The 47,137-nt window shown below is 46.2% G+C and carries 45 protein-coding genes (1 of these 45 running past the window's edge); 24 read left to right on the top strand and 21 right to left on the bottom strand.

Annotated elements, in window-relative coordinates; translation table 11 throughout:
* Both BCU12_RS12855 and phnW read right to left on the bottom strand, forming a co-directional pair.
* Positions 1 to 530 (bottom strand): aminotransferase class III-fold pyridoxal phosphate-dependent enzyme (locus BCU12_RS12855; protein WP_133153882.1); only part of this gene is annotated, 530 nt, incomplete at its 3' end.
* A complete protein-coding gene (phnW, locus tag BCU12_RS12850; RefSeq protein WP_102404641.1) occupies positions 527 to 1,648 on the bottom strand; it encodes a 2-aminoethylphosphonate--pyruvate transaminase in 1,122 nt (373 codons plus the stop codon). The genes phnW and BCU12_RS12855, both read right to left, overlap by 4 nt.
* A gap of 276 nt (positions 1,649 to 1,924) precedes the next feature.
* Between phnW and BCU12_RS12845 the strand changes: the two genes are divergently transcribed.
* From BCU12_RS12845 to BCU12_RS12830, 4 genes are all read left to right on the top strand, one after another.
* Positions 1,925 to 2,935: a putative 2-aminoethylphosphonate ABC transporter substrate-binding protein gene (locus BCU12_RS12845; RefSeq protein ID WP_102404640.1), complete on the top strand. Its 1,011-nt coding sequence runs from the start codon at positions 1,925 to 1,927 to the stop codon at positions 2,933 to 2,935.
* A 93-nt stretch (positions 2,936 to 3,028) separates the two neighbouring features.
* On the top strand, positions 3,029 to 4,411 hold the full coding sequence (locus BCU12_RS12840) for an aspartate aminotransferase family protein (protein ID WP_102404639.1): 1,383 nt from the start codon (positions 3,029 to 3,031) through the stop codon (positions 4,409 to 4,411).
* Between the two features lie 73 nt (positions 4,412 to 4,484).
* Positions 4,485 to 5,888: an FAD-dependent oxidoreductase gene (locus tag BCU12_RS12835; RefSeq protein ID WP_102404638.1), complete on the top strand. Its 1,404-nt coding sequence runs from the start codon at positions 4,485 to 4,487 to the stop codon at positions 5,886 to 5,888.
* Between the two features lie 117 nt (positions 5,889 to 6,005).
* Positions 6,006 to 6,920 (top strand): helix-turn-helix transcriptional regulator, encoded by a 915-nt coding sequence (locus BCU12_RS12830; protein ID WP_133153881.1) that lies wholly within the window; start codon positions 6,006 to 6,008, stop codon positions 6,918 to 6,920.
* Positions 6,921 to 7,048: 128 nt separating this feature from the next.
* Here the strand turns inward: BCU12_RS12830 and BCU12_RS12825 are convergent, their stop codons facing one another.
* Positions 7,049 to 7,408, bottom strand: a complete 360-nt coding sequence (locus tag BCU12_RS12825; RefSeq protein ID WP_102404636.1) for a glutaredoxin — start codon at positions 7,406 to 7,408, stop codon at positions 7,049 to 7,051.
* Positions 7,409 to 7,668: 260 nt separating this feature from the next.
* Positions 7,669 to 10,941, bottom strand: a complete 3,273-nt coding sequence (locus BCU12_RS12820; protein ID WP_102404635.1) for an EAL domain-containing protein — start codon at positions 10,939 to 10,941, stop codon at positions 7,669 to 7,671.
* Between the two features lie 481 nt (positions 10,942 to 11,422).
* Here BCU12_RS12820 and BCU12_RS12815 point away from each other — a divergent pair, with 481 nt between their 5' ends.
* From BCU12_RS12815 to BCU12_RS12730, 18 genes are all read left to right on the top strand, one after another.
* Positions 11,423 to 12,529, top strand: a complete 1,107-nt coding sequence (locus tag BCU12_RS12815; protein WP_102404649.1) for a putative 2-aminoethylphosphonate ABC transporter ATP-binding protein — start codon at positions 11,423 to 11,425, stop codon at positions 12,527 to 12,529.
* 14 nt (positions 12,530 to 12,543) lie between these two features.
* Positions 12,544 to 14,265: a putative 2-aminoethylphosphonate ABC transporter permease subunit gene (locus tag BCU12_RS12810; protein WP_102404634.1), complete on the top strand. Its 1,722-nt coding sequence runs from the start codon at positions 12,544 to 12,546 to the stop codon at positions 14,263 to 14,265.
* A gap of 93 nt (positions 14,266 to 14,358) precedes the next feature.
* Positions 14,359 to 15,069: a phosphonate utilization transcriptional regulator PhnR gene (gene phnR / locus BCU12_RS12805; protein WP_102404633.1), complete on the top strand. Its 711-nt coding sequence runs from the start codon at positions 14,359 to 14,361 to the stop codon at positions 15,067 to 15,069.
* Between the two features lie 372 nt (positions 15,070 to 15,441).
* Entirely contained in the window at positions 15,442 to 16,728 is a 1,287-nt protein-coding gene (urtA, locus tag BCU12_RS12800) for an urea ABC transporter substrate-binding protein (RefSeq protein ID WP_102404632.1), read from the top strand.
* A gap of 102 nt (positions 16,729 to 16,830) precedes the next feature.
* Positions 16,831 to 18,456, top strand: coding sequence for an urea ABC transporter permease subunit UrtB (gene urtB / locus BCU12_RS12795; RefSeq protein ID WP_102404631.1), 1,626 nt, complete (start codon positions 16,831 to 16,833; stop codon positions 18,454 to 18,456).
* 11 nt (positions 18,457 to 18,467) lie between these two features.
* Complete coding sequence (urtC, locus tag BCU12_RS12790) at positions 18,468 to 19,616, top strand: urea ABC transporter permease subunit UrtC (RefSeq protein WP_102404630.1); 1,149 nt, start codon at positions 18,468 to 18,470, stop codon at positions 19,614 to 19,616.
* On the top strand, positions 19,613 to 20,464 hold the full coding sequence (gene urtD / locus BCU12_RS12785; protein ID WP_102404629.1) for an urea ABC transporter ATP-binding protein UrtD: 852 nt from the start codon (positions 19,613 to 19,615) through the stop codon (positions 20,462 to 20,464). Before urtC ends, urtD begins: the two co-directional genes overlap by 4 nt.
* 1 nt (position 20,465) lies before the next feature.
* Positions 20,466 to 21,161 carry an urea ABC transporter ATP-binding subunit UrtE gene (gene urtE / locus BCU12_RS12780; RefSeq protein WP_102404628.1) on the top strand — a complete coding sequence of 232 codons (696 nt, stop codon included), beginning with the start codon at positions 20,466 to 20,468 and terminating at the stop codon, positions 21,159 to 21,161.
* A 29-nt stretch (positions 21,162 to 21,190) separates the two neighbouring features.
* Positions 21,191 to 22,066 (top strand): urease accessory protein UreD, encoded by an 876-nt coding sequence (locus tag BCU12_RS12775; RefSeq protein ID WP_241909826.1) that lies wholly within the window; start codon positions 21,191 to 21,193, stop codon positions 22,064 to 22,066.
* Between the two features lie 35 nt (positions 22,067 to 22,101).
* Entirely contained in the window at positions 22,102 to 22,404 is a 303-nt protein-coding gene (gene ureA / locus BCU12_RS12770) for an urease subunit gamma (RefSeq protein ID WP_102404626.1), read from the top strand.
* An 8-nt stretch (positions 22,405 to 22,412) separates the two neighbouring features.
* Positions 22,413 to 22,748 (top strand): urease subunit beta, encoded by a 336-nt coding sequence (locus BCU12_RS12765; protein WP_102404625.1) that lies wholly within the window; start codon positions 22,413 to 22,415, stop codon positions 22,746 to 22,748.
* 39 nt (positions 22,749 to 22,787) lie between these two features.
* Complete coding sequence (ureC, locus tag BCU12_RS12760) at positions 22,788 to 24,491, top strand: urease subunit alpha (protein WP_102404624.1); 1,704 nt, start codon at positions 22,788 to 22,790, stop codon at positions 24,489 to 24,491.
* A gap of 51 nt (positions 24,492 to 24,542) precedes the next feature.
* Positions 24,543 to 24,995: an urease accessory protein UreE gene (ureE, locus tag BCU12_RS12755; RefSeq protein ID WP_102404648.1), complete on the top strand. Its 453-nt coding sequence runs from the start codon at positions 24,543 to 24,545 to the stop codon at positions 24,993 to 24,995.
* Positions 24,996 to 25,035: 40 nt separating this feature from the next.
* Positions 25,036 to 25,626: a HupE/UreJ family protein gene (locus BCU12_RS12750; protein ID WP_102404623.1), complete on the top strand. Its 591-nt coding sequence runs from the start codon at positions 25,036 to 25,038 to the stop codon at positions 25,624 to 25,626.
* 3 nt (positions 25,627 to 25,629) lie between these two features.
* A complete protein-coding gene (locus BCU12_RS12745; RefSeq protein WP_102404647.1) occupies positions 25,630 to 26,352 on the top strand; it encodes an urease accessory UreF family protein in 723 nt (240 codons plus the stop codon).
* Positions 26,353 to 26,421: 69 nt separating this feature from the next.
* A complete protein-coding gene (ureG, locus tag BCU12_RS12740) occupies positions 26,422 to 27,045 on the top strand; it encodes an urease accessory protein UreG (protein WP_102404622.1) in 624 nt (207 codons plus the stop codon).
* A 193-nt stretch (positions 27,046 to 27,238) separates the two neighbouring features.
* The gene (locus tag BCU12_RS12735; RefSeq protein ID WP_102404621.1) at positions 27,239 to 27,625 is read left to right on the top strand and encodes an MAPEG family protein; all 387 of its coding nucleotides are present in this window, start codon (positions 27,239 to 27,241) and stop codon (positions 27,623 to 27,625) included.
* A gap of 4 nt (positions 27,626 to 27,629) precedes the next feature.
* A complete protein-coding gene (locus tag BCU12_RS12730) occupies positions 27,630 to 28,172 on the top strand; it encodes a DNA mismatch repair protein (protein ID WP_102404620.1) in 543 nt (180 codons plus the stop codon).
* Between the two features lie 141 nt (positions 28,173 to 28,313).
* On the opposite strand, the gene BCU12_RS12725 is transcribed toward BCU12_RS12730, so the two are convergent.
* Positions 28,314 to 29,216, bottom strand: a complete 903-nt coding sequence (locus tag BCU12_RS12725) for an NmrA family NAD(P)-binding protein (protein ID WP_102404619.1) — start codon at positions 29,214 to 29,216, stop codon at positions 28,314 to 28,316.
* Positions 29,217 to 29,309: 93 nt separating this feature from the next.
* Here BCU12_RS12725 and BCU12_RS12720 point away from each other — a divergent pair, with 93 nt between their 5' ends.
* On the top strand, positions 29,310 to 30,218 hold the full coding sequence (locus BCU12_RS12720) for a LysR family transcriptional regulator (protein ID WP_102404646.1): 909 nt from the start codon (positions 29,310 to 29,312) through the stop codon (positions 30,216 to 30,218).
* 425 nt (positions 30,219 to 30,643) lie between these two features.
* Positions 30,644 to 31,996, top strand: a complete 1,353-nt coding sequence (locus BCU12_RS12715; RefSeq protein WP_102404618.1) for a Fic family protein — start codon at positions 30,644 to 30,646, stop codon at positions 31,994 to 31,996.
* A gap of 251 nt (positions 31,997 to 32,247) precedes the next feature.
* Here BCU12_RS12715 and BCU12_RS12710 read toward each other — a convergent pair whose 3' ends face one another.
* The 16 genes in view from BCU12_RS12710 to BCU12_RS12635 are tightly spaced (at most 44 nt apart) and all read right to left on the bottom strand, a layout consistent with a single transcriptional unit that may run on beyond the window.
* Complete coding sequence (locus BCU12_RS12710; RefSeq protein WP_102404617.1) at positions 32,248 to 33,474, bottom strand: beta-ketoacyl-ACP synthase; 1,227 nt, start codon at positions 33,472 to 33,474, stop codon at positions 32,248 to 32,250.
* Complete coding sequence (locus tag BCU12_RS12705) at positions 33,471 to 34,196, bottom strand: 3-ketoacyl-ACP reductase FabG2 (RefSeq protein ID WP_102404616.1); 726 nt, start codon at positions 34,194 to 34,196, stop codon at positions 33,471 to 33,473. The genes BCU12_RS12710 and BCU12_RS12705 overlap by 4 nt, the downstream gene beginning before the upstream one ends.
* Positions 34,193 to 34,657, bottom strand: coding sequence for a hotdog family protein (locus BCU12_RS12700; protein ID WP_102404615.1), 465 nt, complete (start codon positions 34,655 to 34,657; stop codon positions 34,193 to 34,195). Before BCU12_RS12700 ends, BCU12_RS12705 begins: the two co-directional genes overlap by 4 nt.
* Positions 34,650 to 35,906 (bottom strand): beta-ketoacyl-[acyl-carrier-protein] synthase family protein, encoded by a 1,257-nt coding sequence (locus tag BCU12_RS12695; RefSeq protein ID WP_198599325.1) that lies wholly within the window; start codon positions 35,904 to 35,906, stop codon positions 34,650 to 34,652. The genes BCU12_RS12700 and BCU12_RS12695 overlap by 8 nt, the downstream gene beginning before the upstream one ends.
* Before the next feature lie 44 nt (positions 35,907 to 35,950).
* Complete coding sequence (locus BCU12_RS12690; RefSeq protein WP_241909823.1) at positions 35,951 to 36,682, bottom strand: DUF3261 domain-containing protein; 732 nt, start codon at positions 36,680 to 36,682, stop codon at positions 35,951 to 35,953.
* On the bottom strand, positions 36,679 to 39,102 hold the full coding sequence (locus tag BCU12_RS12685) for an MMPL family transporter (protein ID WP_241909822.1): 2,424 nt from the start codon (positions 39,100 to 39,102) through the stop codon (positions 36,679 to 36,681). The genes BCU12_RS12690 and BCU12_RS12685 overlap by 4 nt, the downstream gene beginning before the upstream one ends.
* A gap of 10 nt (positions 39,103 to 39,112) precedes the next feature.
* Entirely contained in the window at positions 39,113 to 39,745 is a 633-nt protein-coding gene (locus BCU12_RS12680) for an outer membrane lipoprotein carrier protein LolA (protein WP_102404612.1), read from the bottom strand.
* Positions 39,746 to 40,186: an acyl-CoA thioesterase gene (locus tag BCU12_RS12675; protein WP_102404611.1), complete on the bottom strand. Its 441-nt coding sequence runs from the start codon at positions 40,184 to 40,186 to the stop codon at positions 39,746 to 39,748.
* Positions 40,187 to 40,194: 8 nt separating this feature from the next.
* Positions 40,195 to 41,727 carry an aromatic amino acid ammonia-lyase gene (locus tag BCU12_RS12670; protein WP_102404610.1) on the bottom strand — a complete coding sequence of 511 codons (1,533 nt, stop codon included), beginning with the start codon at positions 41,725 to 41,727 and terminating at the stop codon, positions 40,195 to 40,197.
* Positions 41,717 to 43,465: a glycosyltransferase family 2 protein gene (locus tag BCU12_RS12665; RefSeq protein ID WP_102404609.1), complete on the bottom strand. Its 1,749-nt coding sequence runs from the start codon at positions 43,463 to 43,465 to the stop codon at positions 41,717 to 41,719. Before BCU12_RS12665 ends, BCU12_RS12670 begins: the two co-directional genes overlap by 11 nt.
* Positions 43,458 to 43,826 carry a 3-hydroxyacyl-ACP dehydratase gene (locus tag BCU12_RS12660; protein ID WP_102404608.1) on the bottom strand — a complete coding sequence of 123 codons (369 nt, stop codon included), beginning with the start codon at positions 43,824 to 43,826 and terminating at the stop codon, positions 43,458 to 43,460. The genes BCU12_RS12665 and BCU12_RS12660 overlap by 8 nt, the downstream gene beginning before the upstream one ends.
* Before the next feature lie 39 nt (positions 43,827 to 43,865).
* Positions 43,866 to 45,332, bottom strand: a complete 1,467-nt coding sequence (locus BCU12_RS12655) for an AMP-binding protein (protein ID WP_102404607.1) — start codon at positions 45,330 to 45,332, stop codon at positions 43,866 to 43,868.
* Positions 45,333 to 45,371: 39 nt separating this feature from the next.
* Entirely contained in the window at positions 45,372 to 45,962 is a 591-nt protein-coding gene (locus BCU12_RS12650) for a hypothetical protein (protein WP_102404606.1), read from the bottom strand.
* Positions 45,962 to 46,219 carry an acyl carrier protein gene (locus BCU12_RS12645; RefSeq protein ID WP_102404605.1) on the bottom strand — a complete coding sequence of 86 codons (258 nt, stop codon included), beginning with the start codon at positions 46,217 to 46,219 and terminating at the stop codon, positions 45,962 to 45,964. The genes BCU12_RS12650 and BCU12_RS12645 overlap by 1 nt, the downstream gene beginning before the upstream one ends.
* 7 nt (positions 46,220 to 46,226) lie before the next feature.
* A complete protein-coding gene (locus tag BCU12_RS12640) occupies positions 46,227 to 46,490 on the bottom strand; it encodes a phosphopantetheine-binding protein (RefSeq protein ID WP_102404604.1) in 264 nt (87 codons plus the stop codon).
* Positions 46,491 to 46,500: 10 nt separating this feature from the next.
* Positions 46,501 to 47,137, bottom strand: partial view of a lysophospholipid acyltransferase family protein gene (locus tag BCU12_RS12635; RefSeq protein ID WP_102404603.1) — the 3' portion only. It continues 146 nt past the right edge of the window; 637 of the gene's 783 nt are visible here — the last part of the coding sequence; its start codon lies beyond the right edge, outside the window; its stop codon occupies positions 46,501 to 46,503.

Raw genomic sequence — 47,137 nt, 5'->3', positions numbered from 1 at the left:
AATGAAGCGCCGTGGAACGAATCCCAAAGCGACACGACCTTGAAGTTGCCAGTTACGTGACGCGCAAGCTTTAGCGCCATGCCAACCGCAGATGTGCCCCCCGGAGCGAACAACACACGATTGAGGTCGCCACCACAGATCTGAGTTAACTTCTCAGCACATTCGACGGCAATATCGTTGGTGAATCGACGTGGTGAGAAGGGCAGTTTCGCCATTTGCTCACTAACACGGTTTAAGACATGAGGGTGGCCATAGCCAAGCTGGTGGACATTGTTGCCGTGGAAATCCATGTATTTTTTGCCGGTGTGATCTTGTATGTAGATCCCTTCCGCGTGTTCGAGGCTATCCAGGCAAGGCGTTGACATGGCTTGATGCAAAAACACATTGGCGTCTCTTTCTAGCAAAGACTGTGTACGTTCGTCTTCAATCGACTGGTTCCACTGAATGCGAGCGTCTGTTGTGTTCACATCCCCCTCGCTTCGAAGGTGAGCAGCGCTGTTTTTCTGCGATTGCTGGTTAATAAAACTCATGCGATGGCTTCCTGTTTTTGAGTGGTCCAGTACATGGCTTTCTCAATGGCCACGATCAGTCGTTGAATGTCATGCGGGTACACCTCGCCAATGTTGCCAATGCGAAAGCAGTCTGCATCTGAAACCTTTCCAGGGTAGATAACAAAACCTTGCGCTTTCAATTCTTGATAAAAGCGGTGGAAATCATAGTCAGCGTGGTTTGGTGAATAGAAAGCGGTGATGATTGGCGAATGGAGACTTTCATCTAACAGTGGTTTAAACCCCAACGAAGACATCCCTTCTACTAGCGTATGCTGATTGGTTTGATAGCGTTGGAATCGAGCGTCGACGCCACCTTCTTCTTCTAGTTCGAGTAGAGCCTGATAGAAGGCTCGCACTGTGTGTGTGGGCGAGGTAAAGCGCCACTTGCCATGGTTCTTCTCCATGCATTGCCATTGATCATAGAGATCAAGGCTTAGCGACCGGGCATTGCCTTTGCATTTTTCTAGTCGTTCTTTCTTCGCGATGACGAACCCGAAGCCCGGTACGCCTTGGATGCATTTGTTTGCCGAGCTGATCATGAAATCGACGCCCAATTCGGCCATGTCGATTGGGATTCCACCAAAGCTCGACATGGCATCAAGGATCATGATTTTGTTGTGTTGTTTGCCTAACCGAGCAATTTCTTCGATTGGGTTAAGCATTCCCGTTGTCGTTTCACAGTGCACAATGGCGATGTGTGTAATGGCATCGTCATTAATCAGGCATTGTTCAACATTATTGAGTGTCGGCTGGTTCACCTCACCTGGGCTTATCACATGGCAATCAATATCGAGATAGTCGGCGATTTGTGCAATTCGAGCGCCATACGCACCGTTATCAACCACGAGTAACTTATCGTTTTTTCCCATCGTACTGCCGATGGTGGCTTCGACTGATGCGGTGCCGCTGCCCTGCATCAATACACTTGTGTAGCCAGTCTGACAGGTTGCGAGCTGAGTGAGCTTTGAGCGAATCACTTGGACAATCTCTTTGTTGTAATCGTCATCCCACGTACACCAATCCTTGAGCATGGCTTCTCTCACAGATTTAGAGGTGGACAATGGGCCAGGGGTTAGCAATAGATATTCGTTATTCATGACGCTTCTCTTTGTTCATGGGAATGAGTGTTCCATGGAGAGTTTATTGGACTACTCCAGATTGTGTATCACTCTATCAGGGACGAAAATGGTAGGTAAATAGCCAAACAGTGAATTTCATCAAAACTTCATATAGGGCCTAATTAGGAGAGCATTCTCGATTTTTCACTGGAAACGTCGTCAAACTGCCATTTTATGTTCACATTTTCGTCATGTTATTCCTCTAGGGTAGTCAATATAAATTGGTCAATACCAAATAATGAAAAATTGGAGAGAATGATGAATAACCGTTTGATTAAAGGATCATTAACGATGGCACTTTCTGCGCTAGCCGCGAATGCTTTCGCTGCGCAAGAAGTGACGGTCTACACTGCGTTTGAGACGGATCTACTGGCAAAATACAAGACGGCTTTTGAAAGTGAAAACCCTGATATCAGCATTAAATGGATTCGTGATTCAACGGGAATCATGACGGCGAAATTACTTGCTGAAAAAAACAACCCACGTGCTGAAGTGGTGTGGGGATTAGCGGGCTCTTCAATGGCATTGCTTAAAGAGGAAGGTGTGCTTCAGCCGTACCAACCTAAAGGGGTTGAAGACCTGCGCGCAAACCTAAATGATCCTCAAGACAATCAGGCTTGGTACGGCAATGACGCTTTCTTTAATGCGGTTTGCTTTAACGAGATCGTCGCAAAGCAGCTCAACCTGCCTAAACCAACTTCGTGGGAAGACCTTGCGGATCCCGTTTACAAAGGCCACATCGCGATGCCAAACCCTGCTTCGTCAGGAACGGGCTACATGCAGGTGTCGGCGTGGATAAATAACATGGGTGAAGATCAAGCCTGGGACTACATGAAAAAGCTCGATAACAACATTGCACACTACACGCATTCAGGTTCAAAACCGTGCGTTCAAGCGGGAATGGGCGAAGTGGCGATTGGTATTTCTATGGCCGTTCGTGGCGCCAAACTGAAAGAGCAGGGTGCACCACTGGCGGTGATTACGCCTAACGGTATTGGTTGGGAATCAGAAGCGGTTGGCCTAGTGGCTGACAATGCAGCGGCGAAGCGAGTTGTTGACTGGTCTGTATCAAAATCAGCCAATGAGCTCTATGTCGAATCTTACCCAGTTGTGGCTCATAAAGAGGTGTCGGCTGAAGTCTCTCATTATCCAAATGTAGAAAAAGTTATGGCAGACATGGATTTTGCCAAAATGGGCAGTGAGCGCTCAAAAATCTTAGCGAAGTGGTCTCTAAAATTCGATTCGAAATCAGAGCCAAAATCGTAATAGAACCCCAAAAAGTGTTTGAATCCGCTCTTTCAAAGGAGTGGATTTTTGCGCTTTTGAATACCTCTCACTAATCGAAGAATAAGCACTATTATGCCTCAACAAATTGCAAACAATGAAGAAATTAGCCGCGAACAAGGCGATGTAAACCTCTCTCAACAACGCCTTGACTACCAAGAGACGCATCTGGATGACAAGTCTCGAGAGTTGGTTGCGCAAGACAAGCAGTTGTTCCTACATCAAAGCTTAAGTACCCCAGTATTGCACGCGCTTTCGCACTCAGAAGGGGCGTACATTTACGACTTTTCTGGTAAGCGTTACTTGGATTGTCACGGTAATGGCGTGCATGCCGCAGGGTTCAACAATGACCATGTTATCGAAAGCATGATAAAAGCACTGAAAGACAAAAATACCTTTACGTCACGCCGCTACACCAACACCAATATTGTTGCTCTAGCCCAGAAGCTTATTGATATTACGCCTGATGGATTGGATCGCGTCTCCTTTTGTCCAGGAGGCTCTGAAGCGATCGAGCTGGCCGTGTCGATTGCTAAATCCTACACCAATAAATGGAAGACCATTTCGTTTTGGGATTCGTACCACGGCAATGGTTTTCAATCGGCGAGTCTCGGTGGTGAGCGCCTGTTCAAAAAACGCTTGGGCCCAATGGTACCGGGTGCTCTTCATGTGGATTTTCCTAATTATCAAAACAATCCTTGGGGGTTTGATACTCAGCATCAGGTCGACGACGAGATCATTCGCCAGATGCGAACGCTGTTTGAGAAGGAAGGGGATATAGCCTGCGTGGTGGGTGAACCAATCAGTGCAACACCAGTGATGCCAAGTCAGGACTTTTGGCACAGAGTGAAGGCGTTGTGTGAGGAGTTTGGGGCGTTATTGATCTTTGATGAAATCATCGAAGGCTTTGGCCGAACGGGCAAGATGTTTGCCTGCGAACATTATGTCACGCCAGATGTTCTGGTACTGGGTAAGTCCTTAGGTGGTGGTTTAGTACCATTCGCAGGCGTTGTGGTGTCGGAAAAATACAATGTACTGGAAACGCAATCGGTCGGTCACTACACCCACGAGAAAAATGGTCTTTGCGGCGCAGCGGGGCTAGCGATGATTGAGTCGTTGCAAGAACAGAATCTGGTTGAAAACTCGATGCGTCTTGGGGAGTACCTGAAAGGCCGTTTCCTTGAAATGCAGGATCAGTACGCCATTGTGGGGGCGGTGGATGGTATCGGTCTTCATATTGGTATCGAGATCCTCGATAAAGCTAACCAGGAAAAGGACAGTCGTGGTCTGAAAGAAGCGGAAACGATCATGTATCACTGCTTTGAGAATGGGCTGGCTTTTAAGCTAATAGAAAGCAGCATCATTACGCTTCGCCCTTCATTAGTGATCACCGAGCAAGACGCCAAGTTCATTGCCGACACCATCGAAAAAGCAATTCAGTCGGTACTTTCAAAATAACGCAATCCACGTTGAGTACACTCGCAAACGCCCCGTACGGTTGACGTGCTGGGCTTCATTTAAGGAGATATTGATGTCAAATCATCAGTCGTATTGGCTTAAACAAGCCCTAGAGCGCGAGCCGTCACAGCCAATGAAAACACTAGAGCAAACAATATCGGCTGACGTCGCTATTGTCGGTGGTGGTTATACGGGCTTGTGGACAGCCATCATGCTCAAAGAGCAGCAGCCTGAAATGGATGTCGTTATTTTGGAAAAGGACATGTGTGGTTCGGGTGCGTCGGGTGCCAATGGTGGTTGCATGCTGACGTGGGCCACGAAGTACCCAACGATGAAGCGATTGTTTGGTGAAAGCCAAGCGAAGTGGCTGGTCAAAGAGTCTGAGAATGTCATTTTTGAAATAGACGACTACTGCAAAAAACACAATATAGACGCAGAGATATATCGGAACGGTACCTACTACACGGCGACTAACAGTGCACAAAAGGGCAGTATGGATCCCGTCATCAATGAGTTAGACAAGCTGGGGGTGAACAGCTGGTCTAAGTGCAAAGATGATGACATTAGTGGGCTTGCTGGATCTCATCGACATGTTGAAGGCTACTATTCTCCCGCTGCCGCGAGTGTTCAGCCTGCGTTATTGGTGCGTGGTTTGAGAAAAAGGGCCATTGAGTTAGGCGTGACAATTTATGAGCGCTCTGCGATGACAAAGTTGGACTATGGTGATATTCCTGTTGTCCATACTGAAAATGGGAAAGTCAAAGCGGGCAAAGTGGTACTGGCCTTAAACGCGTGGATGGCGTCTCATTTCAAGCATCTAAAAAACAGCATTGTTGTGGTTTCTTCCGATATGGTGATAACGGAACCTTTGGGTGAAAAGCTAAAAGAAACAGGCCCAAAGAAAGGAGCCACCGTCGTCGATTCTCGAATCTTTGTTCATTACTATCGTGATACCAAAGATGGCCGACTCATGCTTGGCAAAGGAGGGAACCAATTCTCGTTTGGCAATGACGTGGATTCCATGTTCAATAAGCCAAGCCGATATTTCGCTTTGCTGACGGACTCTTTCTCTCGCCTATTTCCTAAGTTAGAGAACCCAAAGATTGTCGATAACTGGACAGGTGGTTCAGATCGCTCAGTGACAGGGCTGCCTTTTTTTCACTATTTGGGCGATCAAAACAATATTGTGTACGGATTTGGATACTCGGGCAATGGCGTGGCACAAACGCGCATTGGCGGGAAAATACTCTCTTCCATGGTTCTAGAGCTTGATAATCGATGGACTAACTGTGGTTTAACGCGAGGCCCGCTTGGTTATTTTCCTCCTGAGCCATTTCGTTGGCTAGGTGCCATGGTGGTTCGCAATGCCGTTAGGCGCAAAGAAGAGGCAGAAGACAACGAATCTCAACCTAATGTTTGGGACAGGTGGCTCTCAAAACTCGCTGGCCCTGCCGGCAAGGCCGATAAGATTTCATAAAGCGATGGCACTATAGATATCGCCAAAGCTGACGAGAATTACGCGATCATTACTAGGGTAAACGCTGGAACTTCTGCGGATAGCGGCCGTATTGGCTACGTTCGTAGTAGTTATGAAATGATGGCGACGGCAGATTCAAACGTTGTGACACCTTTTACGACAATGGCTAAGGCTAGAGGCATTACGACAGCAGAACTAGCAGCAGAGTTGAATATTTCTGTTGATGTTGTTTCAAGTGACTATGTATCAGCAAAAGATACACCTAGTAGTGCACGTGATGCAAAAGTTGCCCACGCGCTAGCGCGAAGCTTAGTTAACGAACTTCCAACAAATTTTGTAGACCTTGATGGGGAATCTCTGAGGACATCAAGCAATTCGATTAAAACTGCTATTGATAGCTATGAAAATAGTAATGGCGCAGACAGTTTGAATACCGTTGACTTTGTCTTAAATGGCGCTACGGTAACAAATGAAACAGTGATCAGCGACCTTAAATCATACCTAGTTGGTGATAGCCCAACAAGATGGCACTTCGTTAGTATGAATACGTCCTATGCAACCGGGGAAGGCGTATTTATGATCGAGTTTGGAGAAGATACCTATGACATAGCTCAAGGTGACGCATGGGAATACGGTAATTCATATAGCATAGATGGAAATGACTTGATTGTTGATGGTGCCGATTTTACTAGAGAAAAGTTTGAAGGTAAGACTTGGCATTTCATTATTGACGATTCGCAGACTCAAACACCAGATCCTATGCTGCTTGAGATTACATTCAATGCTAATGGCAGTACGTCGACTATCTATGGTAACTCTGAAGAAACGGGGACTTGGGATTTATCAGACGGAAATCTAACGATTGATGACGGTGCTGGTGATGTTGCTGAGTTCTCTTATGTTTTGAACAGCAGCCATTTAATGGTGATGATTGAGTTGGATAGAGATTTTAATGGTTCGGTCGATGCATACTCTCTTGCAACACAAGATAAAAACTTAGCACAGAGCATTGTGGATAAATGGGTAAAATAGGAACTACTCTGAAGGTGTACGGTTTTAGGTAGATTTGGCTAAAAAAGCCGCCGTACATAACATGTGCAGCGGCTTTATTGTCTCCATTGGATGCAGTGATCTGAATGACAGCATCACCAGAGCTTTGGTTAAGCGAACTCTTTTTCCAAATAGTTGACGATATCAGAAGATTCGTACATCCAAGTCGTCTCACCCTCTTTCTCGATACGCAGGCAAGGCACTTTGATTGCACCGCCTTGTGCTCGTAGTTCTTCTCTATGCGCGGCATCGTTTTTCGCATCACGCAAATCAAACTTCACCGATTGGCGCTTCATTGAACGACGAACTTTGACGCAAAATGGGCAAGCTTCGAATTGGTACAACGCAAGTGAGCTGGCTTTTTCGTCGACAGCTTGTTGCTCAGCTGGGTCGCGTTTGATGCCTTTAGGAGTAAAAATAAAGTTCAGAGTTAAGATAACCTTCCCTAAAAACCAACGAATAAACTTCATAACTTCTCTTCTAGATAGGGTGAAAATTTGCAGTAGTGTAACAGTGTTGTTGAGAGAGGAATAGAAATACGTGAACGCCTCTTTGTCAAAATGTGTGAATTAAGTCGGTGTACTTTATGTTTCAATAACTTGTTCTTATCGCTGTGTGGCGCTGATGTTTTCGCAGCGCTAGCCTAGTATTCATGTATTGGTGCACTAGAGTTATTCGCCTTCAGCAACGTTAAACAGTGCTACGCTCATTGTTTGCACACCCCATCAAGCTATGAGCTGATGGTGCTTTTCTTGGCATTGCTCCAGGCACTATCGGGTTTCCAGTTAATGAGCCAAGGTTTGATGAGATCGGCGGGTAAGGGGGGAGAAATACCGTGTCCTTGAGCCAGCACACAGCCCATTTTTAATAGCTGAGTACCGTGCTCGACACTTTCTACACCCTCTGCGGTTACCTGTCGGTTAAACGCGGATGCCAGGCTAATGACCCCCATGACAATGGCTCGGTCATCGGCATCGTGGAGCATGTCTCGCACAAAGGTTTGGTCTATCTTCAACACCTCGGCAGGAAGACGCTTGAGGTAGGTGAGCGATGAAAAGCCTGTGCCAAAATCATCGAGAGCGAATGAAATGCCCATCGCTTTACAGTCTTTCATGATGGATAACACTTCAGTGATGTCACTCAAAGCACTGGTTTCTAGGATTTCGAGCTGCAGAGAGCTCGGCCTGACGTTCGGGTGTCTATCTAACGCAGTAGAGAGCTTTTGTACAAAGTCTTTTTGTTGAAGCTGGAAAGCATCGACATTCACACTAATAGGCAGGTTAACTCCCTCGTAGAGCCAGACTTCCATTTGATGAAGCGCCATTTCAATGATCCAATCTGCCATGACAAGACTCACTGCATGACTGTCTATGATGGGTAAGAAGGTATCGGGGTACATCAGGCCAAAGTCAGGGTGCTGCCAACGAATCAATGCTTCAACACCAACCACATCACCCGTCTCCATGTTAACTTTAGGCTGGTAGTGGAGCAGAAACTCCTGCCTTTTGAGACCGAGCGTGATGCGTTCAATGGTTTGATGCTGACTCTTAATCGATTGATTCTCATGAATATCAAAGACATGGTAACGATTTTTACCAGACTGCTTGGCAATGTACATGGCTTGATCGGCGTGACGCATAAGCTGGTCAGCGTTTGATTCATCTTGTGGGTAAAAAGTGACCCCAATACTCGCGGAAACCTGCATGGTTTTCTGTCCAATCGCAATTGGGCTTTTCGCTGCTGTGAGTAGCCTTTCAACGACCAGTTCAAACTCACGTATTCGTTCAATACCGACAAGAACGACGACGAATTCATCACCGCCAATTCTCGCTAACGTATCGCCAGTGCGTAGCGTTTCATTCATTCTCTTTGAAACAATGACCAGTAGCTCATCACCAATATCGTGACCATAGGTGTCATTAACAGCCTTAAAGCCATCAAGATCCAAGTAAACAATGGCGACAGAGGTATGGTTGATTTCAGACTCTACCATGGCTTTTTTTAATCGTTGTGCCAATAGCATGCGATTGGGCAGATCGGTGAGTACGTCATAGTGAGCAATATGTTCGAGTTGCTGTTGCTGCTTCTTGATGGAAGTAATGTCTGAAAATAGGGCGACGTAACTCTGGATGTTTCCGCTGTCGTCGGTCACGGAACTGATGGTCATGAGCTGAGCAAAGATAGAGCCGTCTTTATGTCGATTCCATATCTCGCCTGACCAATGCTTACGTTCAAATAAGGATTGCCAGATAGACTGGTAGAAAGCTTCGTCGTGGTAGTTAGATTTTAGAATGCGCGGGTTTTCGCCGAGCACTTCATCGCGAGTGTAACCGGTAATGTCAGAGAAGGTTTCGTTGACATCAATAATTAACCCCGCGGTATCTGTAATGATGATGCCTTCACGAGCATGAGTAAATACGCTGGCCGCGAGCTTTAGTTTGTCTTCGGTTTTCTTTCGCTCCGTGATGTCGATGAGTTCCACCACGCGTGCTTCGAGACCTTTATAGGCAACGGTCTTTGCGGTAATCGAAACTGGGTAGGTGGTGCCATCCTTTCTAAGGCCAGTGACCTCGTAGGTTTCACTATGATCAGTATTAATCATCGCAATCACGGTTTCAGTATCGTTGGGCGCGATTAACGCCCATTTCTTCATTTGCAGCAGCTCTGCGTAGCTGTATCCAGTGATTTCAGACAGCGCGGTATTGCATTCCAATATTTGACCTTTATGGTGAATCACAATGCCGCCATACGTTGCGCCACATAACGCCTTAAATCGTTCTTCACTCTGTAATATGGTGTTTTTGGCTTCAGCCAGTCGCAGATTAAATCGGTGTAGATAGAAAATAATGGAGGTACTGATCAGCACCAGAAAAAGCGCAGCAGTGAGTACGAGAAACAACCATTTTGGAATGTGGTAGGGTTCTGGGTCGTAGATGAACCCTTCCATATTGTCATCATTAGACACAAGCCCAGAGCGAATAAAGGTGTCTACCATGTGCTGCCATCGTTCGGGGTTCATGTTTCCCATTTGGATGAGTTCGGGAAAAATGAGTTTGCGCATTGCCTCGGCTTCGAAACGAAGGTGATCTTTTGATTTACTCACCTGATACTTGCTGTGCAGCAGGTCAATGATTTCGTCTGTGTTGTCTAAAGCGTAACGCCAGCCCTTTAAGCTTGCTCGTAGCATGGCTTCGACTCTTTTTGGGTGATGATCTCGCTCTTTCTCAGTGGTAAAAAGTATGTCGCTATAGAAATCGACGCGATAGTTAATCGGGTGAATGATATTAAACGGTATGCCAAGTTGTTTGAGCAAAAATGGCTCATTCGTGGAGTAGGAATTGAAAGCGTCAGTTTTTCCGGTAATTAAATCATCTAAACGATAGCTACTTGGTGTGATATTCAGCTGAGAGAGGGCAATCCCCTCATTAAGGAACATGGTTAAAAAGTCGGCATCTTCATTTTGATTGGCGAGCATGACGTTTTTACCAATCAGATCGTGCACGGTGTTGATGTTAGAGCTCTTAAGTGCGATTAATACTGATGGGGAGTGCTGGAAGATAGCCGCAAGAGCAACAAGAGGTTGACCTTTTAGGCGCTCGAAGAGAACCTCACTATTCCCTACCGCGTATTGAGCTTGCTCTGAAAGGACTTCAGAGATGGGTTGATGATCAGGATCGCCTGCATGTAGGATGACGTCTAACCCTTCTTCGGCGTAAAACCCTTTCTCTACGGCCGCATAGTAGCCTGCAAATTGATATTGATGGTGCCAGCGGAGCTGCAGATGAACCGGTTCAAGTTCCTTCTCTGCGTACGCGCTAGGGACATTCACCAAAAGCGCTGCGATTAAGCTAAAGAGAGCTAAGCATAAAGAATGAATTTTAGATTTCTTTGCTGTGAACGTAGAGTAAGAGAAGCGCCCCTGCGAACTGGGTGACAATCTTAGCTTTTCAACGCAAACACGAGTGTGCTGAGCATCTACAGCAAAGCTGGGTGTCGTATCCAATGAATTAGATTCCTAGCATTAGCGGTATACTTACTCCTTGCACGCTTATGAGGCGAATGGGTGAAGAAGGGAGTGACTACCATCGTTCGATCAGTTGTTGGAGCAACCTACTATTTGATTGCCCGAGCATGCTGTTTAGAGCAGTGCTATTAGGGCAATGGCCTATGTTAAATCCACTATACTTTCAATCTGATGCATAAACAAATTCAATAAGTCCTTAGTAATCAATATCTTTTGCTAATTAATAAGTTTATTTAAAGATAATTCTAACAATTGAGATGTTTGCTTTCATGCACTTGGAGAGTGAGAGTTTCGATCCAGTTTTATAGCGTGTTAGAGGGGCAATAACAGAGAAGGGAATATTAGGTTGTCATACCAAGCGTATAAAATCTGTCATCTTGTTACTACATAAGTGTCATGGAAGTGACATATGGCAGAACTAGAATTGGTATATACCTTTTATTAAGTGATGACCAGAACAATGAACCAGTCTTACCTTAACATTGAGAATTTAGTCAAAAAGTTCGGCGCCTTTGCCGCGTTGAAACAGATTTCCTTGTCCATTCAACAAGGAGAATTTGTCTGTTTTTTAGGGCCTTCGGGCTGCGGTAAGACAACGTTATTGCGTGCCATTGCGGGTCTTGACCTGCCGACCTCTGGGCAGATTCATCAAGATGGAAAAGAGACGACTTTCTTACCACCAGAAAAGCGCGATTTTGGCATCGTCTTTCAGTCCTATGCGCTGTTTCCCAACCTGACGGTGCAAGAGAACATCGCGATAGGCCTAAAAAACAAAGGTCTTTCCAATTCTCAAGCGCTCAAAGAGGTGGAGTATTGGCTCGATATGATTGGTTTGCCGACTTCTGGCGAGAAATATCCTAATCAACTCTCCGGTGGGCAGCAGCAGCGTGTCGCATTGGCCAGAGCGCTCGCCTTGTCTCCAGGTATGTTACTTCTTGACGAACCACTCTCGGCATTAGATGCCAAGGTGAGAATACACTTACGTGAAGAGATTTGTAAGTTACAGCGTAAGCTTGGGATCACGACTGTAATGGTGACGCATGACCAAGATGAAGCCTTATCCATGGCTGATCGAATAGTCGTAATGAATCATGGCGTGATTGAACAAGTGGGTACACCGAAAGAGATTTATCAACGACCGAATTCCCGATTTGTTGCTGAGTTTGTTGGCAGCATGAACTTCATTGAAATGTCTGTGGCCACCCAGTCTCAGGCTCGTATTTCAGAGTCACTGTTACCGCTTCCTGAGGTGACGAATCGGCAGATGCAGGTGGGGGATCGGCTCGATCTCGCGGTGAGGCCAGAGGCTATTCGGTTTGTAGAGGACTCATTGAAAGGTTTACCTGTACGAATTTTGTCGCAAGAGTTTCTCGGTGCATTTAGTCGTATTGAATGTCATCTACTCGGTGATGTCTCTGAGCGCACCATCCTTGTTGATATCAGTGCTAAACAAGCGCACTCCCATGAACTTGTCGTTGGCGAGATTAAGCACATTCAGCTCCCAGGTGAGGGATTGCTTGTCTACCCAGCAGCCAACACTTCTAATGACGCTGACATTGCGGCATAAACGGGGCTGCTAACATGGAAACCAAAACAATGACGCCAATTTTTTCCCCTTCTCAGTCGGTCTCGCAACTACTGAATAGAGTGAGTAGAGACAACCTTATCTTGTTCATTTTGCTGTCGGTTTTATCTATCTTGATGATCCTGTTTATCTTCATGCCTTTGTGGGCGATGATGGTGAAAAGCGTACAAGGATCTGATGGTCAATACGTAGGTTTCAGTCATTTCTCTACGTATTTTGCTTCAAGTGCGTTATGGCAATCCCTAGCGAATACATTCAAGGTTGGGTTAGTCGTAACGACGGTCGTGGGCACGCTGTCATTCGCTTATGCTTATGCGCTGACTCGCTCGTGCATGAAGTTTAAAGGCTTGTTTCAAGTGTTAGGTACCGCGCCTATCTTGGTTCCCTCTCTGTTGCCTGCCATTAGTTTGATCTTCCTGTTCGGCAATCAAGGCGTTGCGAAGGAATTACTGGGCGGTCATTCAGTCTACGGCGTCATTGGTATCTCAATTGGCTTGATATTCTGGACTTTCCCCCATGCGCTCATGATTTTAACAACGTCACTTCGAACCTCAGATGCGCGTCTTTACGAAGCCGCTCGCGCATTGAAAATGTCACCGTTAAAAACCTTCTTTGTTGTAACGTTGCCTGCGGCAAAATATGGATTGATGAGCACGCTTATCGTCGTCTTTACGCTTGTTGTGTGCGATTTTGGTGTCGCTAAAGTCATTGGTGGTAACTACAACGTTCTCGCAACAGACATTTTTAAACAGGTCGTGGGTCAGCAAAATTTTTCGATGGGCGCGGTGATCAGCATTGTCCTTTTACTGCCTGCTTTATTGGCCTTTATCGTCGATCGTTGGGTACAGAAAAAACAGAAAAGCTTGTTTGATACTCGCTCGGTCGCTTACCAGCCAGAGCCCAACAAGATTCGTGATGGCTTATGTTTCCTCTATTGCTTAGCGATTTCATTGGTGGTGTTAGCAATCTTAGGCATGGCGGTTTATGGGTCGTTAGTAACGTTTTGGCCTTGGAATAAAGCGCTGACTCTGAACAATTATAACTTTGCTGAAGTGAGCGCCTATGGCTGGTCACCCTATTTTAACTCACTGACTTTAGCGGGCTGGACGGCACTCTTTGGCACTATCGTGGTATTTATTGGTGCGTATTGCATTGAAAAAGGTCGCTCTTTTGCGCCCATTCGTCAGTTCATGCAAATGATGTCGGTGATTCCGATGGCGGTGCCGGGTCTGGTACTTGGTTTGGGTTACATCTTCTATTTTAATGATGCCAGTAATCCGCTGGGTTTTCTCTACGGAACGATGGCGTTTCTGGTGATTAACACCATTGTTCACTACTACACGGTGGGTCACATGACGGCAATTACGGCATTGAAGCAGCTCCCCGATGAGTTAGAAGCCACGGCCGCGGCGGTTAAGCTTCCTCAACACAAGCTGTTCTTTAAAGTGACGCTGCCAGTCTGCCTGCCAGCGGTGTTAGACATCGCCATCTACCTATTTATTAATGCGTTGACGACAACCTCAGCGGTAGTATTCCTCTATTCAAGTAATACCATTCCTGCGTCTGTTTCGGTGTTAAATATGGACGATGCAGGTCAAACTGGTGCTGCTGCTGCAATGGCTGTTATGATTATGATCACCGCTGCTACTGCCAAGTTGGTTCATGTGGTGACGAGCAAGCTATTGGAAAATAAGACACAAGCGTGGCGAAAGCGCTAAAATGTTGCCAGTGTTCATCTCAAAAAGCCTTGCTTGAAAGCAGGTATGCCTTGCTAGCGATAGTAAGGAGCGAACTAAAGAAAAGGGAAAAGAGTGCAGTACGTTAAAATCAAAGATTCAATCGTGGAGCAAATTACTTCCGGTATGCTGGCCCCAAGGCAAAAACTGCCTGCCGAGAGAAAGCTGGCAGAGTCGTTTGATACAACTCGAGTCACTTTGCGAGAGGCACTTTCGTTATTGGAGGCGGAAGGCCGTATCTACCGAGAAGATCGCCGAGGTTGGTTCATATCGCCGATCCCCCTGAAGTACGACCCAACTCAGACTCTTAACTTCACGAACATGGCGCTTGAGCAAAATCGAGTGCCGAAAACGGAACTCATTTCTGCTAAGAGTATGTTAGCGAACAAACAGGCGTCGAGCTTGTTAGGCTTACAGCCTTTTGCTGATGTTTTTCGAGTTGACCGTGTACGTTATCTCGAAGATAGGCCAGTGGTTTATGTGACTAATTATGTTCGACCTGAACAGTTCCCCAACCTGTTAGATCACGATCTGTCCTTGTCTTTGACGGACATTTACCGAGAGCACTATGGTGTTATTTATCAAAAGATTCGTTACCGCATTTGCAGTAGCTCGTTAATTGGCGACGTTGCACAGGCCTTAAGAGCGACATCGGGTACGCCAGCCATGGTGGTTGAGCGAGTCAATTACAGCTCGAAGGGTGAACTTATTGATTGTGACATCGAGTATTGGCGCCATGATGCGATAAACATCGCATCGGTTGCTGAGCTGGTGGATCGCCAATAGTATCGAAATATGATCTTTCGTAATAAGTACTTATAAAGGCTCATGGGTTATTCCATGGGCCTTTTTTAAGATTGGTTCATTTCGATTATTTTATATTGGATATTCTATTCGAGTGACATCACAATTATTAAGAAATAGCGTGATAATTTGGAATTTTATCTATGTGGTCACTCCCAAAATAGGGAATTAATTTTCAGTAATGCACCAACATGTAGCGGCCTACAATGATCTATTTGTTTGCAAATAGTGCAGAGCAAAAAGAATATCAATACAAATCAGTAGCTTAATGTTAAGTGGTAAATGCGTTAATTATTGGCATTCTTCTTGAAGTATGAATATTGAATAACTATTCATACAAAGGAGATATCCATCATGAACATGACGTTCAAACTTAAGCTTGCAGCAGTCGGCGCTTCACTCGCATTTTCATCGGGAATGGCGATGGCAGAAGAAACCATCAAAGTGGGTGTGTTGCACTCGCTATCTGGAACGATGGCGATCAGTGAAACCACGCTGAAAGACACAATTTTGATGCTGGTTGATGAGCAGAACAAGAAAGGCGGTTTGCTAGGTAAAAAACTGGAAGCCGTTGTTGTTGACCCTGCGTCGAATTGGCCGCTATTTGCTGAAAAAGCCCGTGAGTTGGTGGAAAAAGAGAAAGTCGATGTTGTATTTGGTGGTTGGACGTCGGTGTCACGTAAATCGATGCTGCCTGTGTTTGAAGAGCTAAATAGCATCCTGTTCTACCCGGTTCAGTATGAAGGTGAAGAGTCGTCGAAAAACGTCTTCTATACTGGTGCTGCGCCGAACCAACAGGCGGTTCCTGCCGTTGATTACCTAATGGATGAACTTGACGTTGAACGCTGGGTTCTTGCGGGCACCGATTACGTTTACCCGCGAACAACCAATAAAATCTTAGAGTCGTACCTGAAAAGTAAGGGTGTCAGTGACGAAGACATTATGATCAACTACACGCCATTTGGTCACTCTGATTGGCAATCTATTGTTTCTGATGTGAAGAAATTTGGCTCTGAAGGTAAGAAAACAGCGGTTGTATCTACCATTAATGGTGATGCGAACGTTCCTTTTTATAAAGAATTAGGTGCGCAAGGCGTCTCTTCTGAAGACATCCCAGTCGTTGCTTTCTCTGTCGGTGAAGAAGAGTTGTCAGGCATGGATACCTCAGCACTGGTCGGTCACCTAGCGGCATGGAACTACTTCATGAGCGTTGATACAGAAGCGAATGAAGAGTTTGTAGAAACATGGCAAAACTTCATTGCGAGTGAAAAGCGCGTCACGAACGATCCAATGGAAGCGCACTACATTGGCTTCAACATGTGGACACAAGCGGTCACCAATGCAGGTACAACAGATGCAGAGTCTGTTCAAGATGCGTTGATTGGTGTGTCGGTGCCTAACCTTTCTGGTGGGTTTTCTACCATGTTGCCAAACCACCACATTACCAAACCAGTCCTCATTGGTGAAATCCAAGACGATGGTCAGTTTGATGTGGTATGGGAAACAACAGGCCTTGTTGCCGGTGACGTTTGGTCTAACTACCTACCTGAATCAGCGAAGCTTTATTCTAGTTGGTCTAAACCGTTCTCTTGTGGTGCGTTTAACATAGAAACTGGCAAATGTGCCGGTAGCTCTAACTAAACCCACGAAATTAAAGGTGCTTCTACAAAGGTGTAGAAGCACTTTTTTCGTTTCTGCTTACAACCTTTACCTATAAATTTGCCGTTCCAAAGGACGCATTTCATGAAAACAATAATTCAGTTATTGAAAGCGGTCGTGTTCCTAATTTTGAGTACTCATGTTGCGTTGGCTAGCATCGATGATCGAGAGTCTTTTTCTCAAGCACTCATAGGGAAAAACAATCCACAGAAAGAAGCCGCAATGACGTGGCTGGTCGATAACGAATCCAACGATATCGCTAAATCGGTCCTCACCGCTTGGCTAGAAGGTGAGCTCTATTATTTTAACGATAGAAAGAGTGATGAATACCAAGCGCTCTATCTGTCGGCCGACATCAAAAAAGCCTCTGAAGCCCAAAGTGCATGGAACAACAACATGCTTGCTGTCGAAAACTCTCGTCAGTTTAAGAAAGTGCGCGTGAACAATAAACTTCGTGGCCTCATCCGATTAGAGATTGCATCTTTAGGGTTAGCGCACAGTGATCCGATTGCTCGATTGAGTGCGGTCAATGCATTGCTTGGTCAAACCGATGATTCAATCGTGACTCGTCTTAGTGAGCGTTTAGCGGTAGAAACCGACAGCGAAATACAACACATACTGACACTGGCCGTCTCTATTGACGAAGCCTTGACTAGCGACACCCCACAACAAAGAATCGCTGCGATTGACGAGATCTCTTACTACAAACAAAGCGTAGTACTGCAAACACTCAACAAAGTATTGAAGTCAGAAAAAGATGAGTTGGTCGTGTCGGCCGCAGAGCGTGCACTTGACCGATACCAGCAGAGCCAGAAACTCTACTCTGGCGTCGAAACACTGTTCTTTGGCTTGAGTTTAGGCTCTGTGTTGGTGTTAGCGGGTATTGGTCTCGCCATTACCTTTGGTGTGATGGGCGTGATCAACATGGCGCATGGTGAGCTGATCATGATTGGCGCCTACACCACTTATGTCATGCAGCAATTGATGCCTAACCAGATTGGCCTCGCGCTAATCTTATCAATTCCTATGGCGTTCATTGTGTCGGGCCTTGTGGGCGTTGCGATTGAAAGAAGTGTGATTCGCCACCTTTACGGTCGCCCATTGGAAACTCTCCTGGCAACATTCGGTATTAGTCTTATTTTGCAGCAAGCGGTTCGCTCAATTTTCTCTCCCCTTAACCGTTCTGTGAGCACACCTGATTGGATGTCGGGTGCGCTAGAAATCAACCCAATGCTCTCGTTAACTTACAACCGTCTTTATATCATTCTGTTCTGTTTCATGGTGTTTATTGGCCTTGTGATGGTGCTTAAAAAGACACCACTGGGTTTGCAAGTGCGTGCGGTTTCTCAGAACCGATCCATGGCTCGCGCAATGGGTATTCGCTCAGAGCGTGTTGATGCGATGACGTTTGGCCTTGGCTCAGGCGTGGCCGGAATTGCAGGCGTTGCACTGTCTCAACTAACAAATGTTGGCCCGAATATGGGGCAAGCTTACATCATCGACTCATTTATGGTGGTGGTCTTTGGTGGTGTTGGCAACCTATGGGGCACCTTGGTCGCAGGGCTTAGTCTTGGCCTATTCAACAAAATACTCGAGCCTTGGGCGGGGGCAGTGCTTGCCAAGATCCTTGTCTTGGTGTTCATCATTCTCTTTATTCAAAAACGTCCACGTGGACTATTCCCACAGCGCGGACGAGCGGCTGAAGGTTAAGGACAATCATTATGCAATCAAAATCTTTTGTGTTGTCCGCAATGCGTGGCGACAAGGGCGGACAGCTCACTATATTGGCCATCTTAGCGGCCGTAATTTTCGTACCATTAGCCAATACGATGTTACCCGTCGGGCATCCTTTTCATGTTGAAACCTTCACTATCTCGCTGATGGGGAAATACCTAAGCTATGCCATGCTCGCGCTCGCCGTGGATCTTGTATGGGGATACTTAGGCATATTGAGCCTTGGGCATGGGGCATTCTTTGCTCTGGGTGGTTACGCCATGGGCATGTATTTAATGCGTCAAATTGGTGACCGAGGCGTCTACGGTAACCCCGTGTTAGCCGATTTCATGGTGTTCTTGAACTGGCAAGAATTGCCTTGGTTCTGGCAAGGCTTCGATCAATTCTGGTTTGCATGCCTGATGGTGGTCGTGGTACCAGGCGTATTAGCGTATGTCTTTGGTTATCTCGCCTTTCGTTCGCGTGTGTCTGGTGTCTACCTGTCTATCATGACTCAAGCGCTGACTTACGCGTTAATGCTGGCATTCTTCCGCAATGAGATGGGGTTTGGCGGCAACAATGGCCTCACCGATTTCAAAGATATTCTTGGTTATAGCCTGCAACAAGACAGCACCAAGATCGCGCTATTTATGGTGACTGGGGTTGCTCTCGTGATCAGCTACCTTGTCTGCCGAAGTGTCATCAGTAGCCGACTTGGTCGCGTCTCAATGGCGATTCGAGATACCGAATCTAGAACGCGATTCATGGGGTATGACGTCGACGGAATCAAGTTGTGGATCTTTGTACTATCAGCCGTTATCGCAGGTATTGCTGGCGCATTGTACGTTCCGCAAGTGGGCATAATTAACCCTGGTGAATTCGCGCCACTGAACTCGATTGAAGTGGTGGTTTGGGTGGCGCTTGGTGGTCGCGCGACCTTGTTTGGTGCCATCGTTGGGGCGCTCGTGATCAACTACGCCAAGAGCTGGTTTACGGTCGAATTTCCTGAAGTTTGGTTGTTTGCTCTGGGGGGCTTGTTTGTTCTTTCCACCATGTATTTCCCAAAAGGGCTAATTGGCTTTATCTCGGACAAGGTTCACTTGGCACGTAAGAAATTCTCGCCAGCAGAAAAAACATCGGAAGAGGTAGCGGTATGAATACGTTAAATCGAGCCATGCAGATAAAACATACAGTCCATGAATTCACTCGTAGAGATGAAGTGTTTCCTTTTTTAAAAGCAGAGCAGCACCCGCTGATAGACACTCGTCATAACGTTCTTTTGTACGTGGAAGGCGTGAACAAGAGTTTTGATGGGTTTAAGGCAATCAATGATCTGAATCTCTATATCAAAGAGGGCGAGCTTCGCTGCATTATCGGCCCGAATGGGGCGGGTAAAACCACAATGATGGACATCATCACGGGGAAAACCAAACCAGACACAGGCAAGGTGTGGTTGGGCTCAAACATCAATCTTCTTGAAATGAATGAGTCTGAAATCGCCAATGCAGGGGTCGGACGAAAGTTTCAAAAACCTACAGTGATTGAATGCCTCACCGTATGGCAAAACCTAGAGCTGGCGATGTCGGGTGTGCGCGGTGTTTGGGGCACCTACATGGCGTGGTTAACGGGCGAGCAGAAAGACAAGTTGGAATCGGTACTTGAGTTGATTCATCTGAAAGATTTGGCGGTGTTAAACGCAGGCAACCTGTCTCATGGTCAAAAGCAGTGGCTCGAAATCGGCATGCTTTTAATGCAGAACCCCAAGTTACTTCTGGTTGATGAACCCGTTGCGGGCATGACACACCAAGAGATGGATCGAACCTCCGAACTGCTTAACTCGCTTGCTGGGAAACACTCCGTGGTTGTGGTGGAACACGATATGGACTTCGTCCGATCGATTGCTAGCCATGTGACTGTTTTGCACCAGGGGCATGTGCTCGCTGAAGGCACAATGGACCAAGTACAAGCGCATCCAGAAGTTAAACAGGTTTATTTAGGGGAATAACATGCTGCAGATCCAATCATTGAATCAGTTTTACGGTGAAAGCCACACGCTTTGGGATCTGGACATGTCCATTCCAAAAGGTAAATGCACAGTTTTAATGGGGCGCAATGGTGTGGGTAAAACGACGTTACTTCAGTGCATCATGGGGCTCGTCAAAGTGAAAAGTGGCGATATCCAGCTTCATGGTGAATCGCTGCTCAAGCATGACGCCGAATCAAGACCACGAATGGGGATTGGCTATGTACCGCAAGGGCGCCAAATATTCCCAATGTTGACAGTGCAAGAGAATCTGGAAGTTGGGCTACCAATCCGTGAAAAAGGTGACCGAACGATCCCTGACTTCATTTTCGATCTTTTTCCTGTGTTGAAAGAAATGCTGCATCGACGCGGTGGCGATTTATCGGGTGGTCAGCAGCAGCAACTTGCGATTGGCCGTGCGTTGGTCGTGAACCCAAAGTTACTCATTTTAGATGAACCAACCGAAGGGATTCAGCCCAACATTGTGCAAGAGATTGGCGACATTATCCGAATGCTCAATGAGAAGATGGGTTTGACTGTTCTGCTCGTTGAACAAAAACTGCCGTTTGCTCGAAAAGTGGGCGATCAATTTTGCATTCTAGACCGCGGTAGACAGGTGGCGGAAGGTGAAATGGCAGGGTTGAACGAAGCACTGATCAAGGAGTATTTAACCGTATGATGGCGATGGATTCCTTTCAATCAGAAAAAATGCCAAACCGTCTCAACCTAGGGCAGGTTATCGACGCTCATACTGAGTTTGGTTGGAAAGCGTCACTGCAGCTTAAATTCATTGACCGTGGCGACAAGACAGTGCTCAAGCACCGCTCTCAGCAAGGGCCGCTTGCGATTCAAAGGCCGTTATACCCAGAAGGGAATCCTTGTCATACCTATTTGTTGCACCCGCCTGGAGGCGTTGTTGGTGGTGACACACTTAACATTCGCGTTTCTGCCGATGAGGGTGCTCAAACCTTGATTACCACACCTGGTGCAACCAAGTTTTATCGCTCTGAATCAAAGTACGCAAGGCAACAACAAACTTTCTATGTCAGTAAAGATTCTCGTCTTGAATGGCTGCCTCAAGAAAACATCTTTTTTACCGATGCGCATGTTCGTTTGGACACCGAAGTGCATCTTGAAACAGGTGCACAGTTTTTGGGCTGGGAGATGCACTGTTTTGGGCGACCTGCACTAAATGAGGGATATGAGTCTGGTCACTTAGTTGGGAAAACAGATATTTACCTTGATGAAAAGCTGATACTTAGCGAAGGGCTTAATGTTAGGGGTGTTGATAATCTATTGAAAAATAAAGGGATGTTAGGTTATCAAATGATGGGGACACTTTATATTTCAATTGACGACGAAGATTTTGGCCAATTGGTACAGAGCTTGCTCTCTAAGTTACAAGAAGAGAATACGCAAGATGCGGTATTAATCGCTGCGAGTCAGATTGAAAATTTATTAGTAATTAGAGCGTTAGGGAACTGGAGTGAAGTGATCTTGGATTGCTTCCAACAGGTTTGGCAACTGACAAGGGAGCACTGGACTGGAGAGTGTCCGCACCCACCGCGTATTTGGGCGACCTAACGTGAATACAAAAACAACGACAGTAAGGCAAGTAAATGGAACTCACGCCAAGAGAAAAGGACAAGCTGCTGATCTTCTGCGCTGGCATGTTAGCAACGCAGCGTAAAAATAAAGGCTTAAAACTTAATTACCCAGAATCCATCGCTTTCATATCCAGCGCGATTCTTGAGGGCGCCCGAGAAGGAAAAACCGTCTCTGAGCTCATGGATTTTGGACGCACTTTGCTAACGGCGGAAGATGTCATGGAGGGGGTGCCTTCAATGATTCCAGACGTACAAGTGGAAGCGACGTTTCCCGATGGAACTAAGCTTGTCACTGTTCATGAACCGATTGTCTAGGAGTGGGTATGGCGATTTCAAATAACGAGCGTAAAGGGCTTGTGCCAGGTCAAATCGAAACCGTACAAGGTGACATCGAACTCAACGTTGGCCGAGAAACCATCACCATAAAAGTAGAGAACTTGGGCGATAGACCCGTTCAAATTGGCTCGCATTATCATTTCTTTGAGGTGAACAATGCGCTTAATTTTGAGCGTGAACTCGCGCGAGGTTTCCGATTGAACATTGCCGCTGGAACGGCCACCCGTTTTGAGCCTGGCCAGTCTCGCACGGTTGAATTGGTGGCGTTCGCTGGCAAGCGTGAGGTGTATGGTTTCCAAGGAAAGATCATGGGCAACCTCTAGTCTGTTTTGTCTTTTAAGCATTAACAACAAGGAATAGTAATGGCGAGTATATCCAGACAGGCCTACGCTGAAATGTTTGGTCCGACAGTCGGTGATCGTGTGCGGTTGGCGGATACCGAATTGTGGCTGGAAGTTGAAAAGGACTTAACCATTTACGGCGACGAGGTAAAATTTGGCGGCGGCAAGGTGATTCGTGATGGTATGGGTCAGGGTCAAATGCCAAGTAGCGAAACGCCAGATCTTGTCATCACTAACGCGTTAATTCTCGACTACTGGGGCATCATAAAAGCCGATGTGGCGGTTAAGAACGGTCGAATTTCGGCGATTGGTAAAGCGGGTAACCCTGACATTCAACCTGGGGTGGATATCAATATTGGGCCGGGCACAGAAGTGTTGGCTGGCGAAGGTTCGATTCTCACCGCTGGCGGCATTGACTCGCACATACACTTTATTTGCCCACAACAAATTGAAGAGGCATTGGCGTCAGGTGTGACGACCATGATTGGCGGAGGTACAGGGCCAAATACCGGAACCAACGCCACCACATGTACACCAGGACCATGGAACATGCACCGTATGCTGGAGTCTTTGGATCAGTTTCCAATGAACTTCGGCTTGCTTGGTAAAGGCAATGCCAGTCAACCTGAAGCACTAAGAGAGCAAGTCACCGCTGGCGCAGTCGGCCTTAAACTGCACGAAGACTGGGGAACCACACCCGCGTCAATCGACACGTGTTTAACCGTGGCTGATGAGATGGACGTGCAAGTCGCGATTCACACCGACACGCTCAATGAATCAGGCTTTGTGGAATCGACGCTTGGTGCAATTGGCGATCGCGTTATTCATACTTATCACACCGAAGGTGCGGGCGGTGGTCATGCGCCTGATATCATCAAAGCGGCGGGAGAATCAAACGTTCTTCCGTCATCGACAAACCCAACAAGACCGTACACCGTTAACACCGTAGATGAGCATTTAGACATGTTGATGGTGTGTCACCACTTGTCGCCATCAATTGCAGAAGATGTCGCGTTTGCGGAATCCCGTATTCGCCGTGAAACCATTGCTGCAGAAGACATTTTGCACGATCTCGGCGCTTTCTCAATGATTGCATCTGACTCTCAAGCCATGGGCCGTGTCGGAGAGGTGATTACTCGAACGTGGCAAACCGCGCACAAGATGAAGGTACAACGCGGTAGCCTGAAAGAAGACTCTAGCTACAGTGATAACTTTCGCCTTAAACGCTACGTCGCCAAATACACCATTAACCCTGCAATAACACATGGTATGGCTCACGAGGTGGGTTCAATTGAAGTCGGAAAATTGGCCGATTTGGTGCTGTGGAAGCCTGCCTTTTTTGGGGTTAAGCCGAGTGTGATTCTAAAGGGGGGCATGATAGCCATGGCGCCAATGGGCGACCCTAATGCGTCTATCCCAACCCCACAACCTGTGCACTACCGTTCCATGTTTGGTAGCTATGGCAAGGCTTCTCAAAATACCTCTATGTTGTTTGTTTCTCAAGCTGCGCAAGATGCGGGAATCGCTTCCGAGCTTGGGCTTGGAAGCCTTATCGGGGTAGCTAAGCAGTGCCGAACCATCAGCAAAGCCGACATGAAGCTCAATGATTGGCAGCCCAACATTGAAGTGGATTCTCAAACCTATCAGGTGAGAGCGGACGGAGAGCTTCTAATTTGTGAGCCTGCAGAAGTATTGCCGATGGCGCAGCGTTACTTTTTATTTTAGAGGATGGAGTGGACAGAGGTTCTGTTCAGGATAGGTATTGAGGACAAGACAGTGATTGAATTAGTAGAAGTAACAGACAAAGTGACCGCGAGGCCTCATGGGTACCTTAGCTTGCCTATCGATAGCCGCATTAAAAGCCGTTTAAAAGTCATTCTTGACGATGGGCGCGACGCCGGTTTGTTTTTACCTAGAGGACATATTCTGCGTGGCGGTGAACAGCTAAAGAGTAAATGTGGCGAAGTGATTGAAGTGAAAGCGGCGCCAGAGAAAGTGTCGTCGGTGTATTGCAGTGATTTGCATCTATTGACTCGTGTTGCTTACCATTTAGGTAATCGCCATGTGCCATTGCAAGTCGAGTTTGGCTGGGTTCGCTACCAACATGATCATGTGCTTGATGAAATGGTGGAAGGGCTCGGTGCTCAAATCACGGTTGAAAAAGCCCCATTTGAGCCAGAAGGTGGCGCTTACGGTGGGAAGAGTGGCGGCGGTCATCACCATCACTAAAACGAATTTTAATAAATTAGAATAAGAGAAGGAAATCTCAATGAAAGCGACATTTCATAAATCAGCGTCGACAAAATTAGCAGCGTCAGTTTTGGCTTTATCTCCGGCAGTTGCCTTGGCTCACCCAGGGCATAGTCATGACTCTATGGCGTTCACCTGCGGCTTAACTCACCCTGTGACAGGCATTGACCACCTGATCATGTTGGTGGCATTTGGCTTGTTAGTCGGTTGCCTTAAAGTAACCAATAAACAGAAACTTGGCTTAGTCGCTGCAGCGTTTGCAACACTTATGTTTGGGCTGCTGATTGGCCACGTTTTAGGGGTTGCGTCCGGTGTCGAGGCCGCCATTGTGGCTTCTTTGTTTGTGGTCAGTGGCGCGATTTGGCATGCCTTTAATGCATCGCAACGGATGATTAAGCTTGCGGTGGGTTTGTGCATTAGCATGATGTTTTTCCACGGTTACGCTCATGGTGTAGAAGCCAGTGCAGCCATCGGACCGTTTTCAATGGGCATGGGCATCACCGCGTGCGTATTGATGACATTGGGTGTTCAGGGCGGCCGTTTACTGTCTTCACCTTGGTTGTCGGTCGCGGTTGCGACAGCAAGCTCTTTATTCTTGGTGGCGTCATAAGTGATGCCTGTTCATTCAGAGCCAGCAACTGAGCCATCGCATACGTCAAACAATGTAGCCGATGTCTCGAGTTATCGACTGTTTCAGCTAATAAGCCCTTCATTGCCCATTGGTGGGTTCACGTATTCACAAGGCCTTGAGTGGGCGGTTGAGGCTGGCTGGGTGACCAATCGAACGGCAATGGAAGATTGGATGAGCAATATGTTGTTTAGCAGCGTTGCGACTCTAGAATTGCCCGTGATAGATAGGTTGTATCGAGCGGTAGAATCTTCGGATCAATCTCAAATTCAGCACTTCGCGGAAAAGCTTGTTTGCAGTCGTGAGACTAAAGAGCTGCGTGCTGAAGAAAAGCAACGTGGTTTGGCGTTGAACACGTTACTCAATCGTTTAGATATTCGAGTAGATGGCGTTGATTTAAGTGACTATCCGCCAACACAGCTTCTAGGACTATGTGTTGCAGCCGTGCACTGGCAGATAGAGCTTAATGAGTTAAAGAAAGGCTACCTTTGGAGCTGGGCTGAAAATTTAGTGATGGCGGGTGTGAAGTTGGTGCCCCTTGGTCAAACCGATGGGCAGATTGCCTTGATCAATTTGTCAGACCGATTTGCACAAGCACTCGCTATTTCAGAACAAACAGAAGATTGGATGATAGGCAGTTTTACTCCGTCAGTATCTATCGCCAGCAGTTTACATGAAACACAATATACGAGGCTTTTCCGCTCTTAATTTGGCCATCGTGCACTGACTGTACGAGCTATTAGAAAGTGGTGGGAACGGCACAATAAAGGAATGATTATGGAAAGTTATAAACAGCCACTGCGTATTGGTATTGGTGGCCCAGTAGGATCAGGAAAAACAGCGTTGTTGGAAGTGCTGTGTAAGGCGATTCGTGACAAGCTGAACATTGCAGTTGTGACTAACGACATTTACACGCAAGAAGACGCAAAAATTCTGACGCGCGCTGAAGCGTTAGAGCCCGATAGAATCATTGGCGTGGAAACGGGGGGCTGCCCTCACACTGCCATCCGCGAAGATGCCTCAATGAACCTAGCCGCTGTCGAAGAGTTAGCCAAGCTGCACAAAAATTTGGACGTGGTGTTTGTTGAGAGTGGGGGGGACAACCTCAGTGCCACCTTTAGCCCAGAGCTGGCCGATCTCACGATTTACGTCATTGATGTGGCTGAAGGGGAGAAAATTCCACGTAAAGGTGGCCCGGGTATCACCCGTTCCGATCTTTTGGTCATCAATAAAATTGACCTTGCGCCTTATGTCGGCGCTTCGTTAGAAGTCATGGAGCAGGATACACAGCGAATGCGTCCAACAAAGCCTTACGTATTCACTAACCTAAAAGAAAGCAAAGGGCTAGACACCATTATTGATTTTATTCTCACACAGGGAATGCTTGAGTTTCATAGTTAACGGAAGTCTAAGGTATTCACACATTGTGCGTAGAAGCTAGATCGAGAGGTCTAGCTTTTTGCTTAAGCACACACTCTTTATGATCACGAATCCCCTTTTAGAACCATTACTCTAGTGCATTCTAGCTATAGCGTTGAGATTCTGTCATGCTCGCTACAGGTTCCCCATATTTTAGAGTAAAGGAGACACTCTTATGGTCACAGCACTTTATGCCTCGCTATTGGCTTGTATTATGATTTTTCTGTCTATTCAGGTCATTAAACAGCGCCGTGCCAATAAAATTGCTTATGCAGATGGAGAGGTTGAGTCGCTCAAAATCGCTCGTAGTGCTCAAAGCAACGCGACGGAATACATTCCCATTACTCTGATCATGATGGCGTTATTTGAATTCAATTCTGGCCCTCTTTTTCTGATCCATATTCTTGGCATTGTCTTTATTGTTGGTCGAATATTGCACGCTAAAGCGATCTTATCGAATACCTTTCCGGCAAGAAAAGCGGGGATGTTGATGACATTTGGCGTCATGTTAGCGCTTATCGTATTAAACTTAGTGTATCTACCGTTTGATAAAATGTGGTGATTGAATGCGGTTGCGCTTTCCTCCAGCTTGGGTACTAGTTTTAATTGGCCTTGTGCTTAACATTCTGGCGATCTTAATGTCGAGTGTGGTGCTCGACAAATTGGGCGAGCAAATCAAAGCATTGGAAACCACCAAGCAGCAAAACCTTTACTCGATACAGTTGGCATGGAAAACCGTCGAAACATTGGAGCGTAAGCGCGAATCGTTGTTGCTGCACGCCCAGCTAACTGATAGCAATGATATTTCAAACGCACTGCAGGAAGCCTTGCAAGGCCAGTTGAGTGATTGGGTGGATGGTGACGTTCCGCTAGTCAACAAAGAGAACTTGTCCACTTTGATGATGCTGATAAACCAAGCGCAACAGAAGTCTCGCAACCAAATCGACGATTACTATCTAGATAATCTATCACTGACTGACACCATGCAGTCATTAAGCGAACGAATCGCTTGGTATAAGAACATTGGTTTGTTTTTGCAGGTCTTTGGTCTTGCTCTGATTTTGTCGAGAGATCTAGCGATGAGCCCGTTGGGCAGAAATAAACGCTGATCGGATACGGCAGGCAACTTAATGAAAAACGCCCTTAGGAGGAATCTTAAGGGCGTTGTTGTATTCGTTTATCTCGTTGCTATTATTGCTATCGTGTTGATGCCACAGTTATCGCGTTGCCATTACAGTTATCGCGAATAGCTAGCTTACAGTGAGTTTGTCGATCACCTCGGCAAGCTCAATACTTCCTGAACATCGCTCAATTTTCGACTCGTCATGAAAAGCGATATGTCCCGAATTTAGTCCTTTCGTCATCTCTATAAAGCCAGAGATAGCTTGTGATGAAAAACCAGAATCGCCTAACGCTTCTTCCCAAGCCGATTCTGGAATGGAAACTGCGTTTACGGGTTCTTTAGGTATCGACTTACTATGGTTGCCTGCCAGGTGATCAGCGACATCAGTAGGGGAATAACGAGCTGGGCCTTCTAGATCGAGAATGCGGATACCTTCCCAATTTTGACAGAGCGTGGTGGCCGCAATTCTGCCAATATCAGCCGTTGCGATCATTGGAAGTTTGCGATCTAGTGGGGTAAGAAAGCTCGGCAGTTGGCGCTGTTCGTGAGCGATTTTGACCAGTGGCGCCCAATTTTCCATGAAGTAGGCAGCACGCAAAAACGCGACCGCCGATGCACTGTCTTTCAATGACTGTTCAAGCATGCGATTCATGGCAATCCATCCCGTTTTATCTGATTTATCGGCACCGACAGATGAAAGCACAACAAGTTTAGGCAAGTTGGCCTCTAGCGCTGCGTTTGCTATGGATTGAGCCATAGATTCGGCTTTCTCATACAGCGCCTTTGACCAATATTGTGGTGGACTCACAATGTACGCGCCATCTGCACAAGAAAACGCTTCGGTTAAGGCTTGAGTATCATTGAGATCCGCTACCGCGACTTCTGCCCCAAGCGCAGCCCACTCCACACCTTTTGATGCATCTCGTACGACGACTCGAACGCGTTGATTCATTTCCATCAGCGCTTTTGCTGCTGCAGATCCAGTACGGCCAGTCACACCGGTGACCACATATAATTGTTTCGTGTTCATGTGTTTTCTCCCATTTTTTGCTCTATAGATTCGTTTTTAGGAATGTTATAGAGTTAAAGAACATATTAAAAATGCATATTGGTTATGTTGAACATGCGAAAAACGGATGTATATCAGGTTGATCTTAATCTTCTTAAATTATTCGATGCTTTGTTAAAAGAAGGCAGCGTTACTGGCGCGGGTGCTCGGCTCGGACTGAGTCAGCCAGCAGCGAGTAGAGGGCTAGGGCGTTTACGTAAGGTTCTGAATGACCGTATTATTGTGCGCACACCCAAAGGTTGGGAGCTGACGCCGAGAGCGATTGCTTTGTCGTCTCAAGTTGGCAAATTACTGGATGATGCACGTTTGATTGTTGTCCCTTCTGAGTTTTGTCCAAGCACCGCATCAGGTCGGTTCAGCGTTGCGACAGCGGATCATTTGGCCTTTTTATTGATGCCTGAAATGAGCAAAACGCTAACAATGCTGGCCCCTGGAATGGATCTCGTCATGCCACCACAATCAGGGGACAACATTGATTTGATTACACAAGGCGGCGCTGATCTTGCGATTGGCGCTTTCGAAGACCTACCGGCAAGGTTTTACTGCAAACGGCTCTATGATGAAGATTTTGTTTGCGTTGTGCGTCAAGGGCATCACGTTATCAATCAACCGTTGAGTGTTGATGCGTTCGCGTCGATGTCTCATATATCAGTAATTATCAAAGGGGAGGGGAACAGCGCTGTAGATAATGTGCTGAATCAACACGGGCTTTCACGACGAATTGCAGTAAAGAGCCCTCATTTCCTTGTTGCGGCAACGATTGCCGCTGAAAGTGATTTTGTCCTTACCATCCCACGAAGGCTAGCAAACCGAATTGTAAAATCGATGCCGCTGCACATGCTTGAGCTTCCTATAGAGGTACCCACGTTCACGCCCTCAATTATATGGCATGAAAAGATGCACCATGACCCAGCCCATCGTTGGCTTCGCAACCAAATCCTAGAAGTAGCTCAGGGGTTGTAGAGTTCGCTATGAGTTTTGCCATGAATAGAAGTCGTGTGGTGTTCCTGGTGTTAGAGCCATAGCCTGGATTAGGGTGGCAATCTGAGGTGGAAGTGGACAATTCCGTTTTAGAAAGATTGCTAATTTAGTAAAGTATGAATTATTAAAAGTATGGAAAAAGTCACTTACGTGAGTGTCCAGTATCACTGGAGTAGATCAATAACTACCACCCCTCGATGAACTCTCAAACATTCCAACATTAGCTACGCTAACCACTAGGAAATTGCACTAAACATACAAAATGAAAAACTATCTTTAATATGGTTTTTACAATGAAAAGCAACATAAATGCAAGAGTTATCGCATGCTCTATAGATTTCACTTGCTGTAGTCTTGTTTATGTTCGATAGTAGTAAACATAGAAAATAATAATTTTGGTTTATCGTATGAAAAAGAAAGTATTTGGAATTGAAGTACCACCAGAAGCTAGAGAAAACGAACTTTCTCGGTTACCACAAGAACTATGGTCAAAAGTTAGCCCTAAGCTCTGTGGCTTTAATTCTAAGGGCGATTATTTATCTTGGGATGAATTCATTACTAGGACCCCTCAACTAAAGGGGCATAAAGAATCTGCGTGGCATCTGCTAAAGTTAAAAAGAAACCTTGAAGTTATTGATAAGCTTTTTGTTTATAAACCCAAAGGTGAGATAGCTCTTGCCTTATATAGCATTTCTTCGTTAGTCCATAAGATTCACAAGATTGAGCGTTTATCTACGTTAAAGCATTTAAAGCTTCAAGATAATGACTCTCATCGATACTTAACTGCTAGCCTTATCATGGAAGAGTCTATATCAAGCGCTCAAATGGAAGGGGCAGCTACTACGAGACCTGTAGCTAAAGAACTATTATCTTCAGGCCGTGAACCTAGAGACTTCTCTGAGAAGATGATCATCAACAATTATCGGCTTATGAAGTTTGCCAAAGAATCGATTGATGAACAGTTAAGTATCGAACTCATCCAACAATTTAATCATGTGGCCACTCTAGAAGTAATTGAGAATGATCATGTAGCTGGCATGATTCGTGAGGATGCAATAGCTGTAAGAAGTGTTGTTGATGGTGAGCTAATTCACCAAGCTCCTGACGCAGAAAAGGTCAGACTACTGCTTCAAAACCTATGTGATTTTGCCAATGAAGAACATGAAGGTGCTAAGTTCATCCACCCAATGGTAAAGGCAATTATCTTACATTTCATGATTGGCTACATTCACCCGTTTTCAGATGGAAATGGTAGAACGGCGAGAGCATTGTTCTATTGGTTCATGCTGAAAAGTGGTTATGACAACTTTGAGTTCATCTCTATATCATCATTACTTAAAGGATCGATGAATAGGTACGCTCGAGCTTTCGTTAAAACTGAAGTAGATGAGTTTGACTTAACACACTTCATTGATTTTAATATGGGGATCATCATTAGGGCGTTGGAAAGCTTTACAACATTCATACAGAAAAAGATTGAAGAAATTGAGAAGACTCGCCTAGATCTCCATAAATCTCCGTACTTTAGTCAATTTAGACACCCACATATTACGATTATTAAGAAAGCGCTTGAAGATGCTGGTCGTGAATTTACGGTTAAGGAATGGCAAGTGGAATTTAATGTTACAGCAGCGGCCTCAAGAGGTTACTTAGATAAGTTGGTAGACCTAAATCTTTTGATTAAAAACAAAGAGAAAGGTAGTAGACAATATAAGTACCTATCCCCTAGGAATCTAAAAGATAGACTTAAAATAATCTAGGAACTCTTAGATATGTTCACCTTTAGGGTGTAGTGGATTAGTAAATTTGGCCAAACAGTTAGATAAGGAATAATCAGTCAAATATCGCTTTAGTGAAGTATGTGTTGAATCAGTCAAAACAAGGAACGGGTCAAGAATAAGCTAGATTAGCGGTGTCAAATTGGTTAATGAGATTAGAGAATGATCATACGATATGGCATCGTGCGGTTCTGATCATTCTCCAACCGTGTTAGGCATCGAAAATGAGGTTTTTAGCGGTGTTTCTTAAAGATAATTGAAGTGTTGATACCACCAAACGCAAAGTTGTTGCTCATGATGTAGTCTGTGTTCAATTCTCTACCACTACCGGTGATGTAATCAAGGTCACCGCATTGAGGGTCAAGGTTGTCGAGATTGAGCGTTGGGCTGAACCAACCGCTTTGCATCATTTCTAGGCTGAGCCAAGCTTCAACTGCGCCACATGCCCCAAGTGTATGACCAAAATAGCTTTTTAGAGAGCTGATGGGCACTTTACCCAGCGCGTTGGCCGTTGCGTTACTTTCGGCAATGTCGCCGCGATCGGTGGCGGTGCCGTGGGCTGAAACGTAACCGATAGAAGCCGCATCGAGCTTGGCATCTCGAAGCGCCATTTCCATGCAAATCTGCATGGTTTCTTGTTGAGGTTGCGTGACATGCGCAGCGTCGCAGTTACTGGCGAAGCCAACGATTTCTGCAAAAATAGTCGCGCCACGTGCTTTCGCGTGTTCGTACTCTTCCAGTATCAAAGTCCCGGCGCCTTCACCGATAACCAGACCATCACGTTCAGTATCGTACGGACGCGGCGTTGATTTCGGTGCATCGTTTTTTAAGCTGGTGGCAAACAGGGTATCAAACACGGCCGATTCTGTTGGGCAAAGTTCTTCACCACCGCCTGCGACCATCACGGTTTGATAGCCGTGTTTAATCGCTTCATAAGCGTAACCAATGGCTTGGCTGCCAGAGGTGCAGGCGCTACTGGTTGGAATCACGCGTCCTCTTAACCCAAAAAACAGGCCAACGTTGACGGCACTGGTGTGCGGCATCATTTGAACGTAAGTTGTTGCGGTGATTGCTTTGGTTGTTTTTTCGTTGAGCATCACGCCAAAAGAACCAATCGCGTCGGTACTGCCTGTAGAAGAGCCGTAAGCGATACCAGTTTGACCGTTGGTGAGAACAGGGTTGCCGATAAGGTGAGCTTGTTCTAGCGCTTGCTCAGTGGCGACAGTGGCAAGTTTTGAGACCCTTCCCATGCCGCGAACCTGTTTGCGTTTGTAGTGCTTTGGCAGTTCGAAATCATCAATGGGGGCGGCGAGTTTCGTGTTGAGGCCATCGTATTGCTCATAAGACGGCATATATTGAGTCGCGTTTTCACAAGCGCGTAATTTAGGTTCAATAGTTTGCCAGTCGCTACCTAAAGCAGTTACGCCCGACATTCCAGTGACAACAACCCTATGACTCATATAAGACCTCCGTTTACTGAGATAACCTGTCTTGTAACGTAAGCTGCGATGTCTGACATCAAGTAGCTCACAAGCCCCGCCACTTCTTCTGGTTCACCCATTCTGCGAAGCGGAACCTGCGGTAGCGCGTGCTCTTTGACGTGTTCGTCGACCATGCCCGTATCGATAAGACCAGGTGCGACACAGTTAACGGTGATTTTTCTTTTTGCCAGTTCAAGCGCTAACGATTTAGTTGCGCCAATCACGCCTGCTTTTGCCGCGCTGTAGTTGGTTTGCCCGCGGTTGCCCATTAAGCCTGAAACAGAAGCAAGGGTGACAATTCGCCCTCCTTTCCGTTTTTGAACCATCGGCATGACACAAGGGTGCAGAACATTGTAGAAGCTATCTAGATTGGTATGAATTACACCGTCCCATTCTTCTTCCGTCATGGCAGGGAAGGCTGTATCACGGGTGATGCCCGCGTTATTCACCACACCGTAATAGGCTCCGTGTTCCGCTAAATCCGCTTCCAGTTTCGTACGGCACTCTTCACGGTTGCTGATATCAAACTGAATCAATCGACCTTGACCACCGTTGCTAGATATTTCATCGAGCGTTGCCTGAGCGCCTTTTTCATCGCCCATGTAGTGAACAGCAATCGTGAATCCATCTTTCGCCAGTTGAATGGCAATGGCTTTTCCGATGCCTTTGCTGGCTCCGGTGACTAATACCTGTCGGGTCATGCTTGATTCCTAATATTCATTTCTTGTAATTTCTGTTCGTTTGGCACGTAGACGTTTAACTGACACGTCGCAAGTTCTTTACCTTGGAGAGAGATGCTTGCGGAAAATACGGCCATACCATTGTTTTCCATCACTTGCTCGGCGTGTATATCTAACACTTGGCCGTTAAGAAAGGTGTCACAGTGCGCGGCATAACGTCGGCTGCCGAGTAAAAATCCAATCGGTGGTTGCTCTCCTTTTTGAAGAGCATGATAGCCTGACCAAGCGGCGACAGATTGTGCCATAAACTCGATGCCTACATAGGCCGGAATGGATTGCGAGTCTTTATCAAAAAAGAGGTTATGCTCGTCAATATTCACTTGAGCATGAATAGATTCAGCCTCGATATTCAATGCGCGATCGATCAAGATCATCGGCCTATCGTGTGGGAGCAGTTGTTCAATTGATGGAATGTTATTCATCAGCATAACCAAATATAAGACTAATATTGTTGCCACCAAAGGCAAACGAGTTGCTAAGGATAGCTTTCTTCGTCAGTTTAACGTCTTCTTCGACGAGACTGATTTCTATATCGCTGGCTTTGTCTTGGCAGTTTTGCTTAGGCAAAGGCAGATCATAATTCAAAATATACCACGCAATGGCCGCTTCTGTTGCACTGGCTGCGCCAAGCGTATGACCTGTCAGTGGCTTGGTTGAGCTGACAGGTGTGCTGCTTCCAAACAGACTGTAAATGGCTTTGCTTTCCATACTGTCATTAAGAGGCGTTGCTGTGCCGTGGGCGTTGATATAACCGATATCACTGGCGGTTAAGTTGGCATCATCAAGCGCATTTTGCATTGCCTTGATGGCCCCAATGCCATCCGGATGGGGCGCTGAAATATGGTGAGCGTCGGAGCTGTCGCCCGCACCGAGCAGTGCAATGGGCTTCTTTCCACTTAAGGAAATAGTACTCAACGAACTCGCATTCAAAGGCGAGTTTTTTGCAGAACTGGCGGATGCGATGTCAGATTCAATGGCCTGCAGACTAAGCAGCATGATCGCAGCCGATTCGCCGATGTTGATGCCATTTCGCTGCGCACTAAAGGGTTGGCAAAGGGTGTTAGAGAGTGCTTCGAGGCCATTGAAACCGTTGAGCGTGAGCTGACAAAGGGTATCAACGCCTCCGACAACAACTGCATCCACTAACCCTGATTTCAGCATGCGTTTAGCGGTGATGAAAACGCGCCCACTTGAAGAGCAAGCGGTTGAAATAGCGTAACAAGGCCCAGTAACGCCGAGGTATTGAGCAACGAATTCGCTGGTATCGCCAAGTTCTTGTTTGGAGTAATCGAAATCGTCTGGAAACTTCTCGCTGTCTAACAGCTGTTTGTAGGCAGTTTCACCGTCTGAGATACCTGAAGTGCTGGTCCCGATGACAACTGCCACGCGGTCAGCACCAAATTGCTCAATAGCAGACTGAACACGGGGTTCTATTTGACGTAACGCGGTGAGCGCAAGTTGGTTATTTCTAGATTGATATCGGCAGAGTTCTTTGGGAATACTTGCGAGAGGCGTTGAGACCTTACCAACGACCGTTTCGCAATGGGTGTTGAGCGTGGACGAATCACACTGCATATTGGCAAAGCTTGAATCGGCAATACTGAGTTTGATTTCTTGATGTGTGCTGCCCATAGCACTGATAAAACCACAGTCTTGGATAATGATGGGCAGAGATGCCTTAGCGGGTAAAGATTGATTTAACATCTAGCTTTCTTTTAGTCGTGAGTCGTCGGGTCTTTTCTACCTACATCTAAAGTTCGATCAATATCTAAAGTTCGATCAACATCTAGAGTTTGGATTGAAATCGAATAGCCAAGCTGTTCGTGGGTAAATTGGATCAATCCAGATAATGGGTCGCTATGTTGATAATCGATGTGAATGACGGCATCGCCATTTTTATCGTATATCGTTCTTTTATTAGCCATTTCAGATATTTGCCACTCTACCTGATTTAGTGGGCCTTCCCAAGCATTGAGAGGCCAGAGAGTGATCATTAGGTTAAATAGTATCTGTTCTGGCTCTGGTAGGCTGTTTTCTATGCCAGTGAGTACGCTTGTTTCGATCGTTTCTCTCTTGTAAGTAAGAGAAAGAATGCGTGTTCCCCAAGAAGAAAAGCCCGCCAATACGACTTGGTCGTCGTTCACTTCAAGGTGAACGGGTAATGTTTGCTGTTGGTTCGCTTGTTCACTATCACTTGGCCATGAAGCAGAAATGAGCTGACTTGCAGTGACGTTGTAACCTAGTTGCGCTGGAGTGGGAAGTGCAATGAACACATCTGGGCTTATCTCAACCTGCGCTGAAGATGAAGGATTGGATGACGTTGACGTCATAGCGCACCCGTTTGCCATCAAAGCCAAAATCAAAGTAAAGACCAGTTTGATATTGAGCGCATTCAACAGCGATCTTGGCTGTAGCATCGTTCGTGCTGAATCTTGTCTCTGACTCATGTTTTGTTCTCCAATTTTATTGCGATTGGGGCGAGCAGCCAGGCGACGAATATACCCGCAAGAACGGTGATGCCAAAGCTATGAATGGCGTGCGTATTGCTTAGCGCCAATAAACCAAACGAGAGTAACGTTGTGAGCGCGGAAAGGGTGATGGCCAGCAATGTACTGTGGCTCTGATTGTGCTCCGAGAAAAACAGCGTGTAATCGATACCGATACCAATAATGAGTATTAAGGCCAGTAAGTTAAACAGATTCAGGGTAGAACCGAAAATGACGGTGACTGCAAGCCCAGCAACACATGCGATCAAAGAGGGAATGAGTATTTTGATACTTTGCTTTGCCCCGTATCGCAGGCTGAGTAGCGATGTGATGAGCAGTATTGCGATGCCTAAAAGCTCCATGATCTTTACTCGATAGGATGCAAACAAGGTGGATATTTGCTCTACCTTGTTTAGATAGATTAACTGCTCATGATTCGATGCGAAGAGAGCGAGATCTAAAGACTCACTGACGCCTTTCAGTAAAACGAGGCTATGCACTTGTTGATCTAAATGCACGTGTTGATTGGTACGCACCTGTTGATGGCTGCGCCCATCGTCTTGTCCTTGATCTATTTTATCTAGGTACAAGAATCGTGTGGGCGCTGAGACAGGGTGTTCTAAGTATTCTGATAAAGAATAGGGCTTGAATGATTGGCTTAACACAGGCGCGTTTTCAAGCTGTAGGTTGCTAGCTAATGCCTGCCCTTGACCTCTGTATAGAGATTGAATCAGGGTAAAGTTTTCGCGCTGCTTTTGCTGTGAGCTCACATACTGGTTCAAACCCTGATAGCTGCTTATTAAGCCTTGCTCCTGCCAGCTGCTGAGTGTGTTGTCTAACCTTTCAAGTTCGATAAGCAAGCTTTCATCATTGTCTGCGCTCAATAGCAGCATCTGCTGAGAACTCTCAATACCCGTGACACGAGCAATCTCGTCTTCTTGCTGTTTAAGATCGGCGGGCATTGCTTGCAGTTGGTGGATGTCGTCGTTGTATTCCACCTGCGTCATGGCAAGCCCGCTGATGACAACGATCGTTATTGGCAGCCCAAAGAGAAAAGAGGGCTTATCCCACAGGCCTAGCCATTTTGACCAAAACTGACGACCGGGTAACGGACGCTCATTGCTTGGTGAACGAGCAAGAATAGGATACCAAGCGATCACGGTGGCATAGGCAGCCGTTAAGCCTATCGCAGAAAACAGTGCGAGTTGCTGTAACCCAGGAAATGGCGCAATGAGCAAACCTAGATAGCCAATAAGACTGGTCAATAAACCGAATGTAATCACCATGAACAGGTGCTTGAGCGCCTGAATACTGTTCCAGTTTCTTCCTGCTGCGAGCCGATCGGTTAAGTAGTGGAATGCATAATCTATTGATACACCGATGAGGCTAGCACCAAACACCAAACTAAAGAGATGTATCTGCCCAAATATCAAGGTGGTGATAGCAAGCGCGACCAACAGTCCAACGGATATTGAAAGTAAGGCGAGTAGCAGCGGGGCGGTACTGCGAAAAACCAAAGTAATCAGTAACACGACGCCAAGTAAAGAGAACACACCAATCGTGCTTATTTCTGATTTGGCACTTCGGGTACCGAAATCGGCATAGAAGAGCACGCCAGTATGGTTGATGTTGACCTGATATTGCTGCTGTAATTCTTGCTGCCATTGTTTTAGTTGTGGAACGATTTGTTGGGCCTTGTCGCTGTATGGCGAGTCATTAAGCTCTGCGGTAATCAGCAGCTGAGGCGAGCCTTGATAATCAGTGACGAGGTAATTGTTGTCTAAGGCAAACCGCGATGAAGACGCAGAGACATGCTGTAAGTACTCTCTAAACAGCAAGAAAGGGTCACTTGAAAGCTCTTGCCCCGTGACGCCAGAAAAGGGATTGTATATCGCTTGCACAACAGACTGAACTTGCTGCTCAGGGTGGTTCTCAAGGCGTAACTTCTGCTCGTCGGTGAGCTGATTGAATCGATGCTGATAATAGTACTCAGCCCACTGCTGCTGCGTTGACGCATCAACCTTAGCGGTCACCGATTTAAAGGCGTTGCTCTGACGTAGCTGGCGCTCAAACTGTTCGGCAGCGCCAAAGAGGGCATCTTTGTTTGTGGATTGGCCTGTCTTATCCGATTGCTTGCTTGGAAGTGCTTGATTCGATAGAACGAATACGACTTGATTGCTCATGTTGTCTGCAATCTTTGAATAGGCTTGTTCAGCCAATGGATTCTGTTCGTCAGTCGGGAGCAACTTTAAGATATTGGTTTCGATTGGAGCAGTGCTGCTGATCCCCCACTGCTTGACTAATAACCCAATGCACAGAAAAACCAAAACCGCCCAAAGAGACGCCAATCTTATTTGCTGTTTGGGAATCGGACTATTCATCGCTGTGTGTTCAGAATTCAAACTGTGCTTGTTCGTCATCAGTCAATGTGTCTGGTCGATGCGTTTGGTTAGAAAACTGTATCTCGGTTTTATCGCCTCTTAGCTCAGTGAGAGTCAGCCCATCGATGTAATCATTACCTTGCAGTGTTATTTGTTGAAATACCGCATTGAGCGGTGCTTGTTTTGGTGTCAGAACAAGCGTCCATTGCGAAGAACCAGAGTTGAATTCAAGATCAAATTGCTGTTTTAGCTTATCGCTATCGCCATGAAAGACCGAGAGAAAAACTTGGCTAAAATAAAAGGCCATCGGGTTTTCATTTGCTTTGATAACCTGTGGCGCTTGGTCAGCGAAGGTTTGACGAAGCTTGTTTTCGGTAAGAACGAGGTTCACAGGAAAGGGAGCCGACTGCTGCCAAAGTAGCCCATTTTCCTTATCGAGAACAAATTGACCCTTAGATTCGAGCGGCTGCTTAAACATCTCAAGGTGTCGGCTTTGAGTAAAATCGCCTCGGATAATCTGGTATTGAGAAAGCTGCGTCTCAAGATCGCTAAGGTTATTGATACCTGCGCTTACCCATGGCGATGTAAATAGGCTGATTATTAGGATGGGGATCCATCTACTGAGGCAAGATAATCTCTTCATTTAGAGCGTTCCCTGTTGATGCCATGTTTCTACTTTGTCCGTAAATACGGTAGGCGAGACGAAACACATTTCTTCACTTTTCATGTCGACAGCGACTTGCGTGGTGTGCGCTTTACACATACGTACATCCGTGTCGGCATCATAGATAACATAATCAACACGAAGTCGATTTTCCCATTCCACCAGTTTGGCGGTGACACGAATCTTATGATTAAACGGAATCGCTTTGACGTACTTTACCCGTGTATCTATGATTGGCCACATATAGCCTGAATCACTCATCGCATGATAGCCATACTCGATCTTGTCCATCAAGACGCGACGTGCTTCTTCAAAAAATCGAAAGAAGTTGCCGTGGTAGATAACTCCCATAGGATCGGCATCTTGAAACGAGGTAACCAAAGTCACCTCTGACTCTAATGGGTGCAGAATCTCACTCATGTTCACTCCTAGTATAGAGACCAGTGGCGCTGTTGAATGCGATCAATAAAGTGTCGTAGATCTTTTTCTAATGGGCGGTCTTCAGCAACAAATTCAAACTCACCGAGTACGGCGTCACGAATCATTTTTAGATTATCGCTCATGTGTTGTTCATCTAACTCATTGTGGCGTTTGCGGATCTCGATGGCTTGAGTACCAGCCAGTAGGGATGCGGCCGCGACTTGTTCGGTCAGTTCAAGTACTCGCAAACAGTCACGAGCAGCGATGGTGCCCATGCTGACTTTGTCTTGATTATGACACTCTGTTGAGCGTGAGAATACGCTCGCGGGCATGGTGTGCTTGAGTGCTTCCGCAGTCCACGCTGAAATGCCAATTTGGACCGCTTTGAAGCCATGGTTAATCGGTTTTCTATCGCCTTCTGCGCCTGTTAGGTTGAATGGTAAGCCATTGTTGAACTTGTAATCCATGAGCTGAGCCATTTGACGATCAAGTAGGTCTGCAAGATTGGCGACACCCGTTTTTAACGTATCCATCGCCATGGCAATATGGCCGCCATAGAAATGCCCGCCGTGAAGAACGCGTTCATTGTCACCATCGATGATCGGGTTGTCATTGGCGCTGTTGAGTTCATTCTCAATCATTTGACGAAGCCAAGGCAGAGAGTCTTGCACCACGCCAATAACATGAGGAGCACAACGTAGTGAGTATCGGTCTTGCAAGCGATCACTATTGCGTGGTGTTCGCTCCGCTTTTAGATCATCTCTTAACCAAGCGGCAATTTGTTGTTGGCCAGGGTGGGGCTTGACCGCGAACAATCCTTCATCGAAATGGAAGTCGTTCCCGTGAATACCAACCGACACCATCGCCGTAATTTTTGTACAAAGCTGAGTGAGGTATTCGGCACGTTGATACGCCAAACACGCTAACGCTGTCATTACCGACGTGCCGTTCATTAACGCTAAGCCTTCTTTGGGTTTCAGTTTAATCGGTTCGATATTGAGTTCAGAGAAAACGTCTTGGGTTGGGCGCAACTCGCCTTTGTAGTAGACATCACGTTCGCCAATCAACACGGCGGCAAGGTAAGAAAGCGGAGTGAGGTCACCACTAGCACCGACGGAGCCCTCTTGCGGAATACGTGGTGAGATATCGTGATTGATCAGCGTAATGATCTGATTAAGAAGATCATGAGTGACGCCTGACACGCCTTGAGACAGTGAGCATAATCGCGTCGCCAGTACTGCTCTTGATTGTTCATGAGTGAGCACCTCGCCAAGGCCGCAACCGTGAAATCGAGTGAGGTGTAGTGGCAACTCATCCACTAGTTCAGGCGGAATAGCAACGGTACAGGAGTCGCCATAACCGGTCGTAACGCCGTAGATGACGCCTTCATCTTTCAGTAAGCGTTCGAGGAATGCAACGCCTCGGTCAATTTTTTCATTAAATTCAGGAGATTGATTGATGCTTGCATTAGCACCTTGAGCGATAGCAACAACATCTTCGATCGTAAGGCGATCCGAGCCAAATTCTATACTATTTTTCATGTTTTCCGTCTTCTTGTTGCTTACTTAAAGTCCAAAAATTAAAAAAGTTATACCACTGCAAAGGTGCTTTTAAGGTGTAATGTTCAAGTCGCTGCGCGTACTGTTGAACCGTACGCTGAATTGCGATTTGTCGCTCTTTTCTTGGGAAGTCTATTTTGTCACTAAAATGCTCAAAGTAGACGTTAAAATGTGGTTCTTTTCGGCTATCGTCACGCAATCCAAAAAGAAGGTATACCGGAGCCTTCAGGATGGAAGCCAGTAAAAAGGGTCCTTGTGGAAATGGCGCGGATTTGCCGAGAAAATCCGCCCACACTGAACGGCTCTCTTTACTGGTTGAGGTTCTATCACCCACGATAACGATCCACTCGCCTTGCTCTATCTTTTGCTGTAAGAGGATAGCGGTATCTGGCCCCATGTGACTGACTTGGATCAGGTTTAGTTCAGAGTTGGGATTAATGGCTTTCATGACACTGTTAAATCGTTCAGCGTGCTCGGTAAAGACTAACGCGTTGATTTTAACATGTGAATGACGTCGACTGAGTGCCCTGCACAATTCAATATTGCCAAGGTGTGAACCGAGTAAAACGACACCTTGGTTCTGCTTCGTGATTTCTTCAAAGTGTTCCTGGCCATGTATGGTCAGATTCTCGACTGAGAAATCGCCTTTCCACGCCGCAAGCTTGTCGAGCATGGTGTGCCCAAATGAGAGCAAGTGCTGATAGCTGTTGAGGTTGTCAGGAAGCGATATAGCTCTTTCTTTTGCAAAGCGAGTTAGGGTATCTAGATACTGCTGTGAAGCCTGTTTCGCTTGCTTGCCTGTGACATGGTAGTAACGCATAACGATAGAAAGAATGAGATTAAAGACTTTCCTACCCAATAAGCTATAGACACCCAAAAGCAGCTTTATGCCAAATACCGTACCGCGCTCTTTACGGGCTGACCAATGCTTCTGTTGGGCCTGTTCATCGGGTTTACTTTCCGCAGGTTTGTTATTGGATGGAGCACTGAAATGTCGGCCAATCAACCTAGGTATTCTGGGTAACATGCCAAAGAAGAGCTTGGTGTGCATTTTGCTGATTTTAATGTTGTCATGCAGCGCATCGAAGTGAGATAGGCCACCTTCCGGGTAAATTACTCGCGTGTCGATAAAGTGGCTGTCGACGCCTTCCCAATAGAGTCGAACTAGAATTTCGATATCAAAATCCATTCTTGTACCGATGTTGTACTTAGAAAGTACCGGTATCGTCTCTTTTATTGGGTAGGCACGAAACCCACACATGCTGTCTTTTATGCTTAGAGATAGGGTTTCAATCCAGACCCAAACATGCGTCAAGTAACGTCCATACAAGCGCGATTTTGGCACACTGTCGTCATAAATTGGACGACCAGAAATTAATTGGTGAGGGCGTTGTTGTGAAGCGGTGATTAAGTTCGGCAAGGCTTCTAGGTCATGTTGGCCATCAGAATCGATTTGTATCGCGTGGCTATGACCCATGCCGCTGATTGCGCTCAGCCCAGCCATGACAGCGCCACCTTTTCCTTGATTCTCTTGTAACGTCACCAAATGTACAGACGCTTGGGCCTCTAATGTTGACAGAACTTCTTTGGTCGCGGCTTCGCTACCATCATCGACAATAACGATCGGCAAAGAGAAGGCTGCAAGCGATTCAACAACTTGAGTCACCGTTGAGCCATGGTTGTAGCATGGAATTAAGAAGCAAGCGGAGTAGCTACTCACTAGGCACTCCAAGTTTCATCTTTCCTGAAGAGTGAATAATTTCTTCTTCATCACGGATCGAAGTGTACTTGAAAGAGAGCTTATGCTTCACCTCGTCCCAGCTTAACGATAAACGGACGATGGAATCTGGCAGTATAGGCTCTTGGAATTTGATCACTTCCATGCCTTTGAACGCTGGCGGAATGTTGAGAAAATCGACACCATAAAAAAGTACCCAGTCAATTTGAGTGACGCCCGGCAAGATTGGGAAGTGTTTAAAGTGACCTGAAAAGTCCAAGATATCCGCATCAACTTTTAGCGTCAGTTGAGCGGAAGGAAAATGTATCTCTGACTCTATCAGCGTGGGTTTTCGTTTTACCATAATGAATTCTGATTCTACATCTACTGCTGGTGAATAAATTTATTTTTCAAATAGTTGTTCGATATTAGTCGTGAGTCGCTTGCCCTGGCTACTCAATGGAATCTCGTTGACAACCCGAAAGCGTTTAGGCGTTGCAATCGGCTCTAGCCATTGACGCAGCTCAGCGCGAAGTGCTAACCAAAACTTCCCTTTTCCGAGATTTCGTATTTTCTCTTCACCTAACGGTGTCAGAGCAATGGCGGCGACGAGTGTCAAACGTTCGTCATCATACATTGGGATTACCGCACTTTCCTCTATCCAAGGCAATTGTTCAAGACGTTTTTCGACTTCAACCAGTGAGATGCGCTTTTCTTCTATTTTTACAATGCGATCGGCTCTTCCTTTGAGGTTGAATAAACCCTCTCCCAATAGCTCTACTTGATCTGCGGTCTGATACCAGCGAGAAGGGTCGATGTAAGGAGATTTTAGCTTCAAGCAGTGCTCAGCATTTAAGCCGGCTTCTATGCTTGGAAAGAGCTGCCAAGGTGATGTGTCATTGGCTTGCTGCCGAAAGGCGATTCCCCCCGTTTCGGTGCTACCGAATACTTCTGTTGGGAGTTGACCTAACCATTGTTTCGATTCTTGCGCCGCTTGGAATGGCAAAGGCCCACCCGATGAAAAGATCATGCGGTAAGCCCCTGGCATTTGGCCAGTGAGTCTTTTTAGCAAAGCAGGGCTAGAGATAAGCAGAGTATCTTTGTCACAGTGCGTGAGAAGTTGTTCTGGGTACTCCAAAGTCATCTTGTTGAATGCTCGCCCCACACACAGTGGCCAGAGAAGCTTGAACAACAACCCATAAATATGTTGATGTGACACAGTGCTCTCTATGGTGGTACCTTGCAGGTGTTTTCCCCATTGTCTTTCTAAGACCGCAACCTCTGCATTGAGTTGAGCCATCGTTTTTGTAATCGCCTTAGGCTGACCGCTTGATCCAGATGTGTATAAAATGATTTGCTGGGCATCGAGATCAAGTGTTTCAAAGGTTGGCGTCGATTCGCACTGGCTTGATTCACGTTGGTGCGATTCACGTTGATCGGAGTCAAGTCGATTGGATTGATCGCTAGAGCTTGACACCAATAGCATCATTTCTACGGAACCATCAATATTGTGTTTGTTTTCTGCGGCGCTAATTGAAGCCGCTATTACTGGATCACACAGTAGAAGTTCATATTGACTCGCTAACTCAATAAGGGCGTTAGGTTGGTAATTCCCAGGAAGAACAATGGTTTTGTTGGTCTGACTCAGTGCAAAGAAGCCGATAGCAAATAAGTACGTGTCATTGGAACAGAGTGCGATGTGTTGCTGCTGAATTCCTCTCAACTGAGAAACGAGAGTCGCAATGTCTGATTTAAACTGTTGCCATGTCCAAGTGCCTTGTTCAGAAAAAGAAACGGGATGTGAATCAGCCCGAGCGGCATTCATGATCTCGCTTAATGAAGAGAATTGGGTGGCGGTGTGGTTTGACATGTATCCAGCGTCCTTTTGGAGGGAGTTCCGAGTAAATTTTTAGTTGTTGCGCGATTTCGTGTCTACCGTTAGGTTTTTACGACGCACCCATACTCTAACGACCCATTCAATGGTAAAGAGTGCACCAATAAGGAGATAACTCACCAGCCCATTGTACAGTGTCCATACCTCAATGCTTTGAAAGCAGGTGTACAAAGCAATCGAAGCGTTAGCGATAAAAAACACACACCACACCTTGGTTACTTTACGTGTATAGACGACGCCGTGATGGGGTAAGTCGGGCTCTTGGAGCCTTGCGAGTCGCTCAATAATGGTCTGCGGCTGTTTTAAACTTTGGAAAAAGAGGGAAAACAAGCAAAGGTTCATAATGACAGGGTAGAAGGTTAACCATCCCTGTTGCTTAAAGAGAATACCCAAAAGAGTCAACGTGACGCCGGTTACGCCGGTGATGACCGCTAATTGTTTAAGCTCTTTAAGTTTGGCGCTGCTGGCAGAGAGAATTCTTATCGCAAAAAGTGCGACAAGAATTACTCCAATTATCTGAATGCCAAAATGGTCAATGCCGAAATACACGGCGAAAGGATAAGCAAGCAGTGCAATTGCAGACAACGCGGTCAGCAATGTTTGCATTAGTTGCCTTTCAATAACTCAGTGACTGATTCAACAACATCATTAACCGTACGCACGGCTTTGAATTCGTCAGGTTTGATTTTCTTGCCCGTTACGTTTTGTAAGTGGACAACAAGGTCAACCGCGTCGATGCTGTCTAAATCAAGATCTTGATACAGATGAGCGTCAGGGGTGATATCCGCTTCATCGATTTCAAAAAGCTCTACAAGTGCACTTTGTACTTGTTCAAACACTTGTTCTTGGTTTACATCTGCCATAACGGTTCTATTTACTGTTGGTTTGAGAAGAAATAAATTTAGCTAAATTAGCTACTGAAGAAAAATACTGGCGAGTATTCGTGTCGTCAGCATCAATAACGAAATTGTACTTTTTCTTGATGGCTAAACCAAGCTCTAAAGCATCAATTGAATCTAGGCCTAATCCATCTCCAAATAAAGGTGCCTCAGCCTCAATATCATCAATGGTGAGGTCTTCAAGGTTCAAAGCATCAATGATGAGTTGTTTAATTTCGTTGTGTAGTACTTCCATTTGCACCTACTTAATTTGTATATTCTTGGGGGAAAATAGCGCTGGCTAAATGTTCATTCAGTTTTCTTGCCGCTAAAGTCGCGTTGCTAGTTTGCTCTATAAAAGGCGCGACCTCAACTTTGTCCTTAACTTCTACAAGGAAAAGTGGCTTGGTTTTTGGTACTTGATACCACTTCGTCTCCTTTGTGAGAAAGCTGGGCGTCACTGATATATGAATAATGCGCAAATCTCGTTCAGTTCGAACGGCAATTTGTGCGGCGCCGCGTTGAAGTTTGACATCACTGTTCACTTTTGTCCGCGTGCCCTCTGGAAAAACCAGCAATACGTTACCTTGATTGAACTTATGTTCACACTGTTCGAGTAAATCTTCCGGTGCTTCATTGGGTATGTATCCCGCGCCTTTCACGACATGTTTCATGAACATATTTGACCAGATGGCCGATTTGACTAAGCAATCACACTGCTTAAGTAATGAGGCGATCAATACATAGTCAATCAGGCTTGGATGATTGGCGACGATGAGGCAATTCCGGTCTTGAGTGAGAAGCTCTTCTCCTTCGATCCGATAGTCAATGGCTCCAGTAAAGCGCATGAGACGACAAAATAGGTGAAAGCTCTGTTGTATGAGCTGCTGGACTTGAAGTTCT

The organism is Vibrio sp. 10N.261.55.A7 (assembly GCF_002877365.1).
Classification (GTDB): domain Bacteria; phylum Pseudomonadota; class Gammaproteobacteria; order Enterobacterales; family Vibrionaceae; genus Vibrio.
This window is presented reverse-complemented; position numbering and strand designations above follow the sequence as displayed.

Coding starts and splice junctions, on each gene's coding strand:
- BCU12_RS12685 (WP_241909822.1), bottom strand. CDS start 39,102: ATGAATAGTCCGATTCCCAAACAGCAAATAAGATTGGCGTCTCTTTGG.
- BCU12_RS12645 (WP_102404605.1), bottom strand. CDS start 46,219: ATGGCAGATGTAAACCAAGAACAAGTGTTTGAACAAGTACAAAGTGCA.
- urtE (WP_102404628.1), top strand. CDS start 20,466: ATGCTGCAGATCCAATCATTGAATCAGTTTTACGGTGAAAGCCACACG.
- BCU12_RS12775 (WP_241909826.1), top strand. CDS start 21,191: ATGCCAAACCGTCTCAACCTAGGGCAGGTTATCGACGCTCATACTGAG.
- BCU12_RS12840 (WP_102404639.1), top strand. CDS start 3,029: ATGCCTCAACAAATTGCAAACAATGAAGAAATTAGCCGCGAACAAGGC.
- BCU12_RS12655 (WP_102404607.1), bottom strand. CDS start 45,332: ATGTCAAACCACACCGCCACCCAATTCTCTTCATTAAGCGAGATCATG.
- BCU12_RS12705 (WP_102404616.1), bottom strand. CDS start 34,196: ATGACCCGACAGGTATTAGTCACCGGAGCCAGCAAAGGCATCGGAAAA.
- BCU12_RS12700 (WP_102404615.1), bottom strand. CDS start 34,657: ATGAATAACATTCCATCAATTGAACAACTGCTCCCACACGATAGGCCG.
- BCU12_RS12845 (WP_102404640.1), top strand. CDS start 1,925: ATGATGAATAACCGTTTGATTAAAGGATCATTAACGATGGCACTTTCT.
- BCU12_RS12670 (WP_102404610.1), bottom strand. CDS start 41,727: ATGAAAAATAGTATAGAATTTGGCTCGGATCGCCTTACGATCGAAGAT.
- BCU12_RS12720 (WP_102404646.1), top strand. CDS start 29,310: ATGCGAAAAACGGATGTATATCAGGTTGATCTTAATCTTCTTAAATTA.
- phnW (WP_102404641.1), bottom strand. CDS start 1,648: ATGAATAACGAATATCTATTGCTAACCCCTGGCCCATTGTCCACCTCT.
- urtD (WP_102404629.1), top strand. CDS start 19,613: ATGAATACGTTAAATCGAGCCATGCAGATAAAACATACAGTCCATGAA.
- BCU12_RS12735 (WP_102404621.1), top strand. CDS start 27,239: ATGGTCACAGCACTTTATGCCTCGCTATTGGCTTGTATTATGATTTTT.
- urtA (WP_102404632.1), top strand. CDS start 15,442: ATGAACATGACGTTCAAACTTAAGCTTGCAGCAGTCGGCGCTTCACTC.
- BCU12_RS12825 (WP_102404636.1), bottom strand. CDS start 7,408: ATGAAGTTTATTCGTTGGTTTTTAGGGAAGGTTATCTTAACTCTGAAC.
- urtC (WP_102404630.1), top strand. CDS start 18,468: ATGCAATCAAAATCTTTTGTGTTGTCCGCAATGCGTGGCGACAAGGGC.
- BCU12_RS12660 (WP_102404608.1), bottom strand. CDS start 43,826: ATGGTAAAACGAAAACCCACGCTGATAGAGTCAGAGATACATTTTCCT.
- BCU12_RS12715 (WP_102404618.1), top strand. CDS start 30,644: ATGAAAAAGAAAGTATTTGGAATTGAAGTACCACCAGAAGCTAGAGAA.
- ureC (WP_102404624.1), top strand. CDS start 22,788: ATGGCGAGTATATCCAGACAGGCCTACGCTGAAATGTTTGGTCCGACA.
- BCU12_RS12815 (WP_102404649.1), top strand. CDS start 11,423: ATGAACCAGTCTTACCTTAACATTGAGAATTTAGTCAAAAAGTTCGGC.
- BCU12_RS12765 (WP_102404625.1), top strand. CDS start 22,413: ATGGCGATTTCAAATAACGAGCGTAAAGGGCTTGTGCCAGGTCAAATC.
- BCU12_RS12680 (WP_102404612.1), bottom strand. CDS start 39,745: ATGAAGAGATTATCTTGCCTCAGTAGATGGATCCCCATCCTAATAATC.
- BCU12_RS12710 (WP_102404617.1), bottom strand. CDS start 33,474: ATGAGTCATAGGGTTGTTGTCACTGGAATGTCGGGCGTAACTGCTTTA.
- BCU12_RS12675 (WP_102404611.1), bottom strand. CDS start 40,186: ATGAGTGAGATTCTGCACCCATTAGAGTCAGAGGTGACTTTGGTTACC.
- BCU12_RS12690 (WP_241909823.1), bottom strand. CDS start 36,682: ATGAGTCAGAGACAAGATTCAGCACGAACGATGCTACAGCCAAGATCG.
- BCU12_RS12650 (WP_102404606.1), bottom strand. CDS start 45,962: ATGCAAACATTGCTGACCGCGTTGTCTGCAATTGCACTGCTTGCTTAT.
- ureA (WP_102404626.1), top strand. CDS start 22,102: ATGGAACTCACGCCAAGAGAAAAGGACAAGCTGCTGATCTTCTGCGCT.
- BCU12_RS12745 (WP_102404647.1), top strand. CDS start 25,630: ATGCCTGTTCATTCAGAGCCAGCAACTGAGCCATCGCATACGTCAAAC.
- urtB (WP_102404631.1), top strand. CDS start 16,831: ATGAAAACAATAATTCAGTTATTGAAAGCGGTCGTGTTCCTAATTTTG.
- BCU12_RS12750 (WP_102404623.1), top strand. CDS start 25,036: ATGAAAGCGACATTTCATAAATCAGCGTCGACAAAATTAGCAGCGTCA.
- BCU12_RS12640 (WP_102404604.1), bottom strand. CDS start 46,490: ATGGAAGTACTACACAACGAAATTAAACAACTCATCATTGATGCTTTG.
- ureG (WP_102404622.1), top strand. CDS start 26,422: ATGGAAAGTTATAAACAGCCACTGCGTATTGGTATTGGTGGCCCAGTA.
- BCU12_RS12830 (WP_133153881.1), top strand. CDS start 6,006: ATGATGGCGACGGCAGATTCAAACGTTGTGACACCTTTTACGACAATG.
- BCU12_RS12725 (WP_102404619.1), bottom strand. CDS start 29,216: ATGAACACGAAACAATTATATGTGGTCACCGGTGTGACTGGCCGTACT.
- BCU12_RS12835 (WP_102404638.1), top strand. CDS start 4,485: ATGTCAAATCATCAGTCGTATTGGCTTAAACAAGCCCTAGAGCGCGAG.
- BCU12_RS12810 (WP_102404634.1), top strand. CDS start 12,544: ATGGAAACCAAAACAATGACGCCAATTTTTTCCCCTTCTCAGTCGGTC.
- BCU12_RS12730 (WP_102404620.1), top strand. CDS start 27,630: ATGCGGTTGCGCTTTCCTCCAGCTTGGGTACTAGTTTTAATTGGCCTT.